At 70.0% G+C, this 40,502-nt stretch carries 23 protein-coding genes, 2 tRNA genes and 1 pseudogene; 17 read left to right on the top strand and 9 right to left on the bottom strand.

Going from position 1 to position 40,502, the window contains the following annotated elements:
* Positions 1-196: pseudogene (locus Q0C41_RS11030) on the top strand (hypothetical protein); the annotation flags it as partial.
* A 164-nt stretch (positions 197-360) separates the two neighbouring features.
* Positions 361-1,683, top strand: a complete 1,323-nt coding sequence (locus Q0C41_RS11035) for a hypothetical protein (RefSeq protein ID WP_291983720.1) — start codon at positions 361-363, stop codon at positions 1,681-1,683.
* 83 nt (positions 1,684-1,766) lie between these two features.
* Here the strand turns inward: Q0C41_RS11035 and Q0C41_RS11040 are convergent, their stop codons facing one another.
* Complete coding sequence (locus Q0C41_RS11040) at positions 1,767-2,927, bottom strand: molybdopterin-dependent oxidoreductase (protein ID WP_291983722.1); 1,161 nt, start codon at positions 2,925-2,927, stop codon at positions 1,767-1,769.
* A gap of 47 nt (positions 2,928-2,974) precedes the next feature.
* Positions 2,975-3,628, bottom strand: a complete 654-nt coding sequence (locus Q0C41_RS11045) for a hypothetical protein (protein ID WP_291983724.1) — start codon at positions 3,626-3,628, stop codon at positions 2,975-2,977.
* A gap of 82 nt (positions 3,629-3,710) precedes the next feature.
* On the opposite strand from Q0C41_RS11045, the gene Q0C41_RS11050 reads away from it, so the two are divergent.
* The 6 genes from Q0C41_RS11050 to Q0C41_RS11075 all read left to right on the top strand — a co-directional run bounded on the left by Q0C41_RS11050 (position 3,711) and on the right by Q0C41_RS11075 (position 26,214).
* Positions 3,711-4,127: a secondary thiamine-phosphate synthase enzyme YjbQ gene (locus Q0C41_RS11050; RefSeq protein ID WP_367079197.1), complete on the top strand. Its 417-nt coding sequence runs from the start codon at positions 3,711-3,713 to the stop codon at positions 4,125-4,127.
* Entirely contained in the window at positions 4,124-4,759 is a 636-nt protein-coding gene (locus Q0C41_RS11055; RefSeq protein WP_291983728.1) for a GDSL-type esterase/lipase family protein, read from the top strand. The genes Q0C41_RS11050 and Q0C41_RS11055 overlap by 4 nt, the downstream gene beginning before the upstream one ends.
* A 359-nt stretch (positions 4,760-5,118) precedes the next feature.
* Positions 5,119-14,907 (top strand): carboxypeptidase regulatory-like domain-containing protein, encoded by a 9,789-nt coding sequence (locus tag Q0C41_RS11060; protein ID WP_291983730.1) that lies wholly within the window; start codon positions 5,119-5,121, stop codon positions 14,905-14,907.
* Positions 14,904-15,419, top strand: a complete 516-nt coding sequence (locus tag Q0C41_RS11065; RefSeq protein ID WP_291983731.1) for a hypothetical protein — start codon at positions 14,904-14,906, stop codon at positions 15,417-15,419. The genes Q0C41_RS11060 and Q0C41_RS11065 overlap by 4 nt, the downstream gene beginning before the upstream one ends.
* Positions 15,420-15,421: 2 nt before the next feature.
* On the top strand, positions 15,422-25,837 hold the full coding sequence (locus Q0C41_RS11070; protein WP_291983732.1) for an Ig-like domain-containing protein: 10,416 nt from the start codon (positions 15,422-15,424) through the stop codon (positions 25,835-25,837).
* Positions 25,834-26,214, top strand: a complete 381-nt coding sequence (locus Q0C41_RS11075) for a hypothetical protein (RefSeq protein WP_291983734.1) — start codon at positions 25,834-25,836, stop codon at positions 26,212-26,214. The genes Q0C41_RS11070 and Q0C41_RS11075 overlap by 4 nt, the downstream gene beginning before the upstream one ends.
* 347 nt (positions 26,215-26,561) lie before the next feature.
* Here Q0C41_RS11075 and Q0C41_RS11080 read toward each other — a convergent pair whose 3' ends face one another.
* Together Q0C41_RS11080 and Q0C41_RS11085 are read right to left on the bottom strand one after the other, a co-directional pair.
* Positions 26,562-28,328 (bottom strand): ATP-binding protein, encoded by a 1,767-nt coding sequence (locus Q0C41_RS11080; protein WP_291983736.1) that lies wholly within the window; start codon positions 28,326-28,328, stop codon positions 26,562-26,564.
* 291 nt (positions 28,329-28,619) lie between these two features.
* Positions 28,620-28,695, bottom strand: a tRNA-Glu gene (locus Q0C41_RS11085).
* 133 nt (positions 28,696-28,828) lie between these two features.
* Here Q0C41_RS11085 and Q0C41_RS11090 point away from each other — a divergent pair.
* Complete coding sequence (locus Q0C41_RS11090; RefSeq protein WP_291983738.1) at positions 28,829-29,986, top strand: PEGA domain-containing protein; 1,158 nt, start codon at positions 28,829-28,831, stop codon at positions 29,984-29,986.
* A gap of 4 nt (positions 29,987-29,990) precedes the next feature.
* A complete protein-coding gene (locus Q0C41_RS11095; protein ID WP_291983740.1) occupies positions 29,991-31,055 on the top strand; it encodes an energy transducer TonB in 1,065 nt (354 codons plus the stop codon).
* An 80-nt stretch (positions 31,056-31,135) separates the two neighbouring features.
* Here the strand turns inward: Q0C41_RS11095 and Q0C41_RS11100 are convergent, their stop codons facing one another.
* Complete coding sequence (locus Q0C41_RS11100) at positions 31,136-31,606, bottom strand: BON domain-containing protein (protein WP_291983743.1); 471 nt, start codon at positions 31,604-31,606, stop codon at positions 31,136-31,138.
* Positions 31,607-31,924: 318 nt separating this feature from the next.
* On the opposite strand from Q0C41_RS11100, the gene Q0C41_RS11105 reads away from it, so the two are divergent.
* The 6 genes from Q0C41_RS11105 to Q0C41_RS11130 all read left to right on the top strand — a co-directional run bounded on the left by Q0C41_RS11105 (position 31,925) and on the right by Q0C41_RS11130 (position 36,256).
* Positions 31,925-33,412 (top strand): ABC transporter permease subunit, encoded by a 1,488-nt coding sequence (locus Q0C41_RS11105; RefSeq protein ID WP_291983744.1) that lies wholly within the window; start codon positions 31,925-31,927, stop codon positions 33,410-33,412.
* Complete coding sequence (locus Q0C41_RS11110) at positions 33,409-34,149, top strand: ATP-binding cassette domain-containing protein (RefSeq protein WP_291983745.1); 741 nt, start codon at positions 33,409-33,411, stop codon at positions 34,147-34,149. The genes Q0C41_RS11105 and Q0C41_RS11110 overlap by 4 nt, the downstream gene beginning before the upstream one ends.
* Positions 34,150-34,189: 40 nt before the next feature.
* On the top strand, positions 34,190-35,041 hold the full coding sequence (locus Q0C41_RS11115; protein WP_291983747.1) for a hypothetical protein: 852 nt from the start codon (positions 34,190-34,192) through the stop codon (positions 35,039-35,041).
* Complete coding sequence (locus tag Q0C41_RS11120; protein ID WP_291983750.1) at positions 35,034-35,615, top strand: RNA polymerase sigma factor; 582 nt, start codon at positions 35,034-35,036, stop codon at positions 35,613-35,615. The genes Q0C41_RS11115 and Q0C41_RS11120 overlap by 8 nt, the downstream gene beginning before the upstream one ends.
* Positions 35,615-36,115 carry a hypothetical protein gene (locus tag Q0C41_RS11125; RefSeq protein ID WP_291983752.1) on the top strand — a complete coding sequence of 167 codons (501 nt, stop codon included), beginning with the start codon at positions 35,615-35,617 and terminating at the stop codon, positions 36,113-36,115. Before Q0C41_RS11120 ends, Q0C41_RS11125 begins: the two co-directional genes overlap by 1 nt.
* A 66-nt stretch (positions 36,116-36,181) precedes the next feature.
* Positions 36,182-36,256, top strand: a tRNA-Lys gene (locus tag Q0C41_RS11130).
* Positions 36,257-36,317: 61 nt separating this feature from the next.
* Here the strand turns inward: Q0C41_RS11130 and Q0C41_RS11135 are convergent.
* From Q0C41_RS11135 to rocF, 4 genes are all read right to left on the bottom strand, one after another.
* Positions 36,318-37,262 carry a hypothetical protein gene (locus Q0C41_RS11135; RefSeq protein WP_291983753.1) on the bottom strand — a complete coding sequence of 315 codons (945 nt, stop codon included), beginning with the start codon at positions 37,260-37,262 and terminating at the stop codon, positions 36,318-36,320.
* 79 nt (positions 37,263-37,341) lie between these two features.
* The gene (locus Q0C41_RS11140; protein ID WP_291983755.1) at positions 37,342-38,205 is read right to left on the bottom strand and encodes a sulfite exporter TauE/SafE family protein; all 864 of its coding nucleotides are present in this window, start codon (positions 38,203-38,205) and stop codon (positions 37,342-37,344) included.
* A 73-nt stretch (positions 38,206-38,278) separates the two neighbouring features.
* A complete protein-coding gene (locus Q0C41_RS11145) occupies positions 38,279-38,815 on the bottom strand; it encodes a DUF2911 domain-containing protein (protein ID WP_291983756.1) in 537 nt (178 codons plus the stop codon).
* 110 nt (positions 38,816-38,925) lie between these two features.
* Positions 38,926-39,834 carry an arginase gene (gene rocF, locus Q0C41_RS11150; protein ID WP_291983758.1) on the bottom strand — a complete coding sequence of 303 codons (909 nt, stop codon included), beginning with the start codon at positions 39,832-39,834 and terminating at the stop codon, positions 38,926-38,928.
* Positions 39,835-39,963: 129 nt separating this feature from the next.
* Between rocF and Q0C41_RS11155 the strand changes: the two genes are divergently transcribed.
* Positions 39,964-40,502: hypothetical protein (locus Q0C41_RS11155; RefSeq protein ID WP_291983760.1), on the top strand; the 539-nt coding region annotated here is incomplete at its 3' end.

The following is a 40,502-nucleotide window of genomic DNA, read 5'->3' on the forward strand; positions in this document are numbered from 1 at the left end:
GCTCTTCCGATCTGAGGCGCGCATGATCACGGTGAACGACCTCTATGCGTTCGATCCGAACGCCAAGGTGTCGATCGAGCCGTTCCTCGACATCATCGGCCGGCAGTTCAAGCAGCCGAAGGAAGGGCTCGGCAACGACAACAGCCCGACCGCGCACATGTGGCGCACGATGATGTTCCCGGACAACCCGCTTTAGGGCAGGGAACAGGGAACAGGGACCAGGGACCAGGGACCAGGGACCAGGGACCAGGGACCAGGGAACAGGGAACAGGGAACAGGGCGGCGGACACAATCGCAGACATCGGTCGCCTACACTTGAGGGGAGGCGCCCGCAGGGGCGGGCGCCGACCGATGACGACGATGCGACGTGCGCCCTTCCTTCCCCTTGCTCTTGCGTGCGTGGCGCTCTGGTGCGGCGCCACGGGCGCGGCGTTCCAGCGGTCAGACGCGTTCCCCGAGTCGCGTCACCATCCCGCGATCAAGTACGGCTCGACGGCGCCGACCGACGTCGTCGCGCAACTGAACGCGCGGCTCGAGCGCGGCGAGCTCACGCTCACCTTCGAGCCCGGTGGCCGCGGCTACCTGAAGGCCGTGCTCGCGGCGCTCGGCGTGGACGCCAGTTCGCAGACGCTCGTCTATTCGGGCACGAGCCTGCAGGCGTCGCACATCTCGGAGAAGAACCCGCGCGCCATCTACTTCAACGACAACGTGTCGGTGGCGTGGATCCGCGGCGCGCCACTCATCGAACTGGCGGCCCAGGACCCGAAGCTCGGCACCGTCTTCTATCAGTTGTCGCAGACGGAAAGTGTCTCGCCGCGCGCCTCGCGCATGGAGACGTGCCTGTCGTGCCATCTGTCGTGGGACACGCGCGCCGTGCCCGGCGTGTTCGTGCTCACCACGTTCCCGCGCCGCTCGACCAACGATTACGCCAACGGCGGCATCAGCGACCACCGCGAGCCGGTGGACCGCCGCTACGGCGGTTGGTACGTGACCGGCGCGAAGGTGCCGCCGCGCCACATGGGCAACCAGCCGCTCATCGGGCCGCACGCGCTGCCGCCGGAGAAAACTGCGCCGCCGAAGCCGCTCACGACACTCGCCGGCACGGACCTCGTGCGCGACATCGGCGACTACCTCACGCCGACGAGCGACATCGCCGCGCTCGTCGTGCTCGAACATCAGCTGCACGCCATGAACCTGATGACGCGGGCAGGCTGGGAACATCGCCTCGTGGCGGGCGCGGACGCGGAGGCGCCGGTGGGGCCCGGGCAGGAGCCGTCGCTCATGCCGCGCGTGCGCGAGGCCGTGGAGGAGCTGGCCGACTACCTGCTCTTCGTGGATGAAGTGCCGCTCGGCACCGTGCAGGGGAACTCCGGCTTCGCGGAGTGGTTCGTGGCGCAGGGCCCGAAGGATCCGCAGGGGCGATCGCTGCGCGAGCTGAAGCTCGACGGCCGCGTGATGCGGTATCCGCTCAGCTATACGATCTACTCGCGCGCCTTCGACGGCATGCCGCCGGCCGTGCGCCAGGCAACCTATCGCCGGCTGTGGCAGCTGCTGTCGGCGCCGCGGCCCGAGCCGAAGTACCGGCATCTGACCCCGGCCGATCGCCGCGCCGCCCTCGAGATCCTGCGCGCGACGAAAACCGACCTGCCGGCGGTGTTCGAACAAACGCTCGCCGCGCGCTGAGGCCCGTACACACATCGGGCCGCGGAGGCATCTGCCGCCGCGGCCCGTGTGAACCTTCTTCCCGAGCCCCGAGCCCCGAGCCCTTACGCGATCATCACGCGCCGCGGATGCTGCGCGTTGTGCTCGAGGAAGGACTTCTTGTTCTCGAGTTCCTTCTCCGTGGGCTGCACGACGCCGTTGATGTCGGTCGCGCGCGACACGATCGTGTGTTCGCCGGGCGTCGCGCCCTTCCAGTCGTAGTGGAAGAGCTTCCACGAGTACTTCGTGTTCTGCTTGTCCATCGTGGCGGGCTGCCAGGCGCCGCCGTCGATCTGCACTTCCACCGACTTGATCGGCGTGCCGTCGTTCAGGATGACGCCCACCATCTTGTGGCCGCCGGCTTCCTTCGTGACGCGGGCCACGAACGACTTCAGGCGCATGGCGGTGACGGCGTTCTCCATCCACTTCATCTCGCCGTTGATCATCTCGCCGCGCACGGTGCGGTACCAGCGCGCCTGGTACTTGCCCATGTAGGGATCGCTCTGCACCTGGATCTCGGAGAGCCACTTCACGTTGGCCACCCCGTAGTAGCCCGGCACGATGAGGCGCAGCGGGAAGCCCTGATGGCGGGTGAGCGGCTCGTCGTTGTAGGCGTAGGCCACGAGCGGCTCGGCCGACATCGCCTTGTCGCGCGGCAGGCTGCGGCCGAACTGCTGGTCGAGGCTGTACTTCTGCGTGCGCCACTCGACTTCTTCGGTGCCGTGATCAGCGCCGAGGAAGACCACCTCGCGGCCGTCGGCCTTGAGGCCGGCCGCCTTGAGCAGGGCGGCGAGCGGCACGCCCGTCCACTTGCCGTTGCTGCACAGGCCCTGCACCGGCGCGCGGTTGCCCGAGCACTCGAAGCCGAACATGACCTCGCCCTTCGGCATCTTCTTCAGGTCGGCGATGGTGTAGCTCTTCGGCGTGTTCACGAGGCCGCCGACGTAGAGCTTGAAGGTGGCTTCGTCGAGCACCGGGTGCCCGTAGTGCTGCGTGGTGAAGAACTGATCCTTCGGCGTGACGAACGACTGGAGCGTGCGCGTGTCGTAGAGCCGGCGGTCGGGCGCCGGGTTGGCGTTGAAGGTCTCGGGAAACTCGAGGAACGGCACGACGGTGGCGCCCTGGGCCAGCGCGGGCAGCACCCAGTCGGGCACGCCCAGCATGCCAACGGTGGCCGCGGCCAGGCCGCCGCGGAGGACTTCACGTCGCGAGTGCTGTTCGCTCATGTCTCGGATCCTTTCGCGGGCCGCATGCGCGGCCCGAATCGCGCCCATCACAGTAGCGCGGCCAGTCGATGGGCCGCAAGACGAAACGCGCGCGGCGCCGGGCCGGCCGCCACCCGCACCAGGGTCTCGAGCGTGCAGTAAATCGCGCCAATCCAGACGGGCGGATTCGTGGTGGTCAGCCCGAACCAGGGCTCCACCGTGTAGTAGCGCCAGCCGCCGAGCGAGGTGCCGTAGGCCTCGATGGCGAAGGCGAAGAGGAAGAGCGTGGCGCAGAGCCTGGGATTGGCGCTCAGCCCTACGTAGCCGACGAAGGCCGCGAACCAGACCAGCCCGAACGTGTCGTAGCCCTGCCAGGCGCCATAGCCCACGATGGCGGCAAACGCCACGACCACGGCCCGCGGCAGCCATGGCGGCGCCACCCGGCTGAACCGCGACGCCGCGGCATAGACCAGGGCATGCCCGGCCGGGATGAAGAGCGGCAGGTTGCCGAGGCGGTACTCGTAGAGCCCCCAGACGTCCTTCAGGAACAGCTCGCCGAGGGTGGCCAGCACGACGCAGGCGGCGAGGGCGCGGCGTTCGGCCGCGTCCACCAGGGTGGCCACGGCGAGGAGCGCCGTCCAGGTCGCGGCGGAGACGAACGGCTGCGCCCAGGCGGCGCCCGACGCGTCGAGCGGGATGCCGAGCGCGAGCGTGGCCAGCACGATGGCGGCGATTCTCGTGTCGGCGGGCGACCAGCGCGGCATCGTCGATGATTATACGGACACCCACGAGGACCCCGAGCCCATGGCCACCTACACCGACTATCTCTGGTTCACCACCGCCCGCCGCCAGGAATTCATCCGCATCACCGACGAGGTGCGCGCCATCGTCGAGAAGAGCGGCGTCCGCGACGGCATGGTGCTCGTCTCGGCGATGCACATCACGGCCGGCGTCTACGTGAACGACTGGGAAGACGGTCTCATCCACGACTTCCAGGTGTGGCTCGAGAAGCTGGCCCCGGCCGGCCTGCCGTATCGCCACCATCAGACCGGCGAAGACAACGCCGATGCGCACCTGAAGCGCACGCTCATGGGGCACCAGGTGATCGTGCCGATTACGAACGGCGATCTCGATCTGGGCCCGTGGGAGCAGGTGTTCTACGCGGAGTTCGACGGCCAGCGCCGGAAGCGGGTGGTGGTGAAGGTGATGGGGGAGCGGTGAGTCTCACTGGGCGGGCGAACGCCGCGTGGCGCGCGGTGGTGGTCGTGCTGGGGCTCGGGGCGGCGTGTGCGTGCGGCCGCGCCGTGCCGCCCGTTGCAGCACTCGCCGAGGGCGACACGGTGCTGGCCTTCGGTGACAGCCTGACCTATGGCACGGGTGCCGAGGCTCACGAGGCCTATCCAGTGGTGCTCGCCGAGCTCATCGGGCGCCGGGTCGTCGCGTCTGGCGTTCCTGGCGACGTCACCGCCGACGGCCTGCGCCGCCTGCCGGACGTACTCGACGCCGTCCAACCGAAGCTGCTGCTGCTCTGCATGGGGGGCAACGACATGTTGCGCCGCATCGACTCGGCGGAGACGGCAGCCAATCTGAGGGACATGGTGCGGCTCGCCCGGGCGCGCGGCGTCGCCGTGGTGCTCGTCGGACTACCGAAGCCGCCGCTCTTCCCAGGCTCCGTCGCGTATTACGCCGACATCGCCGCCGAGTTCGAGCTTCCGATCGAAGACGAGATCCTGCGCACGCTGCTCTACGATGCCAAGACGCGGAGCGACGCCGTCCATCCGAACGCGGCGGGCTACCGGAAGATGGCGGAGGCGATGGCCGATCTTCTGCGCGCGGCTGGCGCCGTTCCGTAGCCGCCACGGACGGTCGGGCGATCAGGCGCTCCGCGGCAGAAGTCCAGCTCGGCCCTGCAAAATGTACGCAAGAACTGCCACGCTGACGGTGTCGTTGCACGGAATCGACTGCGCGCACGCATTTTTCCTTGCAACCAGTGCAGCCGTATCGTGACAATCTCGCCGTTCTTGGTGTCCTGGTTATGTGCGGACGTCAGCGTCAGCGACGAATGTCGACTCACGCTGACCCCTCTCGTCCCGCATGCAGGTAACTGTGGAGACGCGCCGTCGATCGCGCGCGTCCTCTGACCGGCCGGTTGCGGGAATCTACGTTGCGCACATCTCTTCTTCGTCGCGTGGTCGTGCGGTGCCTCTGCGCCGTGGCCTTGCTCGTGGCCGTGGCGCCCGCCGCACAGGCGCAGGCCCTCCGTAAGCTGGGCGACATGCAACTGCGGCTCGTGGGGCTCACCGCCGCCGTTGATCCGCTGAACCCGACCGTCCCACGCAACATCGCCTCCGGCGTTCGCATTCGCGTGCAGGGCGGCGGACAGACGCTGACACCCGCCGATGCCGTGCGCCTGCTCGGCCCATTCGAGCTTGCCGGCGAGCTGTCGGGGCCAGGCCTTGGTGCCACGGTGACGCTGCGGGAAGCCGTCACGGCCTCGACCACCGCGCCGGACCTGATCCTGCCGCTGCCCGCGCTTGCTGTCGGCGGTGACTACCTGCTGTCGAATCTGCGACTCGTCGCGCTCGGCGATGGCCGTCCGGTGCTCGATGTGACGCCCACCACCGTGCCGGTCACGGTCATCGACCAGGTGCTCGTCACGTCGGTCGCCACGCGCGCGCTCACGCTGCAGGAGATTCGCGACAAGGGCATCGTGCTCGATAGCGACGACTATCTCGGCTTCGAGTTCACGCTGGGGCTGCGGCTGGAGTCGCGGCCGATCAACGTGTCGTTCCCGGTCGTCTTCGGGGCCGACCGGCTGCCGGTGCCGAGCTACATCTCGGCGCCGTCGCTCAACCTGCCGGCGACCGTGCCCGTGCAGGTGCCCACGATCGTGCCGATGCTGCTCGATCTGCCGGTGGGCGCCAACAAGATCGTCATCGACGGGCAGGAGCGCGACATCCGGATTCCGAGTGTCCTCGTCATCCCGGGCGACGTGGGCTTCCTGCGGCAATTCTTCTCGGCGCAGCTCTTCGTGGCGAATGGCGCACCCGGGACGTCGAACCTGACCGTACGCGACATCACGGGAACGATGGTGCTGCCGCCGGGTGCCGACCTCGTGCTCGGATCGACCGACGATCCCCTCTCGCGGGCCGAGACCGTGCGCGGTGTGCAGCCGCTCACCATGCCCGTGCGCGGGCTGGGCCCTGACGGCACCGCCGAGACGGCCGACGACGATGCGGTGCTGTCGCCCGGCGAACAGGGGCAGGCGGAGTTCCTCGTGCGGGGCGATCTCGAGGGCTTCCACAACCTCGCGTTCGATATCGCCGCGACGCTCGACGGCCTGCCCACGGGCTCGGTGCCGATCACGGGCCGCGCCAGGGGCGGCGTGCTCGTGCGCAATCCGTTCTTCGATGTGAGCTTTGCCGTGCCGTCAGTGGTCAGGCGCGACGAGCCGTTCACGCTCTACGCGACGGTGACGAACAAGGGGCAGGGCCTCGCCAACGCGGTCAGCATGACGCTCGACGCCGCGCGTATGAGCGGCGCCCGCCTGACCGGCGATGCATCGCGTTCGATCGACACGCTCGCCCCCGGTGATGCGAAGACGCTGGCGTTCACGTTCATCGCCGAACGCACCGGGCAGGTCACGGCGTCGTACCTGAAGTTCGAAGGGCCGGGCGCCACCGGCAATCTGCAGTTCACGATTGGCGTGGGTGAGCGCGGCGTGCGTTTGTCGCCCGATACGCTCGTGTTGCCCTCTCAGATCGACGTGCTGCCGCGCCCGATCGTCGATGCGGCGCTGCGCGTGCTCGGTCAGGCCTGGAGCGTGGCCAATGCGCCGCTTGGCACACTGCCCGCCGGCGTGCGGCGCATCAGCAAGCAGGTTGTCACCGACAAGGCGCTCGCCCTCGCCGAGGCCGGCTTGCGGCAGTCGCTGGGCCAGCCGGCGCTCGACGCGCTTCGCGATCTGCTGGTGGACTTCCATGGCGGCAGTCCGGTGGACGCCGGGTTCGACCAGCTCCTGCGGGAGACCGATGCCGGGCAGGCCTTCGACCTCGCGGTCGGTGCGAGTCTGGCCCCGGCGGTGACCGCCGCAGGCAGTGCCGCGGCCTTCGAGCGCGCCTTCGCACAAGTGGCCGCATCGGGGCTCGACGTCGTGTCGTTCAGCGTGGCGCCAAGCGGCGGCCCCATGGCGGTCGCGCTCGTCGATGCAGCCGGCCGGCAGTCGCGCGCGATCGCGCAGCCCGACGCCATGGCGCGGGGACAGGTGCGCTCAGCGGTGGTCGTGCCGCTCGGCAACGCTGTGGACGCCCCGGTGTTCGGCCTCGTCACCGCGCCGCAGGCCGGTCCGTATGCCGTGCAGGTCGAGGCCGCGGGCGCCGGCGCGCTCGACATGACGGTCACCTTTCCGAGCGGCAGCGGCTCGTTCATCCGCGGGATCATCGCCGGCGTGGCCGTGCAGCCCGGCTCGCGCGTGCGGCTGCCGATCGACGCCGCGCGCGGCTCGCCGGTGGTCGAGATCGACCTCACGGGCGATGGCACGTTCGACACGACCGCGCCGCTCGTGCTCGAGTCCATTACGCCACAGGCACCGCAGCTCATCGCCGCCACGATCGTGGGCCCGGAGACGCTGCCCACTGCCGGCACGTTCGGTAAACACATCGCGTTCCTCTTCGATCGTGTGATCGATGCGGCGCCGGCGGCGGTTGCGGCCAACTACGCGATTCCACAGAACGCGGTGCTCTCCGCGCGCCGCCAGTTGTCGGGCCGGCTGGTGTTTGCCACCCTGGCGCAACCCGAAGGCCGGTTCCTCCCGAGCACGGTGAGCATCAGCGGCATGCGCGACCTGCGCGGTACGGCGGCCGGTGTGGCCACCGCGGCGATCGGCTCTAGGCTCACCACCGTGGGGGCGGTCGTCTCCGGCCGGATCGTGGCCGCGGATGGCGCCCCCGTCGTGGGCGCCGACGTCTACTTCCTGGCCAACACCGACTGGACCGAGTGCCGCGCGCTGCCAACCACCGTGCATCGCGTGGCCACCGATGCCACCGGGTCCTACGCGTTTCGCTATGTGCCGCAGGACCCGTGCGGCATCCAGTGGCAGGTGCAGGCGCAAGACCCGGTGACGCGCGCCTTGCGCAGCGTGGCGGGCCTCGTGCGCTACGACGGCGAACGCGTCGTGGCCGATCTGCAGCTGCTCGGCCGAGGCGCTGTGACCGGCACGGTGCGCACGGGCACGGGCACGCCCGTGCCCGGTGCGACCGTCGTGGCCGTCAGCCTGCTGGATCAGCAGTTCAACGGGCAGACCACGACGGACGGCCTCGGGCGCTTCACGATCAACGACCTGGCCGTGGGTGGCGTCAGCCTGCGGGCGCTCTCCGGCGTCAGCAGCGGCACGGCCACGGCGCAGATTGCGGGCGTGGGCGCCACCGCCACCGCGGACATCACCCTCAACTCCGGCATCTTCAGCGTGGCGGGTACGGTGCGGCGGATCGAGAACGGCGTCGTGTCGCCGGTTGGCGGGGCCTACGTCGTCGTCGAGGTCCCCGATCCGTTCCGCGCCGGCTCACCGTTCACGCCCGTGGGCTATGCGCAGACCTCCGCGACGGGCGCCTATGTGCTGTCGGCCATTCCGGCCGGTGCGTACCGGCTCCGCGTCACGCTCGATACGGGCGACAGCACGCAGCTGACCGGCACGGCGACTCCCGGTGACGTCCTGACCGGGCGCGACCTCGTCGTGAGCGTACTTCGCAGCGGTCAGGTGTCGGGCGTCGTGCGGTTCGCCGGCGGCGCGCCCGCGCCCCTCGCAGTCGTGACGCTCGGCGGCCGCGGCGTGCAGGCCGCGGCCGATGGCACCTTCACGCTGGTCAACGTGCCGGCGCAGGGCGGGCCGCAGCAGATCTTCGCCTACACCGCCGACGGATCGCGGCGCGGCGTCGCCGACGTCCTGCTGACGACGCCCGGACAGATCGTGTCGAACGTGGTCGTCACGTTGGCCGGTGCCGGTACCCTCGACGTGTTGTTGCTCGACGGCACCGGACAGCCCGTGCCCAATCAGCAGGTGTATGTGACGCGCGCCGGGCTCCGGGTCTCGGGACGGCAGTGCCTCGGCCTGGCGGCGGCCAACACCAACGCCGCGGGTCACGCGATCCTGCCCACCCTGGAAGTGGGCGCGATTCGGGTGCGCAGTGTCCGGCAGGTCGCCGGCCTCATCGACGTCGCGCAGGCCGATACGTCCTTGCCCTACGACGGCGCGACGGCGAGTACGGTGCTGCGCTTCCCCGGGCACGGTGTGGTCTCGGGCGTCGTGCTGGCGCCTGATGGGCAGCCGGTCCACGGGGCCGACGTCGAGATCAGATCGCGCATCTACGATCCGACGGGCTGCGAGCTCGTTGGCGGGGTCTCGCATGTGGTGCGCACGAACACCCTGGGGCAATTCCGCGCCACCGGTGTGCCCGTGGGGCCGGTGAGCGTACGCGCGACGCAGGCGTTCTTCACCGCGCCCGCGGGCGCCTCGGGCGTGCTGGCCACGGCCGGTCAGGAGCTGACGTTCACCCTGCGCATGACGAACACGATGGGCGGTGTGCTGTCGGGCACCGTGCTGCAGCCAGACGGCACGACCCCTGTCGGCCCCGGCGTGCAGGTCACGGCCAACGGTCCGCTGCCCGATGTGGTGGTGGCGACGGATGCCAGCGGGCACTTCGAGTTCCCGGCCGTGCTCCCCGCCGGCAGCTACGGCCTGACCGTGCGCGACCCGGGCACCGGGGGGCTCAGTTACGACATCGTCTACTTGAACGTCGGCCGCGATCTCGTGTTCAACCCGCGCCTCACGGGCCGCAACACCGTGCGCGTACGGGTGGTCGATGGGGCAGGCGTGCCCGTGGCGGCCGCCGCAGTGAAGCTGCGCGAGAACGGGTTCCCCAACTTCACGTTCGAGAGTGCCGTGCAGCCGGCCACACAGGGAGTCGTTGCGTTCCAGGGGGTTCACGAAGGGCCGATCAGTCTCGAAGCATCGGATGTCCTGGGCCGAGGCGGCCGGGCGTCGGCGTGGGTGACCGGTGACGGGCAGACGATCGAGGTGACCGTCAGCCTGACGGTGACGGGGACGGTGCGCGGCCGCTTCCTGCGTGCGGATGGGACGACGCCCGTGGCCCTCGGGTCGGTGCGCCTGCTGGCGGCCGGCCGTGCCATCGGCGAGATGACGACGAGTCTCGGCACCGATCCCGGACGCTACGAGTTCCTGCACGTGCCGGCTGGTCCGGTGCGGCTCGAAGCGCTCGACCCCACGACCGGACGCACCGGCGTCGCCGCGGCCACGCTCTCGACCGAAGGACAGATCGTGGATCTCGACGTGCGGGCGCAGGGCCTGGGCACGGTGAGTGGACGTGTGACCGGCCTTGGTGTCTCGCCGGATGGCGCCAGCGTCGAGGTGGTGTCTGGCACGTTCCGCGTCAACACGACGGCGGACGCGACGGGGCAGTACGCGGTGCCCGGAGTCCCCGAAGGGGCCGTGACCGTCACGGCAAGTTTCTCCGGCGGCACGCTGGCCGGTGTGGCCACCGGCACGCTGGCAGGTGATGGCGCGACGCTGACGCTCGATGTCGCGTTGCGCGCAGCCGGCGTCGTCTCGGGCGTCGTGCGTGAGGCCGACGGCGTGACCCCGGCAGCCCCGGCCGTAGTGTCGATCCGCGTCGGCGACCTTGGTGGCGGCACGCAGACGACGACCACCGACGCCGCCGGCAGCTTCAGCTTCCTGCGAGTCCCGGCCGGCGCGGCCACGATCGACGTGACGTCGATCGGCACGATCGACCGCGGCCGCGCCACGGTAGCCGTGACCGGCAACGCCACGAGCACGGTGACGCTGCAGTTGAACGGTGTGGGCGCCCTCCAGGGGCGCACGCTCACCGCCGGTGGGCAGCCCGTCGCCGGCACGCTCACCGTACGCGGCACCGGCGCGTTCCCCTACACGCATACGGTCGCCGTTGGCCCCACCGGTACCTTTACGCTGCCGGCCGTGCTCGCCGGGCCGTATTCCGCCTCGCTGACGAGTGTGGTGGGCGGCTTCACGCTGCGCGGGTCGGCGGCCGGGGCCGTCGTGGCCGGTCAGGCGGCCGCACTCGATGTCGCGCTCCAGCCCACGGCCTCGGTCACCGGGCGCGTGCTGCGGGCCGATGGCACGACCGCGGCGGTCGGCGCCGAAGTCACGGTGATTGCCGGCGCGAGCGGCGCCGTGCGGGTGACCGTGCCGGTGCTGGCCGGCGGCACCTTCCGGGCCGATGGCATTCCGCTCGGCGTGCTGACGATTCGCGTCGACGACCCGTTCACGGGCGGCGTCGGGCTCGTCTCCGGTCTCACGGCGGCGACGGACGGCCAGCTGCTGACCACGCCCGACATCGTGCTCGACGACACACCGCTGCGGGCCCTCTCGGCCACGCCGGCCGACGGCGCACTCGACGTCGCGCTCTCGACGCCGATTGTGATGACCTTCAGCGACCCGATCGCCAATCTCACCGCCGCCGTGAATGGCATCGTGGTGCGCCGCAACGGCGTCGGGTGGCCCCGGCTGACGAACCTCAGCCCGGATGGCCGCACGGTCACGATCACACCGCAACCCGTGGGGCTGTGGACCGGCTGGCCGGATGCCTCGGAGATCACCTTCGAGATCACGCCCGCGCTCACGGACATCTTCGGACGGCCGGCGGCCGCGTTCACGAGCCGCTTCCGCACCGTTGATGTCTCGGGGCCGTCGGTCGTGACCGTGGCACCGCTCAACGCGGCGATTCAGGTGCCCGGAACGTCGGCCGTCGTCGTCTCGTTCAGTGAGCCGGTCGCGCCGATCACGAACCTCGCCACACTCATCACAGTGACCGCAGCGGGCGTGCCAGTGGGCGGCACCACGACGCTGACGGCGCCGAACGTCGCGACCTTCGTGCCCGACGCGCCGTGGCCCGACAACACGATCTACACGGTGACCGTGAGTGGGGCGCGCGACCAGCTCGGGAACACGCAGGCCACGACGTTCACCTCGTCGTTTGCGACCACCGACACCGTGCCGCCGGTCGTGACCCCTGGCAGCCCGACCCCGGGCAGCTGGACGAACAACCCACGGCCACAGGTCCTCGCGAGTCTCGTGGACCCGGTGAGCGGCATCGACGCCATATTCGACACGTTGACGGTGGATGGCGTGCCGGTGCCCGCGACGCAGGGGACGTCAGTGGTGTTCGGCACGCCAGTGGCACCGCTGGCCGACGGCGCGCACACGGCCGCCGCCTCGGCGCGCGATCGCGCGGGAAACACGGGATCGACGTCGTGGAGCTTCAACATCGACACGGTGGCGCCGGAGCCCGCGGTGGTGACCGGCGTAACCAACGGCCAGTCGGTGGCCGGGACGGTCACGATCGGCGCCACCTCCACCGACGCCGCCTCCGGCGTGTTCCGAACGGAGTTGTATCGCAACGGCCAGTTCATGGCGCAGCTGCACCCGCCGGCGTTCTCGACGCCGGTTGCCGTGAACGCGTGGGGGCAAGGCGATCACGTGCTCACAGCACGCGCCCTCGACGTGGCCGGCAATTGGAGCGCGTTCGGTCCTGCCGTCACCGTGACCGTGGGCGACACGACGGCGCCCGTCGTGACGGCGGTCACGCCGCTGGCTAACGCACGACAGGTCTCGGTGAACACGCTGCTCACGGCCGTGTTCTCCGAGCCGATACAGGATGTCAACCTTGCCTCCGTGTTCACCGTGGCACGGAATGCAGCTCCGGTGGTGGGCACGGTTGCTCGCAGCGCGCCGAACGTCCTCACGTTCACACCGTCCGCGCCACTGCAGACGGACGCCACCTACACCGCCACGGTCGTCAATGTCGTGGACCTCGCCGGCAACGTCCGGACGTTCCCACACACCTGGACGTTCACGACGGTGGACACGCAGCCGCCGACGCTGACGTATGCCGACACGACCGTCTACACCTCGGCCCTGCCGCAGATCGACGTCTTGGCGTCCGATGCGCTGAGCCCGCTCAGTGGCACCACGGCGGCGATCTCGGTGGACGGGGTTGCACTCACCACCACACTTCTGAGTCAGGGCTTCGGCGCGTTCACGCTGCGCGCGACGCCGACGTCGCCGCTTACCGGCGGAGTACACACGCTGACGGCCACCGTGGCCGACACCGCCGGCAATGCGGCCACGATCACGCGCTCGTTCACGGTGCAGCTCGCCCCGGCGAGCATCCGGGTCCGCTACCTCACGACCACGGGTGCGCCCGTCGCGGGCGCCCAGGTGAGTTACGAGCCCGCGAGCGGCAACCAGCAGACGCTCGTGACCAATGCCGCTGGGGACGTCGTCTTCGCCAATGCCGTCGTCGGAAACTTCACGGTCACGGCGTATCCGGATTCGTCATCGCGTCGCGCCTACTCACAGGCGAGCGGCACGCTGACCGCGGCGGATTTCGGACTGGTGCGCGAAATCACGCTGACCGAATCACCGATCGGTACGCTCCGGGTTCGCGTGCTCGCCGCGGACGGCGTGACGCCCGTGCCGTTCGCGCAGCTCTTCAATCTGGAGGTTGGCGAGGGTAGCGTGTCGGCCGATGAGTTCGGCATCGCCGTGTTCTCCGGCGTCACTGGTCTCAACGGTCACCTCGAGGCCATGGTGTTCGTCCCCCAGGGCCAGGGGACGGTGACGCAGTCGGGCACGATGACCTCCGACGGCGAGGTGCTCGACATCACAGTCGTGATACCAGTCGGCATCATCCGAGGCGTGATCACGTTCGAGGACGGCTCGCCGGCCACAGCTCCGCGAGCAGATGGCACGCAGTTGGGCTGGCCCTACATCGGGGTTCCCGATCCGAGCGTGCCGGGCGGCTACGTGATTGCGGGGATGCTGGCGGGGGATGTCGACGTCACGGCGCAGGACCTTGATTCCGGATTGTCGTCCGGCCCGCTCACCGTCACCGTGGTCGACGTGCAGAATCCGGTCATCGCCAACTTCGTGCTGCCGCCAACCGGCACGGTCTCCGGAACCGTGCGTACGGCATCAGGGGTGCCCATGCCCGGGCTCGACGTGTTCGTCTACAGTGACGGTGGCGGTGCGGGGCGGTCCGTGGTGACGGACGCGCAGGGCGCCTACACGGTCCTGCATGTCGTGCCAGGCTCCCTGTCGGTCACGGCGGTCACGCCGACGAGCGTCAGCGCGTTCGCTGGCGGTGTGCTGGCGGGGCCGAACACGACGGCGCAGATCGACGTGACCTTCCTGCCCTTTGGCACGGTCACCGGTGTCGTGCGGAACGCCGCGGGCGTTCCGGTAAGCGGTGCGTCGGTGACGGTGTCTCACGCGGGCGGAACCACCTACGCCGTCACAGACGCTGCAGGCGCCTACAACACGCCGTATGTGTCGGTGGGTGACGTGTTCGTCGACGCGAATGTCCCCGGCACGCTCGTGTATGGCTCCGCCGTTGGTCAGCTCACAACTGACGGTGGCACCATCGCCGTGGACGTGGAGTTGGCGCCCTCCGGAGTGGTGAGTGGTGTTGTCCTCGACGAAGTGGGACAGCCTGTCGCCGGCGCGCAGGTCGACTTCCTGACCTTCGGCTTCGTCGTCCGCCAGGTCGTGGCCGATGCGGCTGGCGCCTACAGCCTCCCGGATACGCCGCTGGGCACCTGGCAGGTGCGGGCGACGAGTGGGAACTTCTCGAGCGCCGACGTGGACGTGACGCTCACGTCGCAAGGCGAAGTGGCCACGGCCACTCTGGCCCTCCGTGCCACGTCGCTCACGGTGACGGTGCTGAATGCGGACAGCTCGCCGGCCGCTGGGGCACGAGTACTCGTGGCGGTGCCTGGCTCGTTCTCGTTCGACCACGAAGTCATCGCAGATTCGAACGGCGTTGCCGTCGTCCCCCGGTGGCCCGTGGGCACCCTCGGCGTGCGCGCGATCAGCGGCGGCCGCCTCCGCGACGCGACCGTGACGCTCGTCAACGGCGTGCCGGCCACTGTGACTCTCACACTGCCATGAGCACCAACTGCCTGTCTCCTTGCGTGAAGTCCTCGATTGCAATCCTGCTCGCTGTGGCCGGCGTGATTGCGGGCGCGGCAAGAGTCACCACCCAAGCGCCGGCCTCGTTGCCATCGCTGACCGTGGCGACCACCGCTGGCCTGCCGCAGACCACGGATGCGCTCGTACGGGCGGGCGCCTGGGTCATGGTGGTGTCGCCCGGCTCGTGTCCACCGTGTGGGGCGCTGTTCACGACACTGGACACGGCCGTGCCGTCGAGCGAGATGAGTCGAGTGGTCATCGCGCTGTCTGGCGGCACGCCGGCTCAGGTGCTCGCGGTGCAGCCCAGGCACGTCCATCTCGGCAGGGCTGAATGGGTGCTGGACCCGTCACGCCTGCTCCTTCCGGCACTGGGCGTGTCCGGATCGCCGTTGCTGGTCGGGCTCCGCGACGACCGCATCCACTGGATGCGGTCTGCCGCGGGTATGTCGGAGGCGCAACTGCGCGCCGTGTTGTCGAGCTGGATCCGGTAGTCATGACGCAGCGGTTCTCTTCCACCACGAGGCGCGCGACGGCGCGTCTGCTCGCCTGTCTGTTCCTCTGGCACTCGTCGGCCCTCGCGGCGCCGCGAGTGGTTGTGGCCCCACGCGCGGCGGCGGCACCGCTGGCGGCGGCGATGAGCAACACGGCCGACACGGCGGCGGTCGAAGTCGAGGCCGGCGGCGGCACGACGGTCGAAGAACAGACCACGACGGGCGCCGTGCGCCCGATTCTCGAGTGCGTGGCCAACCTGGGCGGCGGGCAGTATCGCGCCTACTTCGGGTACCTGAACGAGAACACCGTCGCCACGACCATCGCAATCGGCACCAACAATCGCTTCACGCCCACGCCGCAAGGTCGCGGGCAACCGACGGTCTTCGCGCCCGGCCGCACGCCGTTCTATCCGAATGCCGCCTTCAGCGTGGCCTTCAACGGCAGCAACCTGGTGTGGACCCTGCGCGGTCCAGACAACCAGACGCGCACCGCCACGGCGTCCTCGACCTCCACGGCCTGTGCCGCGCAGCCGGCGCCCACCGTCACGATTGCCACGCCGGCCGCCGGGGCCGTCGTGCGTGGCACTGGCCTTGTCGTGACGGGCACCATCGCTGGTGGCACGCCACCCAACACCGTCACGGTGAACGGCGTGAACGCCACCGTGACGGGCACGAGCTACACGGCCACGCTCAGCAGCCTGGCCGCTGGTGCGCTCACACTCACGGCCACGGTACGCGACGCGCAGAACCGCACGGGCACCGCCACCCGCAATGTCACCGTCGACAACACCGCGCCCACGCTCACGCTGACGAGCCCGGCCAACAACTCCGTCACCGGCACGGCGAGTGCCACGGTGGCCGGCACGGTGACTGACGCCTCGGCGGTGACGGTGACTGTGAACGGCACGAACGTTCCGGTGACCAGCGGCGCGTTCTCGACGAGCGTGCCCCTGGTCGTTGGTACCAACACGATTACGGTCGTGGCCACGGATGCCGCGGGCAATCAGTCCACGCAGACGCGGACCGTGACCTACACGACTGGTCCCACGCTCGCCGTGCGCCCGATTCTCGAGTGTGTCGTGGAGCTCAGCCCGACGAGCTTCGTCGCCTACTTCGGGTACCTCAACGACAACAGCGTGGCGGTCACGATTCCCGTGGGCGCCAACAACCGGTTCACGCCGACGCCGGAAGGGCGCGGGCAGCCCACGGTGTTCCAGCCAGGGCGCACGCCGTTTTATCCCAACGCCGCGTTCAGTGTGCCGTTCAACGGTTCGAACCTGGTGTGGACGCTGCGCGGCCCCGACAACTCCACGCGCACCTCCACCGCCTCGTCCGGATCGACGCGCTGCACGAATCCTGCGCCCACCGTGACGCTCTCGGCCCCGGCCGAGGGTGCCGTGGTGCGGAGTCCGATCAGCGTGACGGGCGCCATCAGTGGCGGCACTGCGCCGGTCACGGTGAACGTGAACGGCGTGGCCGCGACGGTGACCGGCACGTCCTTCACCGCCGCCGTGACCGCCGCCGACGGCGCGCTCACGCTGACGGCCACGGCTACCGACGCGGGCGCGCGCACCGGCACGGCCACGCGCGCGGTCACGGTGGACTCCACCGCGCCGACGGTCGCGATTACCTCGCCCACGAACGGGCAGGCCGTCACTGGCGCCACGGTCACGGTCACGGGTACGGTCAGCGACACCAGCGCGGTCACTGTGACCGTGAACGGCCAACCGGCGACGGTGACAGGCGCGGGCTATGGCGCCACCGTCCCGTTGGGCGCGGGCGCCACCGAGACCATCACCGTGGTGGCCACGGACGCCGCTGGCAACACCAGCACCCAGAGCGTCACGGTGAATCGCGACGCTACGCCGCCCGTGGTGGCCATCACCAGTCCGGCCAACGGCGCGGTCGTGCGCGGACCTCTGGTGGCGGTGGCCGGCACGGCCAGTGACGCCGGTGGCAGCGTGACGGTCATCGTCAACGGCGAGCCCGTGGTGGTGAGCGGCGGTGCGTTCTCGACCACCGTGCCGAGCCCGCAGGGGCCGCTCACGATTACCGTCGTGGCAAGCGACAGCGCGGGGAACAGCGCCACGGCGACCGCCACGGTCACCGTGGACGCCGTGCCGCCGGTGCTCACCATCACCGCACCCACAAACGGCGCGCTCGTCAACACGCCCACGGTCACGATCAGCGGCACGGTCGTGGACACCTCGGCCACCACCGTGGTCATTGGCGGAGCATCGGTGCCCGTCGTCGGCGGGGCGTTCACCTACAGCGCGCCCACGGGCACGGACGGCACGCAGGTCTACATCGTGACGGCCACTGACGCGGCCGGCAACGAGACCACGCAGTCGGTCAACGTCGTCGTAGACCGCACGGCCCCGGTGCTGAGCGTCTCGTCGCCGGTGGAAGGCGCGACGGTGAGCACCGTGCCGCTCGTGGTGACTGGCCTCGTGACCGACCAGACCGCCACCACCGTCACCGTAAACGGCCAGCCCGCCACGCTCGTGGCCGATGCGTGGAGCATCTCGCTCACGTCGCTGGCCGATGGCCCGCAGACGCTCACCGCGGTGGCTACCGACGCGGCCGGCAACGTCGTGACCGTCACGCGCGACATCACACTGGATGCCTCGGCGCCGGTCGTCGTGATCACGGCGCCTGCCGCCGGTGCGCTGACTCGGCTTGGCACGATCACCGTGACGGGCACGGTTGCCGAACGTGCGCTCACCGGGGTGACCGTCAATGGCGTGGTGGCGTCGGTGACGCCAGCCGGCGGCGACGTATCCACGTTCACCGCCGCCGTCCCACTTGCAGAGGGCGACGTCACCCTCGTCGTGACCGCCACCGACGCGTCGGGCCGCACCGGCACCGCGCAAGTGACGGTGACGCGCGATTCATCCGCGCCGCTCGTCGACGTGACGGTGCCGGCGCGAGTCACGCTCCGCAGCCCGGGCACGGCCACGGTCACCGCGTCCGACACACTGGCCCTGGCGCAGCTCGTGGTCAGCCTGAACGGCACCGTCGTGTCGACCTCGCCGACCTCGCCCGTGGCGGTGCCGCTCGTGGTGCCTTCCGGTGCCGCCGTTGGCGACGTGATCACGCTCGTGGCCGTGGCTACCGACACGGCGGGCAATGCCACCACAGCCACCCGTACGGTGCGCATCGCAGGTGATGGCGCGGCAGTGGGGCAGGTGGTGTCAGACACCACGGGCCTCCCCGTGCCTGGCGCGCTCGTGCAACTGGGCACCGTGCAGGCCACGACCGACGCGCGCGGGCAGTACAGCTTCCCGACGGCCGACGCGAATGCCCTGGTCACGGTGACGCTGGCCGGCACGTTGCCGGTGACGCGCACGGTGGCCGTGGTGCCCGAAGTAGGCACGGTGCTCGTGGACGCGCGCCTCACGCCGCTCGCAGACGCGGTGACGGTCGCGCCCGCTGGCGGCACCGTGGCGGCGGGCCCGATCACGCTCACCGTGGCGCCGGGCGCTGGCGCGAGCGTGCGCCTTACGCGTCTCTCGCCGCAGGGGCTGCCTGGACTCTTGCCGCTCGGCTGGTCGCCGCTTGCCACCTTCGACGTCCAGGCCACCCCCGCACTCGGTGCGGGCGCCACGGCCACCGTCACGCTGTTGCCCGCGAGCCTCACCACAGCCACGCTGGCGCAGTACGACGCGGCCAACCACACGTGGACCGCGCTCGCCGTGGATCTGCCTGTGACAGGCGGCACGCTCACGGTGCCCGTGGATACCGCGGGCACCTATGCCGTGATCGTGCAGGACGTGCAGACGCCGCCGCTGCCAGGGGCGGTGGTGGGCACGGTGCTGCCGGCGGCCCCGGTCGTAGCGATTCCGCTCACGGCGACGAGCGCCGGTGTGGTCTCGCCTGCGATCCTGCCGCCAGGGGGCGGCACGGCGGTGGGCCTGCTCGCCGTGCAATCGCAGATGGCACTGCCGAGCGGCACGCTCGTGCAGGCGAATGTCACGGAGACGTTCACGCTCACAACCGGCGCGGTCGCGAGCGACGAGCCCCGGCGACAGGACGTGATCCTGTATCGCACGCCGGTGCCAGACGCGACGGTGCTGCCCAGCGGCTTCGTGACGGACGTCAGTGCCACGTTCCCGATCGCGCCCTCGCGCACGTATGCGGTGGCGGATCTCGTGCAGGGCGTGGTGCACCTCGACATCCTGGCGGGGCGCGAAGCCGCGCGCGGCACGGTGGGCGGCGGCCTCGCCACGACGGTCACGAGCGGCAGCGCGCGTGTGGTCCTCCCCGGCGGCAGCGTGCCCACCGACACGGTCATCACGCTCACGCCGACTGTGCTCTCGACGTTCGTGCCGACCGCGGCAGGCATCGATGCGCTGACGGAGATGACGCTCGATCTCGCCGGGCAGACACTGTCGGCGGCCGCAGAGCTCTCGACCAGCGCCACAGGACTCACCATCGCGCCCACCGACACGTTGCTCGTCGCGCGCGTCGAGCGCACCGACGGCGTGCCGTTCGTCACGGTCATCGCCCGGGCAAGTCTCGTGGGCGACCGCATCGTCACCACCACCACACCAGGGTTACCCGGCGTGACGCGCGGCGGCCGGTATGTGTTCTACCGGGTGAGTGGTCCAGTGGGGTGGATCGCCGCCACCGTCAGCAACGCCGGAAGCCCGACGCCCGGTGTCACGATCACAAACACGGGCCTGCCGTTCGTGGGCCTCACAAGTAGCGCAGGGCAGTCGCTGCTGCCGGCTGCACCTGGCACGCGCACGATCGCCGCGCAGCTCCCGCGCTCCGTGCTCGCGGCCCAGGCAGGTGTCACGGTCACCGCCGACACGACCACCCCGATCGCCATCGCCCTCGTGGGCACGGTGCAGACGGCCACGGTGACGCCGGCAGACGGTGCGACTAGCGTGCCCGTGTCGGCGCAGGTGCAGATCACCTCGCCCGCGGTCCTTGCGGCCGCGGCCGCGACCACCACCGTGGTGCTCACCAACACGGTCACAGCGGCGGTGGTGCCCACGCGCCTGCAGCTCTCGACGTCTGGCCAGATCCTGGCCGTGATCCCCACGACGCGCCTGGCGCCCGCCACGACGTATCGCCTCGAGGCGGTGGGGCTGCCCACGACGACGAACGACACCGTGCTCGTGCCGAGCACCACGTTCACGACGGCGGCGGACGCGGCGCTCGTGGTGGATGCCACGCGGCTCGTGTTCGCGATGCCGGATGCCACGGGCGTGAGTGCAATCACGGCGCTAGCGGGCACGTTCCCACCGGGCACGCAGGTGCTCATCGTGAACACCGGCAACGGCGTGGTGCTGAGCCTGACGGCGGGCAACGACGGATCGCTCACGGGATCGATTCAAGCGTCGGTGTTCGATCGACTGCTTATCACCATCACCGACCCGCTGGGCCGCACCACTAGCGTGCAGCGGAGCCACTTCGTGGCGGCCGACGGCACGACGGCGGTCGGCAGCGGCGGCGGCGTGGTGACCGGACCGGGCGGTGTGGCGCTGATCGTCCCGGAAGGCGCCGTGGACACGGCGGCGACCTTCAAGATTGAGGCGATCGACTACGCGGCGACGTTCCCGTCGGACCCGCGGCCGGCCGGGCCGCCCTCCACGCTGGGGCCGGCGATGCACATCCGCACCGATACGGATCGCTTCGCAAAGGAGATCGACCTGGCCTTCCCGCGACCGGCCGACGCCCCCCCAGGCGCGTACTTCTACGTGTACCGCCGGTTGCAGGGCCCCAACGGTCTGGTCGCCTTCGAATCGCTCGACGATGCCTTCGAGGACGGGACCGGTCCGGGCGCGAAGATCGTGACCGCGTCCGATCCGTGGGCGGGGTACATCAAGAGCATCGGCGGCTACGACCTGAACGGCGTGGTGCAAGGCGTCGCCCAGGGTCTGCTGGACGGCTACGCGTTCGTGATGTGGTCGTTCGACCAGCTCCTGCCCGGGCGTCCCACGCGCGGCGCCGTCACGGGCTTCGTCCGACGCGACTCGCCGACCGGCGTGCCGGTGCCGGTGCCGGACGCGATCGTTTCGGGCGTCGACGTGCAGGGCAACCCCCTCCACGCCGGCATCTCCGGCGTGACCGTGGCTGTCACCCAAGGGGACGGGAAGTACACCCTGCACGATGACGTGTTCAGTGGCGGGGTCGTCGACCTGATTGCGACGGCGAACGGCGAGGTGCGCACGGCGCGCCCGTACGAGGTGGGGCCGGACTACTCCCGCGCGACCGGCGTACGGCACTACACCCGCCTGTCGACCGCGAATTTCCTGTTCCCACCGGTCACGCCGCCGCCGCCGGCTCCGGTGCTTGATGTCACGGTCTACCGCGGAGATCGCGTCGACACGCGCGGCATCGTGACGGTGGGCGAGTCGCTGACCGTGGTCTTCAAAGTGCCGAGCCCACCGACCAACCCTGTGGACATCCGGGCCGCGACGATCAATGGCCAGAGCTACACATTGACGGCCGAGACGGGGTACGTGCTGGCGGGAGCCCGCGCCTTTGCGACGCCGTACACCGCCCTCCAGGCCGGGACGGTCACGATTGTGGCCACGGCCGACCCGCTCATCGGCCCGCCGGTCACGCAGAACTACGTCGCTCGGGCCATCGCGCCAGGCGGCGGTGTGGCGACGGTCGAGGGCGAGGCGCCGGCGGTCATCGCCGCCCGGACCCGCCCACGCCTGGGCGGCACGGGCGTCCCCGTCACGACCGCCATGGAGGTGTCGTTCACCGAGCCGGTCACTCACGTGGTTCCGCAACACGCGGGGGATCCCGCGCGGGTGACCCTCGAGGACGCGCAAGGGACGGCGGTGCCCATCGCGCTCCTCGGGATCGGCGCCACGGGGCCGGTCCCGCAGGTGCAGTACGGGTCCGTCGTGACCGGGCTCACGATCCAGCCGCTCGCCGGTCTGCGCTACAACACCTCGTACACGCTACGGCTCACGAACGGCATCGTGGACGGCGACGCGACCCCCCGGGCCCTCGTCCCGTACGAGACGTCGTTCACCACGTTCGGGCCTGAAACGATCACGGCGACGGGCCCGCCGCGCGGGACGGGTGGCCTCGTGGCGCTGGGCGCGCATCTGTACGTGGCCGAGAACGTCGCGGGCAACACCGGCGGGGCCACGCAGCTGCGGGGGTACGACATCAGCAATCCCGTGGCGCCGCAGCCGTTGCCCCTGCTCGAGGATCCGGCCAGTGTGGCCCCAGGCCTGTTCACCGGGGTGCCGGTGGACCTGTCCGGCGAGGTGACGGACGAGGCGCGCACGTTGGCGCTGAGTGTCATCCGTCCGTTTGCGCCGTCTGGCCCCTCGAACGTGCACCTCGTGGACGTGACGGCGCACACACCGCGCTGGGTGGGCGCCGTCTCCGTGGGCACGCAGCCCATCGACGGGTTGGTCCGCCGCGCGATCCTGCATGGCGAGCGGATCTTCGCCTTGACGACAGGACTGGGGAAGGGGCTGCAGGTGATCAGCGTGCCGCAGATGCGGGCGTTGTTCGGTGCGGCGACGGCCGAGGGGCGGACCGCGCCGTACTACCAGATGCTGTCGCGGCTACACCGGCTGGGCGAGGGGTTTGGCCAAGAGGCGATCGTGGCGACGGTGTTCCTCGATACGGACACGGGCGACAACTCGCAGCAGAGCGACCTGGCCATGCTGCCGATCGTGCTCAACGACGTCGTGGTGCCCCTGGCGATCACGACGGGGCGGCGGACCCTCGCCCTCGTGGATCCCAACACCAGCACGGTGCTGTTCAGCGGGCCTGTGCCGTCGCCCACGGGGCTAGCGTATGGGGAGCAGGTGGCCGCGGCCATGCTGGGCGGACGCCCGGTGGCGATCGTGGCGGGGCTGAGCCCAACGGGCGGACGACGGCTGGTGCTGGTGGACGTGGCCACGCCGACCACGCCGGTGCACCTGGCGACGATGGACCTACCGACGGGAGCGCTCGATACGCGGTCGCGGCTCACACTACGAGACGGGCTGTTGTATGTGGGTGGCTCGGCGGGCACGACCATCGTCAACGTGGCGAATCCGTTGACACCGGTGCTGGTGGGCCGCGTGGCCGGGACCGGCGACTACACGGTGGTCACCGACACGGGCTTCTTGCTGAGTGCGTCGGACGCGTTCGCCCAAACACCGCGGGCGTTGCAGACGACGGCGCTGGGGGCGACGGCCGTGGTGGCGCGTCCGCGGACGACGTTCATGCGGGAGGTCCCGGCCACGCCCCCCACCGCCCCGGCGACGACGGAGGCGACGATCCGGGCGGTGGACCTGGCGGTGGCGGTGTATCCGTCGACGCTCGAGGTGACCGAGGCCCAGGTGGAAATCTACAACGGCGGCACGCTCGTCCAGGCCCTGCCCGCGACGATCGCGGGCGGCACGGGCACCGTGCAGCTGCCGACGGGCTTTGTGCGGCCGCGCGGGCAGCAGACGCTGGCGGTGCTGGCGGCACAGACGGTGGACGGGACCACGCTGCGCTCCGCGCCGACGCCGCTGCCGCTGGGCCAGATCCGGGTGCGGCTCGACAGCAACAACGACACGAAGATGGGGGGGCACGGGTCTACCGACGCGCTCGCCGATGAAGCGGCGGCCCGCGACCCGCAGCAGAGCTTCGCCTTCTGGGAGGCGGACCCGACGTTGGTGGGCGAGGACGCCTTGACGGACTACGCGCGTCTCGTGATTCGCCGCGAGGTCGAACTCGATAATTCGGTCCGGGTGGGTGTGCGACTGCTAGGGGCGCGGTGGGACCTGAAACCGCAAGCCCTGCCGACGCCGGGCGGGATTGGGCCGGTGGACTGCTCGCCGGACCAGGCGTATCTCTGCGACCCGGCGGTGGCCACGCGGCAAATCGCGGTCAACCAACTTGAGGATGCGACGCGGATTCCGCAGGCGCAGGGCAACGGGCTCTTTCTGGTGCCACCGGCGCCTCTGGAACGCTCGGATAACCCATTCGTGTTTCGGTGTGTGCCGACCGAGGGCTCCTCCAGCGGCTGCCCGAATTTGTTTGTGGGGGGCGCGCTGGAGGCGTCGCTGCAGGTGGGTGAAATCAGCGAGACTGGCGCGTTTACGCCCCTGCACTCGGTCAGGCTCGACATTCGGCCGTTGCGGCTGTGGATGACGGTGAAGTCGGTGCGGCGCAGTGAAGATCCCGACGGAGCAGGCCCCTTGACCGTGTTCACGCCGCGAGAGGCGCCAGTTCTCGAGTCGGGCTACGTGGATGTCCCCACCCAGGCCAAGGCGATTACCGTGCTCGTGCATGGGTTCAACAACAGCGAGAACTACGCCAACACCTTCATGTTCGCGAGGTTTCTGAAGCGGTTGTACTGGGCCAGCCACCCCGTGCTGCTCCCCCAGCCCAGCAGCCCTCACGTCGTCGGCTTTTCCTGGCCGGGCAATCAGTTCCCAACGTTCCTTACGGATCCAGACAGCGTCCTCGTTGACAACCTGACGAGGGTCTACTTCCCTGAAGACGAGTTTCATGCGCTTCAGGCTGGGAAGGTCCTCTCAGAAGAAATCATGAACCTGAAGGCCCCGTCGGGCCGTTCAGTGGACGTCATCGCTCACAGTCTTGGGAACATGGTGGTGAACAGCGCCTTCACGTTCCTAGAGCCCGGGGTCGTCTCCACCTATGTGATGCACCAAGCGGCGCTGCCTGCCGAAGCGTTCAGTCAGAACTACGGACTCGACAACTTGTCGTTGTTGGTCGTGTCAGCGGCGAACCAGGGCTATCCGGACGATCAGCCATGGGAAGCGATGTGGTCGAACATGGACCAGGGCCTCCGCGATGCTTGGGCATCGAGATTCCCATCCGGCACTCCACCGACAGACGTTCAACGAGCGTTCACCCACCGCTGGCGGCTTCAGCGACCTGACGATTGGACGCCGGCGACGCTGAGCGCGGGGCCGATCCTGCGCGGTGGCCCTTGGCGCGGCGTGTTCTCCGGGACGGCGAGAAAGACCAAGCTTGTCAACACATGGTCCGATCACGATATGGTGACGGGCTTCATCTGGCTTTCGATGCAGTACGGTCAGAAACCGAACGTCGGAGTGCTAGGGCTCGGGGCCGAGAACGCGGTCAACCAATTCTGGGGGGCTTTGCCCAACGACACCGAGGCCGAGCAATTCCTGTGGCCTGTTGCGCAGCGTGGCGGAAGCACGCGACGATTGGTGCGGCAGTGGGCTGAGCTGGCGCACTGGTTCCCGTCTCTTTCCGTAGCCGCAGGAAGAACGGGCAACCTCGAGATTCTGCCGACGTTCGGGTACCGCGCGCTTGATTTCTCGCAGTACGGCAAGGTAGAAGGTGCGGAATCGCTCAGCGCTCAGGGTATCCGCGATTCGCACTCTTACCTGATTAACTGGGGCATCCAGCGGGTGTGGGGCGGTTGGCGAGAGATGGCCGTAGCACTGGGGCGCAATCAGCAATGAGCCGCTACACGAAGAACGGCTCTTCCGGCGGGGCGCGTGCTCTTCGCTATGCGAGCCTCGGGGCCCTGGGGCTACTGGCGACCGCGACTGATCCACTAGTCGAGTCGCTTGAACGCGGGTCAGCCCTACGGGGGGCGGCTAGAGTGGCCCAGGCAGCGTGGCTTTGGTTCGGCTGGTTGCTGGCCTTGGTCATCGTGTCTAAGGCCAACAGCGCGAGGCGGTCGAAGACTGGGAATGCCGGCCAGCTACTGGCAGCGGCGGCGGTGAACGGCGTGTCTTGGTATCTCTACGCTGCCTGGGTCTTCGGTCCGATTGTCCCGCTTGTAATGATTCCGTTCGTTGTCATCTGGTTCGTAGTGGTGCTGTTGCGTGGCTGATCGTACTTGGTGTTCCCGGCGACGGCGAACTGACAGCTGGTCGGGCTGTATACCGTTAACTCGGTCCTTTCGGCGCCGCGCCACGGCGACGAGCTCGTTGCGTTGACGAACTTCCCGCGCGTGACCTTCACTGGACTGTGCTGCCCTGACGTCCTCCCAAGATTAAGTAGCGTTTCGGTGTAGAGTCCGGCCGCCGAATGAGGCGGACGATAGAGAAGCGGTTCGCTCACGAGCGCAATCGTGCGACCGCCGTCGACCGAGCAGAGCGAGGGAGATCGCGTCCAAGCGCTGCAACGCGCACGCGTGACACCTCGAGGGCGTGGTCGCGGTGCCTGGCCGGCGCTCCTTCAGCTCGCTGCGTCGGCGGCGTGCGCCAGCGACTCCACGACCGGCAAGAACACGTAGATGCTGGTCCCGGCGCCAGGGGCCGTCGTCACACCCAGGCCGCCGCCATGCGCCGCCACGATGCCGTAGACCGACGCCAGGCCCAGACCCGTCTTGAGCGGGCGCGGCGCACTCGAGAAGAACGGGTCGAAGATCTGCGGCACCACGTCGGGCGTGATGCCGTGGCCCGTGTCGCGCACCGCCAGCACGCAGGCGTGCGCGGGCGGTGCCAACGCCATGTGCATTCCCGCCAGCGACGGCGGCTGCAACGAGAGGGATACGACGATGTCGCCTTCGCCCTCCGATGCGGTGACGCTGTTCGTGACCAGCTCGCGCAGCAGCTGCTCGAGCTGGTCGACGTCCACTCGCACCACAACCGAGTCGAGCACCTCCACCGTCAGCCGCATGCCGGGCGGCAGACCCGCGCGAAGCGTCGGCGCGAGGGATCGCACCAGCGCGGCGAGGTCGGCGTCGCGCCGGAAGTCCATCTGCTGGCCGCTGTACTGCAGCAGTTGTCGGGTGAGCGTGGCCGCGCGGTCAGCCGATTCGCGGATGTAGCGCAAGTTCTTCTGCACCGGGTCGCGAGGACTGAGCGACTCGCCTGACAGCTCGGCGAATCCGACCACAGTGGTCAGCAGGTTGTTGAACTCGTGGGCAATGCCGCCGGCCAGGCGGCCCACCGCTTCGGCCTTGGCCTGGGCCTGGCGCTCTCTGGCCAGCGCCTCCTCGCGGCGCAGCCGCGCGTTCTCTCGACCCGAGAGCAGCGCGCGGACGGCAATCGCCACCGCCAGCACGAGCAGCGCGATGGCGATCACCTGGGTGTAGCGTTCGTCGGATCGCCGGACGGCGACGATGAGCGTGACGCCGAGCGCGGCCACCGTCCACAGCGGCAACGGATTGAACGTGCGCCACCACGTGGGCTGCACCGGCTGAACCTGCTGCACCTGCTGCGGCAGCGGGTCGTGGCGGATCAGCACGCTGGCGATGATGGTCGGCATCAGTCCCCAGAAGTAGGCGAAGCTGGTCATTCTCGCGTCGATCACTTCGGCGAGCTCGAGCTGCGCCAGGAACGCCACCGGCAGATAGGCCGCCAGGCCCCCGACCAGCCACCAGAAGGCACGGGGGCTGGGCTCGCGACGCCCCCAGACGATCATCAGATGCAGCCCCGAGGCGGAGATCAGGAACGCCACCGCGTAGGTGAGCACGGGCTGCGCCGTGCCGCGGCTCACGTTCAGGAGCGGCCACGTCAGCAACAGCCATTGCAGCACGCCGAGCCCCAGGACGGTTGCCGCGAAGTCGATCCACAACACGGGCGCGTCTTCGCGACGCAGCCGCAGGCGCGGAAAGAGGCTGAACCCCACGAAGTACAGCGCGTAGCTCGCGAGCGCGCTGTACTGGTTGATGCCGTAGGCCACCGCCGGCAAGCCGAAGCGCGTCCAGTCGACGACCTCGAGCAGCGTGACCGACGTGGCCGCCAGCGCCGAGGTACCGCCCAGCACGCGCAACGACACCCGCAAACGCCCCGGCAGTTCCGGCCGCCCACTGGCCCACAACAGGCTGGCGCATTCGACAACCAGCTTCAGGGCCACCGCGCCGGCCGCCACCGAGTCGGCCAGTGGCGCGCCCCAGAGCACGCGAGCCAGAGGATAGAGGGCGACCAGCGCCGCGCCTCCGGCCAGCCACGGCGGCATCAGCGGCAGCACCCGATGGAGCGGGAGCGCAGACTGCACGGGCACCTCACAGGCCACACTGAGCGGCAGTTGAGCTTGTGGCTACTTCACCACATCCTAGTGAAGTTCAGTGCGCGTAGCGAACAGTTCGGGGGGCGCTGGCCGTGCCCGGTCGCGTCAGGCCTGCCTGACGCGGCGTGCCTGAAGACCGTCGTGGGACGGCCGTCGACCGAGCAGAGCGGGTGGGGTCAGGTGCCGGTGGGATTCGTGCCCGGTCGGGTCAGGCCTGCCTGACGCGGCGTGCCTGAAGACCGTCGTGGGACGGCCGTCGACCGAGCAGAGCGAGGGAGATGGCGTCCCCGACGGGATTCGAACCCGTGTTTTAGCCTTGAAAGGGCCACGTCCTAGGCCTCTGGACGACGGGGACGCTGAGGTGAGAACTGCCAATCGTAACATGGCCGGCCACCCTCGGGCCACGGGGTGAGGGAGGTGCCCGGGGTTCGCCGCTTGTTCCCATAGTCCGGGGTGCTGTTCCGCCCCGGCGCCCAGGGGGACGAGCCATGACGCCCGCGACGACCACCATCGAGCCGCCCGACCAGCTGGATCCGTGGGGATTTGGTGTCACCGCCGCCGATCGGTCCGTGCTCATCGAATGGCGGGAGCCGCTCGACGAGCCCGTGGATGAGGACGACGCCCTCGACCTCTCGGCGAGCCTGCTCAGCGCGGAGGCCGCACCCCCGGTGGTGCAGCCGGAGCCCGCGGACAAGGTTGTCGACGTGCCCCTGCCGGTGGCCGCCGCCGTGGCCGAGGTCGCCGCGCCGCCGCCACCGGCCTACAGCCCGAGACCGTCGCGGCGCGACAGCGCCCTGTTGCGTCTGCCGTTCCCGGCGGAGCGTCTGGGCCTGATGGCGCTCTTCGGCGCGGTCATCGTCGCCCAGGCCTTCTATATCGGACTGTCGCTCACCGGCGAAGCCTCGGCCCGTCCGGCCGGCGTTGTGCCGCAGCCCCCAGTGGTCGTCGCCGCCCCGGTCGCGCATGTCGACCGGCCTGCGGTGGCGGCCCCCCCGGCCGCCGGTCGGCTGAAGGTCGACAGTGGTGCGGCCCGCGCCACGGTGCAGATCGACGGCGTCGCGTCCGGCACGACGCCGATCGTCGTCGCCGACATCGCCCAGGGCGCCCACACCGTGCGTCTCTCGTTCACGAATGGCGTCACGGTCGAGCGTGCCGTGGACGTGACCGCCGGCGAGACCGTCGCGCTGCTCGTGGACGCCCCCGCGCCGCGTGCGGTCATTCCGACCGCGCCCGCGATCGGCTGGGTGCACATCGACGCGCCGTTCGATGTACAGGTCTTCGAGAGTGGCCGGCTCCTCAGTGCGGTGGCGGGCGAACGCCTGACGTTGGCCGCCGGTGGACACGTCCTCGAGGTCGTGAATCCCGCCCTTGGCTTCCGCTCGACCATCAAGGCCGTCGTGCTCCCCGGCAAGGTGTCGTCGCTCGCGCTCGACGTGCCCGACGCCGCCGTGGCCGTCAATGCCCAGCCCTGGGCGGAAGTCGTGGTCGATGGCCGCGTGCACGGCGAGACGCCACTCGCCAATCTGATGCTGCCGATCGGTGTGCACCAGATCGTGCTGCGCCACCCAGACCTCGGCGAACGCCGCGAAACCGTCACCGTGCGCGCGACCGGTGCCAACCGCGTCTCGGCCGACCTTCGGAGATAAGACGATGTCCCTGACCTACCTGACCGTGGCCGCCGGACTCGCGTGGGCGCTTGCCACGCCACCCGCCGCGCAGGCGCAGGACGGCGCGCCGGCCGTCTCGCTGCTCCAGGCCGGCATCGCGCTCTACACCGCCGCGTCGTACGACGAGGCGCTCGACGCCTTCGAGGCCGCGCGCCAGATCGATCTGGCCCGCGAGGATCGCGTGACGCTCGACCAGCACCGCATGTTGTGCCTGCTCGCGCTCGGCCGCACGGCGGCGGCCGAGGAAGCGGCAGCCAGCCTGCTCGAAACCAAGCCCGACTTCGTGCTGAGCGCGAGCGAGGCCTCGCCCCGCGTGCGGGCCCGCTTCGACGACACGCGCCGGCGCGTGCTGCCGGCCGTGGTGCGACGTGTCTACACCGACGCGAAGCGCGCCTACGACAGCGGCGACTACACGGCGGCGCGCGACGGCTTCGCCCAGCTCTCGCAGATGCTGGCCGATCCGCAGGTGGCGGCCGCGGATCCGTCGTTCGCCGACCTCGGTACGCTCACCGATGGTTTCCTGCAGCTGAGCGCGGCGGCCATCGAACGGCGTGCCGCGCGCCGCGACTACGACACCGTGCAGGCCGCCCTGGCCGTGCTGCAACCCTCGACGCAAGGCTTCCGGCCGATGGCGTCACCGGCGGCCGCCGCGATGTCGGCGCCGGGGCTTGATGCGCCACTGGCCCTCGACGGCGTACCCGAGACGGCCGCGGCGAGGCCGGTCATGTCGCCGCCCTTCACGCCGCTCGGCATCTTCACCTTCGACTGGCGCGACAAGGACGTCACGCCGCCCATGCCGATGACGCAGGCCGTGTCGGGCTGGTGGGGCGCGATGGGGGAGCCCGCGGCAGGCACGCCGCTCGGGGCGATCGAAGTGGTGGTCGATGAATCCGGTCACGTCGTGGACGCGCGGATCTATCAGTCGGTGAACCGCGTCTACGATGCCGTGCTGCTCGAGTCGGCGCGGCAGTGGCGCTACCAGCCCGCGATGAAGGACGGCCGCGCCGTGAAGTACCGCCGCATCGCCGGTATCGTCTCGGGCCGCTGAGCGCCCGGCCGCGCGCGGGGCTGCGGCACGGCCGGGGCCGTGGAGCGGCAGCGGGAGTCACTGCCGCCCGGGGCGCCGCGCTAGCGGCTTTCCGTCATCGTGACCTCCGTGGCCACACGGCGCACGCCCGACACGCTCTTCGCGGTTTCAATGGCCTTGAGATGCGCGTCGATCGCCTTGGCGCGGCCGTTCAGCAGCACGACGCCCTTGTTGACCGAGGCGATGCCGATGCCGCTGTCCTTGAGCATCGCGTCCGCCTTGAAGGCCGCCTTCACGCGGTCTTCGATGTCCTTGTCGGCGACCTCGGTCATCTTCTCCTTCGCGGCCGGCACGACCTGCAGGAGGTTCTGCACCGACTTCACGCCGTCGATGCCCTTGGCCACCATTTCGGCGTTGGCTTTCTCGGCCGCCGTTTCGACCTTGCCGTGCAGCGTCACGGCGCCGGCCACCGTATCCACGTTCAGATCGGACGTGCTGACGTTGTCGGCCGTCATCAGCGCAATCTTCGTCTTCATCGTGATCCACGCATCCTGCTGCGCGAGCGCGTCCACGGGCGCGGCCGCCATGGCCGTGAGAGCGAGAGCCGAGGCGATCATCCAGTGCTTCATGTGTCAGTCCTCCAGAGGTGCGCCAGGCATGGCGCGCGTCACTACGGGGCTGAGAAGAGCAACCGACGTGCCACCGGGAGGGCCGCGGCATGGTCGCCCACTCTGTGGCGCCGGCTCCTCATGCAGGGCAGGGCGCGACCCATCGCGGCGGCGCCGAGCCCGTCGCGGGGCATGGCTGGCCACCTGGCGGGCAGACGCCTGAGGCACGCGTGACCCTCTCTGGGAGTCCGGTTACCGTCCGCCACGCGTATACTCGCTCGCGTGTTGCGAGTGACCGCCACGGCCGTGGCGATCTGGTGCGTGCTGGCCGCCTCGGCGTCGGCGCAGACGTCGGTGCTGCGGTGGGGGGCGGATGCCGAGGGCGGCGCGCCGTTCGTCGAAGCCGATCCCGATAATCCTGAGCGGCTGCGCGGCTTCGACGTCGAGATCGCGGAGCTGCTGGCGAAGGCGCTCGGACGCACGCCCGTGTTCGTGCAGGCGGCCTTCACGGCCCTCGACCAGTCGGTGAAGCGCGGCGACTTCGACGTCGCGATCAACGGCCTCGAAGACTCGCCGGCCAAGCGTGCCGAGCTGGCCGTGAGCGTGCCGTACTACCAGTTCCGCGAGGTGCTCACGGTGCGCGCCGCCGATGCCGGACGCTACCGGTCGCTGGCGGACCTCCGCGGCCGCAAGGTGGCCACGCTCGGCGCCACGCTCGCGTGGGAGATCCTCTCGACGGCGCAGGGCACACACGGCGTCGAGCCCGTGTCGTACGACGACGATGTGCACCCCTACGAAGACCTGCTGAACGGCCGCGTCGACGCGGTGCTGCTCGACAACGTGCTGGCCGAGCGATCGATGCGGCGTCAGCCCGGCATGGTGACGCAGCCCGAGGCCGCGGCGGTGGGCTACTACGTGGTGCTCATGGCGCCCGGCGACACCGCGCTGCGCGACCAGGTGAACGCCGAGCTGCGCGCGGCGATGGGGGATGGACGCCTTGAAGCGATCTTCCGCACGTGGCAGGTATGGAACGACGACCAGCCGGCGATGTACGCGCGCGTGCTCGCGGGGGCCGATTCCCTGCTCGAGGCGCCAGGCGGCGGCGCCCCGGCGCGTCCCTCCACCTGGGACCTGACGATGCGGTATCTGCCGGCGCTCGTGCGCGCGGCCTTCATCACGCTCGTGCTGTCGTGCGCGGCGATGCTGCTGGCGGTGTCGCTCGGGGCGGCGATTGCGGTGGGCCGCGTCTACGGCCGCGGCTGGGTGCGCGCGCTGCTCACGACCTACGTGGAAGTGACACGCGGCACACCGGTGCTGCTGCAGCTCTTCGTGCTCTATTACGGTCTGGCAGCGGTGATCCGCCTGCCGCCGTTCGTGGCGGCGCTGCTCGGTCTGGGCCTGAACTACGCGGCGTACGAAAGCGAGATCTACCGCGCCTCGCTCGAAGCCGTGCCGAAGGGGCAGCTCGAAGCCGCGCGCACGCTCGGCTTCACCTCCTGGCAGACACTGCGCCTCATCCGCGGGCCGCAGGCCTTCCGCTACGCGCTCGCGCCGATGACCAACGACTTCGTGGCGCTGCTCAAGGACTCGTCGCTGGTCTCGGTGCTCACGGTGGTGGAGCTCACGAAACAGACCCAGATCTTCGCGGCGAACCTCGGCACCTGGGCGCTGCCGGGCGCACTCTGCGCGGCGATGTACCTCGCGCTCTCGTGGCCGCTGGCGCGGCTCGCGGCACGGCTGGAACGGCGTTGGGCGGCGCCCTCCGCATGACGCCCGTGCTCGACGTCCGCGGCCTGGAACTGGCGCGCGGGCCCCGTCACATCCTGCGCGGCGTCGACCTCGCCGTGCACAGCGGCGAACTCGTGGCGCTCATGGGCCTCTCGGGCTCGGGCAAGACCACCGTGCTGCGCGCGATCGCCGGGCTCGAGACCTTCGGCGGCGGCCGCATCGAGGTGGACGGCCTCGTGCTCGACGGCTCGGCCAGCCACCTGGGCGATCTGCATCGCAAGGTCGGCATGGTGTTCCAGTTTCACTGTCTGTGGGACCACCTGACGGCCGTCGAGAACATCTGCCTCGCGCCGGTGCACGTCTACGGCACGGCGCCCGCCGATGCGACCACGCGGGCGCGGGCGCTCATGACCGAACTCGGCGTCGGGCATCGCGAGCAGGCGCTGCCGCGCGAGCTCTCCGGCGGGGAAGCGCAGCGGGTGGCGATTGCACGGGCGCTCGCCGCCGACCCACGCCTGCTGCTCATGGACGAGCCCACCGCCTCGCTCGATCCGGCGCGCCGCGGTGAACTGGGGCAGACGCTGCGGCAGCTGACGGCCAAGGGGCGCAGTCTGCTGCTCACCTGTCACGACGACGACTTCGTGCGCGACTTCGCGACGCGGGTGGTCGTACTGGCCGACGGACGCGTCGTGGAAGCCGGCGATCCGGCCGTGGTGCTGACGACGCCCGCACACGAGGCCACGCGCCGCCTGCTCGACATGAAGGAGCCGTCGGCCTGAGCCGGTTAACCTTCCGGGTCCGGCTGCGTATTGGATGGGTATGACGCGCCTTGCCGCCTTTGCCCTGATTCCGTGCCTCGCCGCCAGTCCGCTCTCCGCGGCTCAGTCCGCCACCCCGGCCGTGGTCACGCCGGCGCCCGCCGTGGCCACCGCGGACCACGTGACCGCGAACGAGACCCGCCAGGACCTGCAGGAGATCCTGCGGGAACTGCCGCCGGCGGTGACCGCCGTGCTGCGCCACGATCCGTCGCTGCTCACGCGCACCGACTATCTCGCGCCGTATCCGCGCCTCGCCACCTTCCTGCAGGCCCATCCGCAGGTGGCGCTCAATCCGGCGTACTTCATCGGCACGCCCGACACCGGCGAGACTGAACCGAACGGCCGGGCGATGCGGATGGCCGAGGAGGTGATGGAAGGGATTGGCGTCTTCGTCATCATCAGCTCGGTCATCGGCTTCTTCGTGTGGGTGGTGCGCACGATCATCGACCACCGGCGCTGGCTGCGTCTCTCGAAGACGCAGGTCGAGGTGCATACCAAGGTGCTCGACCGGTTGTCGTCGCACGACGATCTGCTGGCCTACATCCAGAGTCCGTCTGGCCGGCGCTTCCTCGACTCCGCCCCCATCGAGGTGGGCGGTGCGGCCCGTCCGAGCGCGGCGGCGCTCACGCGCGTGATGTGGTCGCTGCAGGCCGGCATCGTGTTGTGCGCGGTGGGTGTCGGCTTCTGGGTGCTTGGCCGCACGGCGCTCTCGGAAGCCGCGCAGGGGCTCTCGATCATCAGCACACTCGCGCTCGCGCTCGGCCTCGGCTTCGTGGCCTCGGCGGGCGTGTCGTACGCCATCTCGACGCGGCACGGCCTCATCGACGCCGAAGCGCGGGCACAGCATGAGTGACGCGCGCGTGACGGCGCTCGACCGGCTGGACCTTGCGGCCAGCGCCGAGCAGGCGTTCCAGATGGACGAAGACGGGTTCGGTGCGTTCTACGAGCGCACGTCGCGGCCGCTGTGGCTCTACCTGGCGCGCATCTCGGGTGACCCACGCCTGGCCGACGACCTGCTGCACGAGGCGTACTACCGCGTGCTGCGCTCGGGCACGGCGTTCGAGAGCGACGACCACCGCCGCCACTACCTGTTCCGCGTGGCCGCGAATCTCGTGCGCGATACGAAGCGCCGTCACGGCACGCAGCCCGTGGCCAACCTCGCGCCGGACGAGACGCTCGTGGACGATGCGAGCGAACGCGGTGCGGAACGGGCCGCCGAACGCCTCGACCTGCAGCGCGCCCTCACGCAACTCTCGGCCCGCGAGCGGAGCCTGCTCTGGCTGGCCTACGTGCAGGGCTGCACGCACGACGAGATCGCGGCCACGCACGGCGTGAAGCGGGCGAGCCTCAAGACGCTGCTGCACCGGGCGAAGCGCCGGCTGCTGGATCTGCTGGGGCCCGATGCGCGGGCCCGGGGAGGCGCGTGATGGTGCCGGAATGCCGTCGTGAGTTCGAGGTGGCCGCGCTCGTGCGGGCCGGACGCTGGCCCGCGGCCTGCGAGCCCGACCTGCGCGCGCACGTCGAGGGCTGCGCGGAGTGCCGCGAGGCCGTGACCATCGCGGAACTGCTGCTCGAGGCCGACCGCGGCGCCGAGGTGCACGTGCCCTCGGCCGCGCAGATGTGGTGGCGGCTGGCGGTACGGGCGCGGCTCGAACGCGAACAGGCCGCGGCCCGTCCCGTGGTGTGGCTGCAGGGGATTGCCGCGGCGTGCGGCGTGGGCGTGGTGCTGACGGTGCTCGGCCAGCTCGGTCCGGTGCTCGGCGGCGCGGCGGCCTTGGTGGCGCACCGCGTCACGGCGTCGGTGCCAGCGGCGCTGCCGGCCGTCGATCTCGCCGTGCGCGTTCCGTCGTTCGTCGTGCTGGCAGGCGCCCTCGTGCTCGTGGCGCTCGCCTCGACAGCCGTGTATCTCTGGGTGGCCGACGAGTAGCGCCCGCGGCCTCGATTCCACACGGCGCGGGCGGCTCGCCTGCGGACCGGGTAGAATTGAGGACGCGGGCCGCTAGCTCAGTGGTAGAGCATCTGACTTTTAATCAGGTGGTCGTGGGTTCGATCCCCACGCGGCCCACCACGAGCTTCTGAGCCTCGGCCTCCGCGCCGTCCCGTCCGGGTCGCGCCGCGCTCTCGTCCGGCTACGGGATCTGTGCCTGCAGGAAATCGACGACGCGCTCGAACGGGTCGAACCCGAAGGCCTCGCCAATCGGCTTGCGCAGGTTCGAGTTCGCGTTGACATCGTAGAAGACCAGCCGGCCGTCGGCGGCTTCGAGGTACTCGATGCCCGCCACATCCAGTCCGCCGGCGGCGACCAGCCGCTGGCCAGTGGCGACGGCCGCTGCCGGTACGTCTGGATACGGGTGGAATTCCACCGGCTTCACCGGTGTGGCCGGCGGGACGTCGCATTCGCCCGCAGCGTCGCCCACGGGGTTGCAGACTTCCGAGGGGCACAGATTGAACGCCCCGTGCGAGACGACGCGCATGGCGTAGAGCAGCTGGCCGTCCAGGAACTCCATTCGCACGATGCCCTTCGTGCGATCGACTTCGAAATACTCCTGCAGCATCAGCAGGTTGTCGGGCAGCCACAACCCGGGTTGGTCGCGCAGGAGCCGGCGAAGCTCGTCGGGGGAGTGCAGCAGATACATCCGCGCGCCGCTGCCGCCCTGTTCGGGCTTCACGAGCGCCGGCCAGCGGTCCTCCGGCCACGCGGCGATCGCGGCCTCGACGTCGTTGAAGGCCAGCGTGCGCGGGTGGGGGATACCGAGGTGCTGTTTCAGCGCGGCCTGCGCCGACTTGCTCAGCTCCAGCGCGAACGCGCGCGAACCGTTCAGCACGCGGGCGCCGCCCGCCTCGAGCGCCCGCATCAACGAGAGCGCGAAGGGCACGGCCCGGGTGTTGCCTCGCGCGTAGGCGCTGGGGCTGGCCTGATTGAAGTACAGGCGCGCGCGAGGCACGTCGTCAGGGTCGAACGTGGCCCGCTTCAGGTCGAACGGTTCAAACGACACGCCGCGGCGTTCGAGCGCCGCGAAGAGCGGCTTCTGCCACTCCGGATGTTCGTACAACACGACCAGGTCAAGAGCCATGACGCCATACTATGGCGCAGTCTTCGCGGCTTTTCTACGTTGGCACGCCGTCCAGCCACCAGCATGCCGCCGCCTCCACTCAGCGCTGCTTTGCTGTCGCCGTTCGCAGCAGCGACAACCCCGCGTAGAGCACCACGATCACGACCAGCCAGCGGATCGCCTCGAGCGGCAGCGACTTCACCACGTACGCCGCGACGAGCACGCCGGGAATGCCGCCGAGCGCCATGCCGAGCGCGGCCCTGCCGTCGTACTTGTCGGTACGCGCGAACTTGATACCGGCCAGCGGCAGCCCGTAGGCGGCCGAGCCCATCATGATGGGGAAGGCCGAGCGCGGATTCATGCCGAGCAGACTGAACACGATGAGGCTCGGCGCATAGCTGCCGATGCCGAGCGCGTTCAGCGCGCAGAACCCGAAGTTGAGCAGCGTCGCGGCCACGAGCGTCGGCCCCGAGAAGCCGATCGCGTCACCGCCGCCGGGAATCCACTGCAGGTTCGTGACGGTCATGAAGATCGCGCCGACCACGAGCGCGATCGCCATGCCGAGCTGCACGCGGCGCCGCGGCAGGCGGGACACGACGCCGGCGCCCACGTAGCCGCCGAGCGCGCCCACCGGCACCATCAGGGCGAGCGTGAGCGGATCCACCGCGATCGCCGTCACGAACGCAAACGCCTCGAGCGCCACCGGCACCGACGAGCCCACATTGAGCGTGCCGGGGATCCACTCGTCGCGCACCATCTTCGTGAAGCGGAAGGTGGCCGTGGTCGGGGCGTAGTTGCCGATGCCGAGCGTGTCGAAGAAGAGCCCGATGGCGCCGATCGCCAGCTGCAGCGGCGACGGCCACCCGTGCGGATGTCCGCGGCGCGCGCTGCGCCACCAGGCGATGACGAACCAGAGGGTGACGAGCGCGAGGCCCGTGAGCAGGATGGGGATGGGAGAGAGCATGCGGCGGGGGCTATCTTGTGCCGCAATGCGCGGCGCGGCAAGGCCCGGATGGGCCCTGCCGCGTCCGGACGATTTACATGGTGCTGAACGCCAGCGACGCCTTGGTGGTTTCCCACTGCATCACGAGCATGCCGCCCTTACCGGCGGGGTTCTTCTCGATGGTGATCGTGAACTGTTCGACCGGCGCGGCGAGCGTTTCGACCTTCATCGGCACGCGGCCCAGATCCTGCGCCTGGGCGTATTCGGTGCCCCACTGGCCGGTCTGCTTGTTGAGCACGAGCGTCCAGGTCTTGTCGGTGAGCAGCGAGTAGAGCGACACCTTGCCCGGGTTCACGTGCAGGGCCCCGAACATCAGCGCCTTGTCGGTTTCGAGAATGGTGGCCTCGTCGGCGCCGGTGCGCCACACCTGGCCGTAGGGCACGATGCCGCCGAAGATCTTGCGGCCCTTCACGTAGGGGCGGCCGTAGGTGACGCTGACGTTCGCGCCATCGATGGTGGCCTTGACGGTTTCGTGCGGGCTGGCGCGCTTCTGCTGGGCGGCCACGAGGCCGGCGGGCACGGCGAGGGCGGCCACGAGGGCCGAAGCCACGAAGGCTCGACGATGAATCACTGGACTGCTCCTTGAGGGACGATCGACGCGCCCTGGCGCGGACGGCGCCGGGGCGAACAACCTTTGGACTATAGCACCCGCGTCCTGGTTCCCGGGGACGCCGACCGGCGTCAGAGAATCCGCTTGCCGAAGGCCGAGAGCGCGAGCTCCGTGGCCAGCTCCGCCGTCGCGTTCCGGACGTCGAGGGCCGGATTCACTTCCACCAGGTCGAGGGCGATGAGGCGGCCCGATTCGGCGACTGCTTCCATCACGAAATGGGCCTCGCGGTAGTCGAGGCCGCCCTTGACCGGCGTGCCCACGCCGGGCGCGATCGTCGGGTCGCAGACATCGAGGTCGAACGAGACGTGCACGCCGCCGGTGCCACGCGAGGCGGCCGCGAGCGCGCGATCCATCACCTCGGCGATTCCCAGCCGGTCGATGTCCTTCATGGTGAAGGCATGCACTCCCGAGGCCTTGACGATCTCCTTCTCGCGGTCGTCGAGATTGCGGATGCCGACGAGCACGGTGTGTTCCGGCCGGATGGCGGCGTCGGGACCGGAGATCCGGGCGAGTTCGGCCGGCTCGCGGCCGAGCAGGGCGGCGAGTGGCATGCCATGCACGTTGCCGGAGGGGGAGGTCGAGGGGGAGTTGATGTCCGCATGGGCATCTACCCAAATCACGCCCACGGGCTTGCCCTGATCCTTCAGCCAGGCGGCGCTTGCGGCCACCGATCCCGCGCCGAGCGAGTGGTCGCCGCCGAGCACGATCGGCAGCGCGCCTTCGTGCAACGAGGCCAGTGCCGTCTGGAACAGCTTCTGGCAGACCTTTGCGATCTCCTTGACGTAGCGTTTGCGTGGATCGCCGGGGCCTTTGGTTTCAGGGATCGGCGTGGCGATGTCGCCTTTATCGGTGACCGGCACGCCGAGGGCGCCGAGGTGTTCGGCGAGGCTCGAGATGCGGATGGCCGAGGGGCCCATGTCGACGCCGCGGCGGTTGCCGCCGAGGTCCAGGGGGACACCTATCAGGTGGGCGGGCTTCATGTCCGCGATTGTACCGGGATGCCCCGTTCGGGTGGTGCGCCCACGATGTAGGGCCACCGACGCGTCTGCGTGCTATATTATGGGGTTTGTTTTTAACCGCTACACCGTAGCGACTGCCGCGGAGGCATCGTGCCCATCCTCGTCCGGCCCGTGCGCGAACAGCTCGAGCACGATCGCATCATCCGATTGCTCCAGGCGCGCTACCAGAAAAAGCACGACCCGGTCACGAACATCGGCAACGAACCTCCGACGTCGATCGTCCTCGGCACGGCGGAATTCGTGCCCGATCTCATCCTCGTCACCCACGACAAGGCCCGCAAGCTCGAGGGCGTCGTCGAAGTGGAAACAGGGGAGTCGGTCAACTCGCTCGAAGCGCTGGCCCAGTGGGGCCCCTTCAGCAAGCTGCGGGTGCCGTTCCATCTGTACGTGCCGCCCAACACGCTCGACACCGTGCGCCGGCTGTGCCGCGATCACAACGTCACGGTGGCCGAACTCTGGACCTACCACACGAATCTCGATCAGGTGCGCTTCACGCTGGTGCAGAAGGCGCCGGACGCGGCGCTCGCCGCCGCGAGGAAGGCGGGCCTGTCGGGCACGCCGAAGCTGAAGGTGGCCCCGCCGCCTCCGCCGCCGCCGCCCCCGCCGCCACCCCCGCCGCCCACGCCGGT

Origin of the sequence: Luteitalea sp. (assembly GCF_022842525.1) — a bacterium.
In the GTDB taxonomy this organism is placed as follows: Bacteria; Acidobacteriota; Vicinamibacteria; order Vicinamibacterales; family Vicinamibacteraceae; genus Luteitalea.

Bases quoted from the DNA above. Each gene is read 5' to 3' on its own strand.
- Q0C41_RS11035 (WP_291983720.1), top strand. From the start codon at position 361: ATGCGACGTGCGCCCTTCCTTCCCCTTGCTCTTGCGTGCGTGGCGCTC.
- Q0C41_RS11040 (WP_291983722.1), bottom strand. From the start codon at position 2,927: ATGAGCGAACAGCACTCGCGACGTGAAGTCCTCCGCGGCGGCCTGGCC.
- Q0C41_RS11050 (WP_367079197.1), top strand. From the start codon at position 3,711: ATGGCCACCTACACCGACTATCTCTGGTTCACCACCGCCCGCCGCCAG.
- Q0C41_RS11065 (WP_291983731.1), top strand. From the start codon at position 14,904: ATGAGCACCAACTGCCTGTCTCCTTGCGTGAAGTCCTCGATTGCAATC.
- Q0C41_RS11070 (WP_291983732.1), top strand. From the start codon at position 15,422: ATGACGCAGCGGTTCTCTTCCACCACGAGGCGCGCGACGGCGCGTCTG.
- Q0C41_RS11075 (WP_291983734.1), top strand. From the start codon at position 25,834: ATGAGCCGCTACACGAAGAACGGCTCTTCCGGCGGGGCGCGTGCTCTT.
- Q0C41_RS11090 (WP_291983738.1), top strand. From the start codon at position 28,829: ATGACGCCCGCGACGACCACCATCGAGCCGCCCGACCAGCTGGATCCG.
- Q0C41_RS11095 (WP_291983740.1), top strand. From the start codon at position 29,991: ATGTCCCTGACCTACCTGACCGTGGCCGCCGGACTCGCGTGGGCGCTT.
- Q0C41_RS11110 (WP_291983745.1), top strand. From the start codon at position 33,409: ATGACGCCCGTGCTCGACGTCCGCGGCCTGGAACTGGCGCGCGGGCCC.
- Q0C41_RS11115 (WP_291983747.1), top strand. From the start codon at position 34,190: ATGACGCGCCTTGCCGCCTTTGCCCTGATTCCGTGCCTCGCCGCCAGT.
- Q0C41_RS11120 (WP_291983750.1), top strand. From the start codon at position 35,034: ATGAGTGACGCGCGCGTGACGGCGCTCGACCGGCTGGACCTTGCGGCC.
- Q0C41_RS11125 (WP_291983752.1), top strand. From the start codon at position 35,615: ATGGTGCCGGAATGCCGTCGTGAGTTCGAGGTGGCCGCGCTCGTGCGG.
- Q0C41_RS11135 (WP_291983753.1), bottom strand. From the start codon at position 37,262: ATGGCTCTTGACCTGGTCGTGTTGTACGAACATCCGGAGTGGCAGAAG.
- Q0C41_RS11140 (WP_291983755.1), bottom strand. From the start codon at position 38,205: ATGCTCTCTCCCATCCCCATCCTGCTCACGGGCCTCGCGCTCGTCACC.
- rocF (WP_291983758.1), bottom strand. From the start codon at position 39,834: ATGAAGCCCGCCCACCTGATAGGTGTCCCCCTGGACCTCGGCGGCAAC.